This is a genomic window from Enterobacter genomosp. O (genome assembly GCF_001022965.1).
Taxonomy (GTDB): domain Bacteria; phylum Pseudomonadota; class Gammaproteobacteria; order Enterobacterales; family Enterobacteriaceae; genus Enterobacter; species Enterobacter cloacae_L.
The window spans coordinates 626,855-684,525 of sequence record NZ_LECZ01000026.1; the positions used below are offsets into that span (position 1 = coordinate 626,855).

The following is a 57,671-nucleotide window of genomic DNA, read 5'->3' on the forward strand; positions in this document are numbered from 1 at the left end:
TACGTTGACCATCCGAGCTTCGGGATGGCCATCTGTGGCCGTATGCTTGAAGCGCAGGGCTTCCGCGTGGGGATCATCTCCCAGCCTGACTGGAACAGCAAAGACGACTTTATGCGTCTGGGTAAACCGAACCTGTTCTTCGGTGTCACCGCAGGCAACATGGACTCGATGATCAACCGCTACACCGCCGACCGTAAGCTGCGCCATGACGATGCCTACACGCCGGATAACGTGGCGGGTAAACGCCCCGACCGCGCCACCCTGGTGTATACCCAGCGCTGTAAAGAAGCCTGGAAAGACGTGCCGGTGATCCTGGGCGGCATCGAGGCGAGCCTGCGCCGCACCGCGCACTACGACTACTGGTCAGATACCGTTCGCCGCTCGGTGCTGGTGGATTCCAAAGCCGACATGCTGATTTACGGTAACGGCGAGCGTCCGCTGGTGGAAGTGGCGCACCGTCTGTCTCAGGGTGAACCGGTGAGCAGCATCCGCGACGTGCGCAATACCGCCATCATGGTGAAAGAGGCGCTGCCGGGCTGGAGCGGGGTGGATTCCCGCATCATCGATATGCCGGGCAAAATCGACCCGATCCCGCACCCGTACGGCGAAGATCTGCCGTGTGCCGATAACAAGCCGGTTGAACCGAAAAAAGCGGAAGCGAAGGCTATCGTTGTGCAGCCGCCGCGCCCGAAGCCGTGGGAAAAGACCTACGTGCTGCTGCCGTCCTACGAGAAGGTGAAAGTCGACAAGGTGCTCTACGCGCATGCGTCCCGTATTCTGCACCATGAAACCAACCCGGGCTGTGCCCGCGCGTTGATGCAGAAGCACGGCGAGCGCTTTATCTGGATCAACCCGCCGGCGATCCCGCTTTCCACCGAAGAGATGGACAGCGTCTTTGCGCTGCCGTACAAGCGCGTGCCGCACCCGGCGTACGGTAACGCCCGTATCCCGGCGTATGAGATGATCCGCTTCTCGATCAACATCATGCGCGGCTGCTTCGGCGGGTGCTCTTTCTGCTCCATTACCGAGCACGAAGGACGCATTATCCAGAGCCGCTCTGAAGATTCGATCATCAACGAGATCGAAGCGATTCGCGACTCGGTGCCGGGCTTTACCGGCGTGATTTCCGACCTCGGCGGTCCAACCGCGAACATGTACATGCTGCGCTGTAAGTCGCCGCGCGCGGAGCAAACCTGCCGTCGCCTCTCCTGCGTCTATCCGAGCATTTGCGAGCATATGGACACAAACCACGAGCCGACGATCAACCTCTACCGCCGCGCGCGTGACCTGAAGGGCATCAAGAAGATCCTGATCGCCTCCGGGGTACGTTACGACATCGCCGTGGAAGATCCGCGCTATATCAAAGAGCTGGCGACGCACCACGTTGGCGGCTATCTGAAGATTGCGCCGGAGCACACCGAAGAAGGCCCGCTGTCGAAGATGATGAAGCCGGGCATGGGCAGCTATGACCGCTTTAAAGAGCTGTTCGATACCTACTCGAAGCAGGCGGGCAAAGAGCAGTATCTGATCCCGTACTTCATCTCCGCGCACCCGGGCACGCGCGACGAGGACATGGTGAACCTGGCGCTGTGGCTGAAGCAGCGTCGCTTCCGTCTGGATCAGGTACAGAACTTCTATCCGTCACCGCTCGCCAACTCGACGACCATGTATTACACCGGCAAGAACCCGCTGAGCAAGATTGGCTATAAGAGTGAAGAGGTGGTGGTACCGAAAGGGGATAAACAGCGCCGTCTGCACAAGGCGCTGCTGCGTTATCACGATCCGAAAAACTGGCCGCTGATCCGTCAGGCGCTGGAAGAGATGGGTAAAAAACACCTGATCGGCTCGCGCCGCGACTGCCTGGTTCCAGCCCCGACGCTGGATGAGATGCGCGAAGCGCGTCGCCAGAATCGCAATACGCGCCCGGCGCTGACCAAGCACACACCAATTGTGCATCAGCGTTCGAACGGTAATTCCAGTGTGAAGAAACCTGTGAAGCGCAAAGCGTAAAAGAAAACCCCGGCAAGCCGGGGTTTTTTGTAGGCCGGGTAAGGCGCAGCCGCCACCCGGCTTTTTATTACCCGCCAAACTGATCCGGATCCGGCCCTAAACGCTTGCTCTTATCCAGCTTCGCAATTTCACCCAGCTCATCTTTGTCCAGGCGGAAATCCCAGACGTCGAAGTTCTCGGCGATGCGCGACGGCGTGACCGATTTCGGGATCACCACCAGGCCGTTGTCCAGGTGCCAGCGAATGACAATTTGCGCTGGCGTCTTGCCGTATTTATCCGCCAGGTCGCGGATAATCTTCTGATCGAACACCCCTTCGCCGCCCTGGGCCAGCGGGCTCCAGGATTCGGTCTGGATCTTATGCGTGGCATTCCAGGCGTGGAGCTGGCGCTGCTGCATCAGCGGGTGCAGTTCAATCTGGTTAATCACAGGCGCGACGCCCGTCTCGTCAATCAGGCGCTGCAGGTGATGAACCTGGAAGTTGCAGACGCCGATACTTTTCACCAGGCCTTCTTTCTGCAGGTCAATCATCCCTTTCCAGGCATCAACGTAGTGGTCGATGGCGGGAACCGGCCAGTGCATCAGATACAGGTCAACGAAATCGAGCTGGAGTTTCTCCAGGCTTTCCTGCAGAGCTTCGCGGGGGCGTTTTTGATCGTCGTTCCAGAGCTTTGTGGTGATGAATAGCTCATCGCGGGAAACGCCGGCGCTGGCCAGGGCATTGCCTACGCCGTCCTCGTTTTTGTACGCGGCGGCGGTATCAATTGACCGATAGCCGACTTCCAGTGCTTTATGAATGGCGGAGACGACCTCGTCGTTACCGGCTTTCCATACACCTAGCCCCAGCTGGGGCATCACGTTGCCGTCCTGCAGCTTGATTACGGTTTGGTTTGCCATTTTTCCTCCTTCAGGTACGCATCGCCGGAGGGGGACTCCGGCGATGGGGTGTGCATTAAGTCTGGACGAAATGTCAAAAAACGAAAGTCGGAAGGACAAAAACGCTTAGCGCGCCGCTTCGTAGATGCGACGGCTCACGTCCAGCGTGATGTCCCCGTGCTCGCCCAGCTGGGTCATGCCGTGCTCTTCGAGTTTCGCCAGCAGGGCAGGGATGGAGCTGCCGTCCAGACCGTAGCCGGACAGACGCGTTGGCACGCCCAGGCCTTCAAAGAAGCTGCGGGTCGCTTCGATTGCCGCGTCAATACGCGCATCGTCAGAACCCTCGGTGATGTTCCACACGCGCTCGGCGTACTGCAGCAGTTTGGCACGTTTGGTATCGCGTTTTTCGTTCCACAGCGCAGGCAGAACAACGGCCAGCGTCTGCGCATGGTCCAGACCGTGCATTGCCGTCAGCTCGTGGCCCAGCATGTGGGTTGCCCAGTCCTGCGGCACGCCAGCCCCGATCAGGCCGTTCAGCGCCTGCGTTGCGGCCCACATCACGTTGGCGCGAACGTCATAGTTTTCCGGCTCTTTCAGCGCTTTCGGGCCGTCTTCGACCAGCGTCAGCAGAATGCCTTCCGCGAAACGGTCCTGAATTTTGGCATCAACCGGGTAGGTGACGTATTGCTCAACGGTATGCACAAAGGCATCGACCACGCCGTTCGCCACCTGACGCGCAGGCAGAGTGTAGGTGTAAACCGGGTCCAGGATGGCGAACACGGGCTGAACGTGTTCGTTCATAAAGGCCTGCTTATCACCGGTGGTTTTGCGGGAGATAACGGCACCTTTGTTGGATTCAGAACCGGTGGCCGGAAGGGTCAGCACGGAGCCCATCGGGATCGCGCTTTTAATCTCGCTGCCGCGGGTTTCCAGAATGTGCCATGGGTCAACGCCGTCAGCGTAGTGGGCTGCCGCGGCGATGAACTTGGTGCCGTCCAGCACGGAACCGCCGCCGACGGCGAGCAGGAAGGTGATCTTCTCTTCGCGGGCGATTTTCACCGCGTTCATCAGCGTTTCGTAAGACGGGTTTGGCTCGATGCCGCCGAACTCACGCACGTCCAGACCGTCCAGGGCGCTGTAAACCTGGTCCAGCACGCCGGTTTTTTTCACGCTGCCGCCGCCGTAGGTGATGAGAACACGGGCGTCAGCAGGGATCTGCGCGCGCAGGTCAGCGATAGCGTCTTTACCAAACAGAATGCGGGTTGGGGTGTGAAGGTTAAAGTTATTCATTGCTCGTTCCCTTTAGTGGGTGAAAAATCGTGGTGGCGCAGAGGGCAACCTGATGCTGCACATTGTGGCCGTCCGGGGATATCCTCTCAATGCACATTCCTGCCGATGTCTTGCCCATTTCTACAGAGCGCTGGAGAAAGCGCGGAAAACGACGCACACTGTCAGCGTCGGAAACCGTACCCGGAGTAACGTAAAATGAATCGTGACGCTATCTGCCAGCAGCTCACTGCGCAGATTAAAAGACTGATAGATAACGAAAAAGGTGTCAGCGAACTGCTGCCGGATATTCGCCTGCTGTACGGCACGCAGCCCGGGACGCGCACGCCGGTGATGTACCAGCCGGGCATCGTTTTTCTCTTTTCAGGCCATAAAATTGGCTATATCAACGAGCGCGTCTTCCGGTACGACACCAATGAATATCTGCTCCTGACAGTACCTTTACCCTTTGAATGTGAAACTTTCGCGACAGAGGCGGTTCCGCTGGCGGGGATCCGCGTCAATGTTGATATCCTTCAGCTGCAGGAGCTGCTGATGGAGATTGGCGAAGACGAGCTCTTCCAGCCGTCAATGGCGTCGAGCGGGATTAACTCCGCAACGTTATCGGAAGAGATCCTTTGCGCCATTGAGCGTCTGCTGGACGTTATGGAAAGGCCGCTGGATGCGCGTATTTTGGGCAAGCAGATTATCCGCGAAATCCTCTACCACGTGCTGCTGGGGCCCGGCGGTGGGGCGTTACTCGCCCTGGTGAGCCGACAGACCCACTTTAGCCTGATAAGCCGCGTGCTCAAGCGTATTGAAAGCCAGTACACGGAAAACCTCAGCGTCGACCAGCTGGCCGCGGAAGCGAACATGAGCGTCTCGGCGTTTCACCATAATTTTAAATCGGTGACCAGCACCTCGCCGCTGCAATACCTTAAAACCTACCGGCTGCATAAGGCGCGAATGCTGATGATCCACGATGGCATGAAGGCCAGCGCGGCGGCGATGCGGGTGGGTTATGAAAGTGCGTCGCAGTTTAGTCGGGAATTTAAGCGCTACTTCGGCGTCACGCCGGGGGAAGATGCGTCACGTATAAGAACCATGCAGGGAGCCTGACGGAGAACGTAGGCCGGGTAAGCGCAGCGCCACCCGGCAATGACCTCACGCGCTGCAATATTTCTTCTTAATCACCACCGCAATAGTCCCCACCAGTCCCGCGACCAGCAGGAACATCGGCAGCACCATCAGAAAGGTCATCACCTGATCTTCATGGTGTTTCACAAAGGGGATCATATTCAGCGCGTAGCCGAGCGTGGTGACCACGCCCACCCACAGCAGAGCGCTCAGCCAGTTGAAGAACTGGAAGCGACGGTTCGACAGGCCGGAAATGCCCGCCATGGTGGGCAGAAGGGTGCGAACAAACGCCAGGAAACGCCCCGCCAGCAGCGCCAGCAGGCCGTGGCGATCGAACATGCAGGTCGCACGCTGATGATATTTATGCGGTAACTGCGCAAGCCAGCTTTTTACCACGCGCGTATTCCCCAGCCAGCGGCCCTGGAGATAGCTCAGCCAGCAGCCCAGGCTGGCTGCGGAGGTGAGGATAATCATCGTTGAAGTGAAGTCCATGACGCCTTTGCCGATTAACGCACCGGCAAGTAAAAGCAGGCTGTCACCGGGTAAAAACGAGGCTGGCAGTAATCCGTTTTCCAGAAACAGGGTTGCGAACATCACGAAATAGACGATACCGACGACGTGAGGATCCGCCAGCGCGGCAAAGTCGTGTTGCCAGAGCGCCGCGATAATATCTTGAATTACAGCCATGGACTTTCCTGTGGAACAACAGATATAGAACTATTGTACTCCCTTATTCGCCCGTCGGGTTTGATCCCGGGCGCAACTCATGCAGACTTTTCTGCTTGCAGTGTCCACAAATGCGTCCAGGGAGTACATTTTCAGCCAGCACTCTACACGATACGCTCAAACCCTGCTGCTAAATCCGCAATTAAATCGTCCACATTTTCTAAACCAATATGCAGCCGGATCAGGGTGCCGCTGAAGTCCACTTCACCGCCGGGGCGCAGGGCCGCGACCTGTTCCGGCTGGTTAGGCAGGATCAGGGATTCAAAACCGCCCCAGGAGTAGGCCATGCTGAAGAGGGTAAAATTATCCAGATAGCTTGCCAGCTCGTCGTTATTCAGCCGTTTTTTCAGCACGAACGAGAACAGACCGCTGCTACCTGTAAAGTCACGCTGCCAGAATTCATGACCTTTACTGCCGGGCAGCGCGGGATGATTCACGCGCTCAACCAGCGGGTGCTGCGCAAGCCATTCGGCCACCTTCAGGCTGCTTTCATGGTGCTGACGCAGGCGAACCCCCAGCGTGCGGAGTCCGCGGCTGGTCATATACGCCGTGTCTGCATCCACCATCTGGCCCATCAGGTAGGCATTTTCACGCAGCTGGTCCCAGCAGCGCGCTTTGGAGACCGCGGTTCCAATCATGCCGTCAGAGTGGCCAATCAGGTATTTCGTCGCCGCCTGGATGGAGATATCGATGTCGAACTCCAGCGCTTTAAACAGCACGCCTGCCGCCCAGGTGTTGTCGATCATGACGATTGCCTCTGGCACTTTGCTGCGCACGGCTTTCACGATAGCCGGCACGTCGTGGACTTCCATGGTGAGCGATCCCGGAGATTCCAGGAACACAATGCGCGTGTTTGGCTGAATAAGTTCGGCAATGCCTTCGCCAATCAGCGGGTCGAACCAGCCGGTCGTGACGCCGAGCTTGCTGAGGATTTTAGTACAGAAGTCCTGGCTGGGTTCATAGGCGGTGTTGGTCATCAGGATATGGTCGCCCTGTTCCACGAACGCCAGAATGGTGTTGGCCACCGCAGCCGCCCCGCACGGGAACAGCGCGCAGCCTGCGCCGCCTTCCAGCTCGCACATCGCTTCCTGCAGGGAAAAATGGGTTAGCGTGCCGCGACGGCCATAAAACAGCCCGCCTTTAGCGCGATTGCGCGTGGCGTTTTTTTTCTCCTCAACGGTGTCAAACACCAGCGAGGAGGCGCGTTGAATCACGCTGTTGACCGATCCCTGAGTGTATTTTTTGCTGCGTCCAGCCTGTACCAGCGTGGTATCAAGATGCTTTTTTGTCATGTTCGCTAACCCTGTTTTTATACGTCTGGACGTCCAGACTACCACGATTAGAAAAAACTGCACCCGCAGGCTTATCGAATAAGCAGAAAATTTCAGCAAAAAAACGCATAAGAAATTTTTACTGCGTAAGCGCAAGGAAAGTGAACGAAAATTGCGGCACCATGTAAATACTAATGAGAACGACTATCAATTCGACGACGTTTTGATATTATTACGGTCAGATTTTGTGATTTGCGTCCTGGAGATACAGAGTGGGTAATAATTTGATGCAGACGGATCTCTCCGTTTGGGGCATGTATCAGCATGCTGACATCGTGGTTAAGATTGTGATGATCGGCCTGATTCTGGCGTCCGTTGTCACCTGGGCTATTTTCTTCAGCAAGAGCGCCGAGCTGCTTTCGCAGAAGCGTCGCCTCAAGCGGGAACAATTGCAGCTGGCTGAAGCCCGCTCTCTGGATCAGGCTTCGGACATGACCTCATCCTTCCACGCGAAAAGCCTGACCACCCTGTTAGTGAATGAAGCACAGAACGAGCTGGAACTCTCCGCAGGCAGTGAAGATAACGAAGGCATCAAAGAACGTACCGGTTTCCGCCTGGAGCGTCGCGTTGCGGCCGTTGGCCGACACATGGGGCGCGGCAATGGTTATCTGGCGACCATTGGTGCAATCTCACCGTTTATCGGTCTTTTCGGTACGGTCTGGGGCATCATGAACAGCTTTATCGGTATCGCGCAGACCCAAACCACCAACCTGGCGGTTGTGGCGCCGGGCATCGCAGAAGCGCTGCTGGCGACGGCAATCGGTCTGGTCGCCGCTATCCCGGCGGTGGTTATCTACAACATTTTCGCACGCATGATTGGCAGCTACAAAGCCACCCTCGGTGACGTTGCCGCACAGGTTCTGCTGCTGCAAAGCCGCGATCTGGACCTGAATGCCAGCTCGGTTAAGCCGGTGCATGCGGCGTCTAAACTGCGCGCAGGTTGATACGATGGCGATGCGTCTAAACGAAAATCTGGACGATAACGGCGAAATGCATGAAATCAACGTGACGCCGTTTATCGACGTCATGCTGGTTCTGCTGATTATCTTCATGGTGGCTGCGCCGCTGGCGACGGTCGACGTGAAGGTAAACCTGCCGGCCTCATCCAGCCAGCCACAGCCGCGCCCGGAGAAGCCTGTCTACCTGTCAGTGAAGGCGGACAAATCCATGTTCCTCGGGAACGACCCCGTGACGGCGGACTCGGTCATCCCGGCGCTGGAGCAGCTTACTGGCGGTAAGAAAGACACCACGGTCTTCTTCCGTGCGGATAAAACCGTTGATTACGAAACCATGATGAAAGTAATGGACACGCTGCATCAGGCGGGATACCTGAAGATTGGGCTGGTCGGCGAAGAGAAAGCGGCCGCGAAATGATATTGCTATCGTAGCGGAATGTAGACCGGGTAAGCGCAGCGCCACCCGGCAAAAAAGGCGGCTGGCGAAAGCCGCCTTTTTGTTTTCTTCTATCCGAAATTGTTATTATTTTCTGCTGTTTGTCCCCATTCTTCATATTTATTAATCAATAAAGCCATAGTTAATAATCTATTGATAGTTAAGTAAATATCAGTATTCGGCTGCGCTTTTAAAATATATCTTTTGCTGAAATGGCGTCGCGGAATATCCCCACTACGCTTAAAAAAGATAATAAAAACAGACCTTCTTCGAAGGATCTTTTCATCTGCACAGCAAGAGACTCCCTATGGCTACGATGACATGGCTGTATCCGCACGCGCCTCAAAACGACCAGTTCTCGCTTTCTGCAATTCGACGACGCGCCGACAGGCTAATACTGGGGCTTATCTGGTCGATGTGGGGCATCTCGCTGGGCGTAGGTTACATGAATGAGAATATGGTGCAGGGTGCGGTTGTCGGCACCTCGCTGGCCGGTTTATCGACGCTGTTAACGCTGTTGCTTTCCGGCACGCTGCTGCTCCGCCTGAGCTCTGCGTTTGTGCTAATGGCATTTTCCGCGTTGCTCATTCATCTGGGTGAAGGTGAAACCGAATACCATTTTTCTGTTTTCGTCCTGCTTTCCGCGCTGCTTGCCTGGCGAGACTGGCGGCCCCTGGTGATGGGGGCGGCGGTCATCGCGTTACATCATCTGGTATTTAACTATCTACAGCAAAACGACCTTTACGGTGTCGTGGTATTCATGCACACCGGCTTTCATATGGTGGTTTTTCATGGCCTTTTTGTGGTGGTCCAGACCGCGATCCTGGTCCTGCTGGCGATACGAATGGAGCAGGACGCCCGTTCAGCGAGCGAGGTGGCAAGGCTCGCGGGCGTGATCAACCGCGAGCCAGGGTACCTCACGCTTGCCGTCGATGCGGTGCCGGCAGAGTCTCCTTTTGCCCGCACCTTTAGCCTGACGCTTGGCACCATGCGTGCCACGCTTGAGCAGGTCAGCGTCAATATCGGACAACTGCTGGAGGCATCCCGCGCGTTAGGACAGCGCAACAGCGCGCTGTCGGAGCGAACCGATCACCAGGCAAGTTCGCTGGCGACGGCTGCCAGTGCGATGGAACAGTTAAGGGCAGTCGCAACCCTGACCAGTGAAAAAGCCAGCCAGGTCAGGGAGGTGGCGTTCAGCACCAGTAACGTGGCGGAACAGGGGGGCCATAACGTCCGGCAGGCGATTGCGGCGATGGAGCACATTCGCGAGGAGTCGCAGCGTATTTACGCCATTCTGGAGCTGATCGACGGGATTGCGTTTCAGACAAATATCCTGTCGCTCAACGCCTCGGTCGAGGCTGCAAGAGCGGGCGAACATGGCAAAGGCTTTGCGGTTGTTGCCTCGGAAGTGCGTGTATTGGCCCAGCGCAGCGAGGGGGCTGCAAAAGAGATCCGCCAGCTTCTGACCGCATCGCAGGCGACCACGCAGCAGGGCGTCGAGCAGGTTGAGCATGCCGGTATGACAATGAAGTCGATCATTGAGAGTATCGAAGGGCTTCGCTCTCTGCTTGAAGAGCTGTCTCAGATGAGCGAGCAGCAGCGGGCAAGCATTGCGCAGATGAACGACAGTATTGCCAGCATCGATGCCAGCGTGCAGGAGAATGTGCGACACGTTGCGCAAACATTGCAGGTAGCCGACGCGCAGCGGCAGCAGACGGGTCAGTTAAAAGAGGCGATTGCCGTCTTCAGATTTAACTAGCTTTGCTTTTCAGAAGGGGTGCTGGTGCCAGACGCCAGCGCGTCCTCATCAAGCGCAACGCAGGTGACGTTTGAGGTACGGTACTCACCGTCTGATAGTTTGCGCGTGAGGCGCAGGGTGGCGATTTCACGGGCAAGCAGATACTGGTAATTGGCCTCGAGGCGTCCCAGAAGTTTCTCTTTCAGATCGGGACGCTGTTCAATGATGGCGTTCATCACGGCACCGTAAATTTCTTCTTTTACCTGCAGAGGATAAATCTCGCGGCGATTCTGCCATTTCAGACGGACCAGCGTCGCCGGGATCGATACCAGGTCTTGTGTAATTCGCGTCATCTCGGCATTTTTTGTTTTTCGCAGCGCGTCGAGATTTTGCTTTAAGATAAATTCATCACTTTTTTTATCATCTAAAGTCAAATAAACGTCGTTGTTTTTAACTTCTGTCACGTTAATCTTCCCCCAGGCTATAAAAAATTGGGTTGTTTTTTTCACGCGTAATTAAATTAAGCCAAATTTCATTGCCCGCCTCATTAATTTCTTTGGTTTTCTCGGCCATTATTTGACTTAGTTTCTGGGCATCTATTTCACCTTCGGCCTGCAGGTCGTTCAGCAGGTGGACAAAGGCTTCAATTTTTATGGCGCGAAATAAGCGGTCTTTTATATGACGATCGTGCTCTTCCAGCAACATATTACGGGATTTGCCGGTGCGGGAAACACCAATTAATATATCAGGCTCGAAATCAGAGAGTTTTCTTTTCCCCTGAGTGAAACTGACCTCTTTTTCTGCTTCCGTCGGTTGCTGTTCCACAGGCGTAATATGGTACTTAGCCGGGACGAGATAGTCGGGCAGCATTTTTAATTTCCTTTAATTTCAACAGGGTGGGGTTGGTAAAGGCGTGAGATTCGTTGACAATATCATGAGGCAAATTTAAAATCAAAAAAAATGGAGCCTACCCATGAACAGCATCTTTTTTACGGTCATCACATTACTATTACTGACCGCTGGTGTTCTTTTATTGATGCAGGAGTTCAATAAAACGAAAGTGTCGAAAGACACCAGTGAACCCCCACAACCGGAGCTCATGACAAAAGAGGAAGGTGAAGACCATTTCTCTGTATTGATGAACTCCGTTACGCCTGTTTGGTACTGGCGGGTGAACCACGAATATATCGACTTTTTACATGCGACAATTAAACGTATGAAAATGTCGGAAATTAATGACACCCCTGGACTGTTTGAGGCGCAGCGTCGTTGTAGCGACCTGAATTCAGCCGTGTATAAATATTATGACAATATCAAAAAGCGCTGCCTTAACGGCGAGAAGGTATCTTATTCCGACCTGGACGTATTAAATTTGCGTCAGTGTTTTCGTGAGTTTAGCCTGGAAGCCTACCCGGAGCTGGTGGTATTGGTCTGGCCGGAGTATGCCCGTCCGGAGGTTAACCCAGACAACGTCTGAGTAACGTACTGGTTAGCTATTGCAAACAGTCAGCGCCGTTGAGATATACTGGGCGCTGGTTTCTTTTGCAAACAGGACTTTATGGAACGCTTTTTTGAAAATGCCATGTACGCCTCCCGCTGGATACTGGCCCCCGTCTATTTTGGCCTTTCGCTGGCACTTGTCGCGCTGACGATTAAGTTCTTTCAGGAAATCTGGCATGTTCTGCCGAACATTTTTTCCATTGCCGAAGCAGATTTAATTCTGGTTCTGCTATCGCTGGTGGATATGACCCTGGTGGGCGGACTGCTGGTGATGGTGATGTTCTCCGGCTACGAGAATTTTGTCTCCCAGCTGGATATCGACGAGCGTAAAGAGAAGCTCAGCTGGCTGGGCAAAATGGATGCCTCGTCGCTCAAGAATAAAGTGGCCGCGTCGATTGTGGCGATCTCCTCCATCCACCTGCTGCGCGTGTTCATGGACGCGAAGAACGTGCCGGATAACAAACTGATGTGGTACGTCATCATCCATCTGACGTTTGTGCTGTCGGCGTTTGTGATGGGGTATCTGGATAAGATCAGTAAGAAATAAAGTACACCTTACCCCTCACCCTAACCCTCTCCCCAAAGGGGAGAGGGGACCGCGTGGTGCGTCCTTTCTCCCTCTCCCTGTGGGAGAGGGCCGGGGTGAGGGCTATTTCTCCGACGACGCCTGCCACAGATTCAACTCCCCATCCGCAACATGCTGGTCAATCCGCTTGAGTTCATCCTCCGTAAAGCGCAGGTTTTCCAGCGCCTGAACATTCTCTTCCAGCTGTTCCGGACGGCTTGCGCCAATCAGTACCGACGTCACGCGTTCATCCTTGAGCAGCCAGCTTAGCGCCATCTGCGCCATCGTCTGACCGCGGGCGTGCGCCATCTCATTCAGCAAACGCAGGCTGTTCAGGTTGGCGTCGGTCAGCATTTTTTCCGTCAGGCCGCGTACCTTCTTACCTTCACGCTGCATGCGTGAACCTTCAGGAATACCGTTCAGGTATTTTCCGGTCAGCAGCCCCTGCGCCAGCGGCGTAAACGCGATGCAGCCCGTACCGTTTTTCTCAAGCGTATCCAGCAGGCCGGTGTGATCCACCCAGCGGTTGAGCAGGTTATAGGATGGCTGATGAATAAGCAGCGGGATTTTCCACTCGCGAAGCAGGTCGGCCATTTTCTGCGTGCGCTCCGTTGAATAGGACGAAATCCCGACGTACAGGGCTTTCCCGCTCTGCACGGCGTGGGCCAGCGCAGCGGCAGTCTCTTCCATCGGCGTGTTTTCATCCACGCGGTGGGAGTAAAAAATATCCACGTACTCGACGCCCATACGCTTCAGGCTCTGGTCGAGGCTGGCGAGCAGATACTTACGCGAACCGCCCGATCCGTACGGCCCCGGCCACATGTCGTAACCCGCCTTGGTGGAGATAATCAGCTCGTCGCGATACGCGGCAAAATCCTCGCGCAGCAGGCGGCCGAAATTCTCTTCCGCGCTGCCCGCCGGCGGGCCGTAGTTATTGGCGAGATCGAAATGGGTAATGCCGAGGTCGAAGGCTTTGCGCAGCAGCGCGCGCTGGGTATCAAGAGGCTGGACGTGGCCGAAGCTGTGCCACAGTCCCAGCGACAGCGCAGGAAGGCGCAGGCCGCTCTTTCCACAGTAGCGGTACTGCATATGTTCATAGCGGGTAGCGTCAGGGTACCAGGACATGATGTCTCCTTTTCTTATCGATAATTTTTTGAAACGTCGTTTTCATTCTGAACTTATCACATCACTAAGTGCGAAGATAATGGTTAACGGTGGCTGTGCGACCAGTGAAGCCACGCTAATTAAAAATGATCACAAAACGTTATAATTTCCCTGTTTCCTGCCGATAACGAGAGTAGTACTCGCCTCTGGGCGAATTCACCCTCACGGCAAGGAAGACTTATGAATATGCTCCGTAATTTCACGATCCGCTTCGTCATGCTGACGATTCTCGGGATCTTTTGTTTAATGTGGGCGGGCGTTGGCTTGTACAGCACCTGGTCCCTTTCTCGCGTTTCAGATGGCAATGAGGTGGACCGCCAGCTGGTTAAACAGATGACGGTGCTCAGCCAGGGCAACGATCAGTATTTCCGCTTTGTGACCCGTCTGAGCCGCGCAATGGAAGTCAAAGCCGCAGGCGGCACGCCGGATCTGGCCTCTGCCCAGCAGGCGCTGGATAACATGGGCAAGAAACTGGCCGAGATGAAAGCGATCTCTCCAGGCCCGATGGATGAGCAGATCTCTTCCCGGGTGATCGGCACCTGGCAGGCGCTGCTAGAACAGGGCGTCACGCCGCAAATGCAGCAGGCGAAGCAGGGGGCTCTGGAGGGTTACCGCCAGCAGGCCAACAACGTTACGCCACCGCTGAGCCGCGCGTTCGGTGCGGCTGCTGAGGCGTTCAACAATGCCGCCGCGAAGTCGCTCGACAGCACCCGCGTGGTGGTGGACGGCCTGACCAGCATGACCCGCACGGTGATTATCGTCGCCACGATTATCGGCCTGCTGATCCTGCTCTTCACCGACCGCTACCTGGTGGCGATGCTGGTCAAACCGCTGGACCGCATCCGTCAGCAGTTCCGCCAGATTGCCCAGGGCGATCTCAGCCAGCCCATTGAGCCGTTCGGCCGCAACTGCGTGGGACAGCTGGTGCCTCTGCTGAGCGCCATGCAGGACAGCCTGCGTGAAGCGGTCAGCACGATTCGCTCCGGCAGTGAGAATATCTGGCGCGGTGCGACGGAGATCTCCAGCGGTAACAACGATCTCTCTTCCCGTACCGAAGAGCAGGCGGCCGCGCTGGAAGAGACGGCGGCCAGCATGGAACAGCTGACCGCCACGGTGAAGCTGAACGCGGAAAGCGCGCGTCAGGCAAGCCAGCTGGCAGATGTGGCCTCAACCACCGCCAGCCGCGGCGGCTCGCTGGTAGAAGAGGTCGTGAGCACCATGAGCGGTATTTCTGAAAGCTCGAAGAAAATTGCTGAAATCACCAACGTCATCAACAGCATTGCCTTCCAGACCAATATTCTGGCGCTTAACGCGGCGGTTGAAGCGGCGCGCGCGGGCGAACAGGGTCGTGGTTTCGCGGTAGTGGCTGGTGAAGTTCGTAACCTGGCAAGCCGCAGCGCCAACGCGGCCAAAGAGATTGAGGGGCTGATTACCGACTCCGTTTCCCGCGTAGAGCAGGGGGCGAAGCTGGTGGGCGACACCGGCACCACCATGGATGCGATTTTGCGTGACGTGACGGAGGTGACGACCATCATGAAGCAAATCGCATCGGCTTCTGAGGAGCAAAGTAAGGGGATTTCTCAGGTCGGTATCGCTATTACCCAGATGGACGGCGTCACCCAACAAAATGCCTCGCTGGTGGAGGAAGTTTCCGCGGCGGCGGCGGCGCTGGAGCGGCAGACCGAAGATCTTCAGCGCTCGGTGCAAAAATTCCGCCTCACGGCATAACGCTATTTTGCAAGGCCGCCCTTTGCGGCCTTGCTTTATCAGCGCCTTTCACATTTAGGTCTCTCTAAACTGCTATTCTTTGGCTAACCCCACTGACGTTCTGGGCTCCTTCCACGAGGTGTTGCTATGAACAGATCGTTATCTGCCATCTCTGTCCTTTCGTTCATTTTCATGGTGCTGTTCCCGATTTCTGCCAGCGCGACCGAGCAGGCGCAGGAACGGCGCGTGGCGCGTGATGTCAGGCAGGAAACCCGCGACGCGTCACGCCAGGTGAAGCAGACCTGCGTGGCGAACAATAACCAGAGTAATCACGACTGCCGTCAGGACAAGCGGCAGATGAAGCAGGCTGGCAGACAGAAAGCGCGGGACATTAAGTATTAATGCTGTTGACGAGAACCGTACAGGAATAAAGCGCTCTTGATAAGCGGAAAGGATGGCTGGAGGTGTCATTCATGCCGGGCGGCGAACCGCCCGGCCAGTCGTCACGCCTGACGCTTATCTTCCGTATTTGTATCAAAGTCGCTCGCCGCGTGGCGCTCGTGGAGCTGCTCGTTCAGCTCGCCGCTGGTGCGGTTAACGATGCGTCCGCGCTTGACGGCATGGCGGTTCGCCACGTCTTTCGCCCAGCGCTGTACGTTCGTGTACTTCTCTGCGTCGAGGAACTCGGCGGCGTTATAGACGCTGCCCAGCGCCACGCAGCCGAACCATGGCCAGATGGCGATATCCGCGATGGTGTACTCCTCACCCGCGACGTAACGACCGCGCGCCAGCTGTTTATCCAGCACGTCGAACAGGCGTTTGGCTTCCATGGTGAAGCGGTCAATCGCGTACTCAATTTTCACCGGCGCGTAGTTGTAGAAGTGACCAAAGCCGCCGCCGAGGAACGGCGCCGCGCCCTGGAGCCAGAACAGCCAGTTCAGCGTCTCGGTGCGTCCCGCCGGATCTTTCGGCAGGAAGTGACCGAACTTCTCTGCCAGATAGAGCAGGATATTGCCGGATTCAAATACGCGCGTTGGCGGAGTCGTGGAGTAGTCGCGAAGCGCCGGTATTTTCGAGTTCGGGTTCACGTCAACAAAGCCGCTGGAGAACTGGTCGCCCTCGCCGATGCGGATCAACCACGCGTCGTACTCTGCGCCCGTCACGCCCAGCGCCAGCAGCTCTTCGAGCATAATCGTCACTTTCTGGCCGTTGGGTGTGCCCAGCGAGTAGAGCTGCAGCGGGTGAGAGCCGACAGGAAGATCTTTCTCATGCGTTGCGCCGGAAATCGGACGGTTGATGTTGGCGAACGCGCCGCCGCCGTTCTTATTCCATTCCCATACTTTTGGTGGCTGATACGTGTTGTCTGACATGTTGGCCTGCCTTTTTAGTGATGTGTTGAGGCAGTGTAGCAGGAGATTTGTGAACCGTTTAACGTTGTGAGCGCAAGCAATTAACCGCTATTCCTTCTGGCGCTTATATATATCAAATCCGGCATAAGCTTAATCGAAAATCGCATTTTCATAATTAATGCGTAAACCGATAAAGCTGCATATGATGCTTCAACATAAATAAAAAATGCAGTAATAAACACTTTATAAGGCAAGGAGTTAGTGAGATGCGCAAGCTTCTGTTATCGGCAGTGGTGGTTTCGCTCGCGTTAGGCCTGGCGGGCTGTGATGATGCAAAAAATAAAGAGACAAATATGCCCCCGGCGGCAAAAAGCGACGCGCCGAAAGAGGGTGGGTCACTGATTATCGGGATTACCTCCGGCGACCCGTTAGCCGTTAATCCGCTCTACGCCAGCGACCGCACAACGTTAACCATCATGCAGGCGCTCTATGCCCCGCTGTACAGCTTTAATAATGGCAACATTGAGTGGGGCCTGGCGGAAAGCCTGACGCCGTCTGCCGACAACCTGAGCTACACCCTGACGTTAAAACCCAACCTGAAATGGCAGGACGGACAGCCGCTGACGGCGGACGACGTGGTCTTTACGTTCAACAAGCTGCTGGATGCCAAACAGCACAGCTTCTTCCGCAGCATGTTCACCTACGGCGATAAGCCGGTACAGGTGAGCAAGGTCGACGACCGCACGGTTAAATTCACCTTACCGCAGGTTAGCGCCGCCTTTACCGGCACTCTGGTACAGATCTACCCGATCCCGCAGCACGTGTTCGCCGGTGAAGGTGACCTGGAAAAGAGCACCAAAAACGATGCGCCGGTAGGCTCCGGGCCGTTCAAATTTAAAGAGTACCGTGCCGGGCAGTATTACGCCTTGACCCGTTTTGACGATTACTGGAACGGCAAAGCGAAGCTTGATTCAGTGACCTATCGTTTCGCCAAAGACAGTAACGCCGCCAACCTGGCGCTGCAAAACGGTGAAATCAACCTCAAGATGGTTGACCCGCAGGATGTGAACCGCCTGAAAAATACCGGTAAGTTCGACTTCGTGGTCTATCCGGAAGGTCGTCTGGCCTATATGACGTTCAACCAGAACGTGCCGGTGATGAAGAGTAAAGAACTGCGTCAGGCCATTGCTTACGCCATCAACAAGGACGAGCTGACCCAGACCGCGTTTACCTCGCTCGACTACGCCAAACCGGCAACCTCGTTCCTGACGCCAGATACGCTTTACAAGACGGATGACGTCGAGCAGTACAAATTTGACCTGCAAAAGGCCAAAGATCTGCTTAAAGCGTCCGGCGCGCCGGAAAATCTCAAGCTGCGCCTGGCGTATGTGAACACCAACAAAACCCAGGAGAGCATGGCGCTCTATATTCAGCAGGCGTTGAAGGGCATTGGGGTGAACGTGGAGCTGATGCCGCTGGACTCCAACGCGATGTCTCAGCGCAGCCTCGACATGAATAACACCGCGTGGGAGCTGAACCTGGGCGGCTACATCATGGGCTCAGAGCCGGACGGCTATAAATCGCTGTTCATGAGCAACGAGGCCTATAACTACGCGCACTACAAAAATCCGCAGTTCGATGCCCTGTGGGATAAAGGCGCCGTGGAAACCGACGCCGCGAAACGTGCCGATATCTATAAGCAAATTCAGCAGACCGTGGCAAACGACATGACGTACTACCCGATCGCCTATACCAATGCGACCGTCGCGGTGGACAAGCGTTTCGGCGGTACCCAGGAAGCAGAGCCGAAACCGGTTTACCTGTTCCAGGATCTGTCAAAAATCTATCAGAAATAAGCGATTGCCCCGGCCGTCAGGTCGGGGCTTTGGTAAGGGCTCGTCGTGAACACACTCCTCACGCGTCGGCTGCTGCAATTGCTGCCGATGCTTTTCTTCATTTCGCTGGTGGCGTTTTTGCTGGTCAAGCTTGCGCCCGGCGATCCGGTGGCCGCGTACATCACGCCGCGTATGGCCCCGGAAGATATCGAACGTATTCGCCAGAGCCTGGGGCTGGATAAGCCGCTGGTCACGCAGTACGTCCTGTGGCTGAAAAACGTCCTGCAGGGCGATCTCGGCTATTCGCTGATTTACCACCGCCCGGTGCTGGAGATGATCGGCGAACGCATTCCGGCCACGCTGGGGCTGATGGGCGCGTCGCTGCTGATGGCGATCGTGCTGGCTATTCCGCTGGGCCTGCTGGCGGGGGCATTTAAGCACCGCTGGCTGGATCACCTCCTGAACCTGTTCGCCTATATCGGCATCTCGGTGCCGATTTTCTGGTTCGGTATTTTGCTCATCACCGTCTTTGCCGTGCAGCTTAACTGGTTCCCCAGCATGGGGATGCGCACCATCGGCGTGGAGGATAACGGGCTGGACGTGCTGCGCCACGGCGTGCTGCCGTGCATAGCGCTCACGTTCTACAACCTCTCCAGCTACGTGCGCTACATCCGCTCCAACACCATTTCGCAGCTCTCCGCCGACTACGTGCAGACCCAGCTTGCCTACGGCGCAACGCGTTCCAGTATTCTGTTCCGCCATGTGCTGAAAAACGTCTTGCTGCCGGTGATTACCCTGTTCGGCCTGTCGTTCGGCGAGCTGATTGTGGGGGCCTATGTAACCGAGAGCGTCTTCTCCTGGCCGGGGATGGGGCTGCTCGGGATCCAGTCGATCGCCTCATTGGACTACCCGCTGATCATGGCGATCATCATGCTTTCGTCGATGATGCTGATCGTCGGTAACCTGATCGCCGACGTGCTTTATCGCTTCGCCGATCCACGCATTCGTACGCTGAGGTAACCCGGATGAGCAGACGCTGGCAGCAGGTTCGTCACCAGCTGCGCCGCAACCGTCCGGCGCAGTTCTCTCTGTTTGTACTTTTTATTTTCGTTGTCGCCGCGCTCTGTGCGGGCTTGAGTCCGTACGATCCGGATCGGATGGCGCTCGGCGCGCGCACGCTACCGCCGGATGCCGCGCACTGGTTCGGCACCGATGAATACGGGCGCGACTACTTCACCCGCGCGCTGTATGGCGGCCAGATCTCCCTGATGGTCGGTTTTCTCGCCATGCTCTTTTCCACGCTTATCGGCACGGTGGTGGGAACGGTGAGCGGCTATTTTGGCGGCTGGCTGGATAACCTGATGATGCGCGCCGTGGATATCCTGATGGCCATTCCGGCCTTCTTCCTGCTGCTGGTGGTGAATGCTTACCTCAAGCCGGGCGTGGATAACATCATCCTGATTATCAGCCTGCTGACGTGGATGAACATGTCGCGGCTGGTGCGTGCCGAAACGCTGTCGGTGAAAGAGCGCGAGTATGTGCTTTATGCCCGCGCGTCGGGAGAGCATCCGCTGCGTATTATCGTGCGCCACATCATTCCCGGCGTGCTGCCGACCATTATCGTGGCGGCCACGCTTAATATCGCCTCGGCCATTTTGATGGAATCAACGCTCAGCTTCTTAGGGCTGGGCGTGCAGGCGCCCGCGGCGTCGTGGGGCAGTATGCTTAACAACGCCCAGTCTTATATTGGCGAAGCGTCGTGGCTGGCGATGTTCCCCGGCATTCTGATCCTGCTGACGGTGTTCAGCTTTAACGTGCTGGGCGATGTGTTCCGTACCGCCTTTGAGCCAGGAGCGAATCGCGATGAGTAACTTATTAGCGCTTGAGAACCTGCAAACCACGTTCCGCACCCGCGAGGGCGAGGTTCACGCGGTGCGCGGCGTGAGCTTTCAGGTTCAGCCGGGCGAACTCGTCGGTATCGTCGGCGAGTCGGGCTGCGGGAAAAGCGTCACCTGCAAGTCGATCATTCAGCTTCTGGGGAACAACGGACGCATCGCCGGGGGCAGCATCCGCTTCCAGAACGAGGACCTGGCGCAGAAAACTCCCGCGCAGATGCGCGCCATTCGCGGCAACGAGATCGCGATGATTTTCCAGGATCCGATGACCGCCCTGAACCCGGTGCTGACCATCGGTAAACAGATGGCTGAGATCCTGATGCGCAACAAAGGGCTCAGCAAAAAAGAGGCCAGGGCGGCGGCGATCGCCATGCTGGAACAGGTGGGCATTGCCGAAGCGGAACGCCGGTACGACCAGTATCCGCACGAGTTCAGCGGCGGCATGCGCCAGCGGGTGATGATCGCCATTGCGCTCTCCTGCAATCCGAAGCTTCTTATTGCCGATGAACCGACCACCGCGCTGGACGTGACCATTCAGGCGCAGATCCTGCGCCTGCTGAAAAGTCTGCAACAGCAGACCCGGACCGCGATTTTACTGATCACCCACGATCTCGGCGTCGTGGCGCAGGTCTGCAGCCGCGTGGTGGTGATGTACGGCGGGCTGGTGATGGAGGAGGGGAGCGTGGAGGACATTTTTTATCGCCCCGCGCATCCCTACACCCAGGGGCTTTTGGCCTCGCTGCCGCGCCCGGATGAGGTGAATCAACGTCTATCGCCGATTGAAGGTTCACCGCCTGGCCTGCTTAACCCGCCGCCGGGCTGTCCGTTCGCGGAACGCTGTCCGAAGCGCATGCCGCAGTGCGAGCGGCAGCCCGCGTTTTATCCCGCCGGCGAGGGCCATCGCGCCGCCTGCTGGCTCTGGGCCGATAAGGAGATTCAGGCATGAGTGAACAACAGGCGCCTTTAGTGAGCGTACGGGACCTGCGCAAACACTATCAGCTTAACGGCGGTTTGCTGCGTAAGGGCGTGGCCGTGAAAGCGGTTGATGGCGTGAGCTTTGATATTCAGCCGGGCGAGACGTTTGGCCTGGTGGGAGAGTCCGGCTGCGGGAAATCCACCCTCGGGCGCGCCATCCTGCGCCTTTTCGATATCACCTCGGGCGAGATCCACTTCGCCGGGCAGGCGATCGCCCACGCCCGTGAAAAAGAGCTCAAGCCGCTGCGCAAGCGGATGCAGGCGATTTTTCAGGATCCTTATTCCTCGCTTAACCCCGGAATGACCGTGCGGCAGCTGGTGGCCGAGCCGATGCAGATCCACGGCTACAGCCGGGAAGCGCAGCAGGAGCGTACGGAAACGCTGCTCTATAAAGTTGGGCTGAAGCAGGAACACCTTGAACGGTTCCCGCACGAGTTCAGCGGCGGGCAGCGCCAGCGCATCAGTATTGCCCGCGCGTTGTCCGTGAATCCTGAATTTGTGCTGTGCGATGAACCGCTCTCGGCGCTGGACGTCTCGGTGCAGGCGCAGGTGGTGAATATTCTGCAGGACCTGCAGCAGGAGCTGGGGCTGACCTATCTGTTTATCGCCCACGATCTCTCCATGGTGCGCCATATCTCCAGCCGCATTGGGGTGATGTACCTCGGCAAACTGGTGGAGGTGGCTCCGGCGAATGAGCTGTATCAGAGTCCAGCGCACCCTTACACCCGCGCGCTGCTGGCGGCGGTTCCCCGTCCCGACCCGCGCATTCGTCACCTCGACGACGCCACCCTGCGCGGCGATATTCCAGGCCCCACGTCCGCGCTGCCGGGCTGTAAGTTCTGCAGCCGCTGCCCGCATGCCGTGCCGGTTTGCCGGACGCAGGAACCCGCGATGCAGGAGATTGCGCCAGGGCATTTTGCGGCATGCTGGTTGTTTAAGATTTGAGCCTTAAACGTGTCGGGTGGCGCTTCGCTTACCCGACCTACAGGGTTTTGTGTTTCGTAGGCCGGGTAAGGCGAATTATTTGCCACGCAGGTGTATGATAAATATCCCTCTGTCAGGTTAATTACAACGTGCAGACGACGACAACCCCTAAAAAATTGCCGCCTGCCTGTTTTAGGTTGGATACATGCGTAAAGGAAAGTTAAGCAGTGATGCGCCATTCGGGACATTGTTAGGCTATGCGCCCGGCGGCGTGGCGATTTACTCTTCAAATTACGGCAGTCTGGACCCGCGCAACTACCCGGAAGACGCAGATTTTCGCAGCTATATCGGCAACGAATACATGGGCCACAAGTGGCAGTGCGTTGAGTTTGCCCGCCGTTTCCTGTTCCTCAACTATGGCGTCGTGTTTACCGACGTCGGCATGGCATGGGAGATCTTCTCCCTGCGCTTTTTGCGCCAGGTGGTGAACGATAACATTCTGCCCCTTCAGGCCTTTGCCAACGGCTCGAAGCGCGCGCCGCGCGCCGGAGCGCTGCTGATCTGGCAAAAGGGCGGCGAGTTTCACGAAACCGGCCACGTGGCGGTGATCACCCAGCTTCTGGACGATAAGGTGCGTATCGCCGAGCAGAACGTCATTCACGCTCCGCTGCCGCTTGGGCAGCAGTGGACGCGCGAGCTGCGTCTGAGCGTTGAGAACGGCTGTTACACCCTTCATGACACGTTCAGCGACACTGAAATTCTCGGCTGGATGATCCAGACCGACGACACGGAGTACAGCATTCCGCAGCCGGAAATCGACGGCGAGCTGCTGAAAATCCGCGGCGCGCGGCTGAAAAACAAACGCCAGTTCGATGGCAAATGGCTCAACGAAAATGACGAACTCCAGCAGGCGTATATCCGCGCGAACGGTCACTTTATCAACAAAGATCCCTGCCAGTACTTCACCATCACCGAAAGCGCCGAGCAGGAGCTGATCAAAGCCACCAACGAGCTGCACCTGATGTACCTGCACGCCACGGATAAGGTGCTGAAAGACGACAATCTGCTGGCGCTTTTCGACATCCCGAAAATCCTCTGGCCGCGTCTGCGCCTCTCCTGGCAGTGGCGTCGTCATCATATGATTACCGGTCGTATGGATTTCTGCATGGATGAGCGCGGGATTAAGGTTTACGAATACAACGCCGACTCCGCGTCCTGTCACACGGAAGGCGGGCTGATCCTCGAAGAGTGGGTCAAAAACGGCTATCGCGGCAACGGGCATAACCCGGCGGAAGGCCTTCTGGAAGAGCTGACCGGGGCGTGGAAACACAGCCACGCGCGCCCGTTCGTGCACATCATGCAGGACAACGATGTCGAAGAGGACTATCACGCGCTCTTTATCCAGCGTTCTCTGCTGCAGGCCGGGTTTGAAACCAAAATTCTGCACGGGCTTGGCGCTCTGAGCTGGGATGCCGCCGGGCAGCTGATTGACGACGAAGGTCGCCACGTCAACTGCGTGTGGAAAACCTGGGCGTGGGAGACGGCGATTGAGCAGATCCGCGAGGTCAGCGAAACCGAATACGCCGCGGTGCCGATCCGCACCGGGCACCCCGAGGGTGAGGTACGCCTGATTGACGTTCTGCTGCGCCCGGAAGTGCTGGTGTTTGAACCGCTGTGGACGGTGATCCCGGGCAACAAGGCGATCCTCCCGGTGCTGTGGCAGCTCTTCCCGAACCACCGTTACCTGCTCGATACCGATTTTGAGGTGAACGAGTTACTGAAACAGACCGGCTATGCCGTTAAGCCCATCGCCGGGCGCTGCGGCAGCAACATCGATCTGATTAGCGCCGAGGACGAGCTGCTGGATAAATCCAGCGGCAAGTTTGTTGACCGCAAAAACATCTACCAGCAGCTGTGGTGCCTGCCAAAGGTCGACGGCAAGCATATTCAGGTTTGCACCTTTACCGTGGGCGGGAACTACGGCGGAACCTGTCTGCGCGGAGATGACTCGCTGGTGGTGAAAAAAGAGAGCGATATTGAACCGCTGATCGTAGTGAAGGATAAGTAACGCACACACGCTATAGCAAAGCCCCGCAGCACATCCTGCGGGGGCTTTTTATTACGGTTCTTCCTCTTCCAGCTGCTCGCTAATCTTCAGATCGATGATGCGGCCAATCTGGTCGTGGTACACGGTCAGCAGGTTGTACTGGCTCATCTCGGAGATGATCTGCGGTGAAACGTTAAAACTGCGGGCCAGCTCCTCCTGGTGAAAATAGCCCGGCTGGCGTCGTCTCACGTGGGCGCGGCGGCGGTTGTACTGGTACCACAAAATCAGCAGCCAGCCGTTGAGCGCGGCGAACAGCAAGTAGATCAACACCGTATTAAAGGACGCGATAATCACGCCCCAGCGGTAGTCGCTCTCCTCGGTTAGCTGCATCCAGAGCCTGGCATAAAGGAAAAACAGAAAACCTCCCCATGCCACCAGCGTCAACGCGGCATCGAAAAGACGCGGCATGAGCCGATGCTCGGTCAAAATTAAGGTATTTTCATTCATTGCAGGCTTCCTTTTCCCCGGTCCGGACTGATCCAGCGCGCGCGGGCACGCTGGCGTTTAAGCATGACTTTTGGAAATGCGACGAGGGTCGTGAACAGGCCAATCATCCAGTACACCATCGGGAACCAGATTACCCAGAAAAGCGAGCTGGCCACGTTCCGCTCATAGCGCCGCTCGATGTACAGGCTGGCCAGGAACTGCAGCAGGCACATCACGCCCAGCAGCAGCCCGGTAAATGCCGGGGGAAAGAGGCTCTCAACGATCAGGTTCGCGGGAAGGGGCGCGACATGGCTGATGATGAACAGCAGCACCGTCATCGCGTAGGCGAAGGCCCACAGCGTTGACAGCGCGTACTCCAGAAACAGCGGCCACATGCGGTGATGCTCCCAGCGCACAATCTTGCGCAGGTTGACCAGAAACACCTCTGCGCCCCCCTGGGCCCAGCGCAGGCGCTGCTTCCACAGGCCCTTGAGCGTCTCCGGCATTAAAATCCAGCACAGCGCCCGCGGCTCGAAAAAGATATCCCAGTGGCGCAGCTGGAGCTTCCAGCTGATGTCGATGTCCTCGGTGATCATGTCCGGGCTCCAGTAGCCGACGTCCGCCAGCGCCTGTCGGCGAAAGGCGGCGATGACGCCGGAGACGGTAAAGACCCGGCCATAGATCCGCTGCGTCCGCTTGATGAGCCCGATGATTGAAGAGAACTCGCCCACCTGAATGCGGCCAAGCAGTGTGGACCGCGTGCGAATGCGCGGATTGCCGGTCACCGCCCCGACGTGGGGATACTGAATTAGCGGAGCCACCAGATAAGCGGCGGTATCGCGATCGAGCAGCGCGTCGCCGTCAATGCAGACCAGCAGATCGCCCCGGGCCGCCGCCGCCCCGGCTTTCAGCGCCAGCGCTTTCCCCTGGTTCTCCGCGAGGTTAATCACCCGCAGGCGCGGCTGTTCCTGCGCCAGCGCCTGCAGCACCTGCGCGGTGTTGTCAGAAGAGCCGTCGTTGATGGCGATTACCTCTATATTTTCATACCGCTGATCCAGCGCGGCGCTGATGGTCTCTCTGGCGTTCCTTTCCTCATTAAAGCAGGGAATAAGGATGGAAATGAGCGGCTCACCGGCGAGCGTCGGGGCGGGCGTGTCGTTATCCCACGACCAGTGCCGTTCAAGCTGAAACCAGAAGTAGAGCCCGCCGGTTATCCAGAGCACTGACATGAACAGCGGCCAGAAGAACACAAAATCCAGAATCAGCTCACCGGTAAAGAGGGCGGCCACGCCTAACGGCAACCCGAATACCAGACATAAAATAGAGAATGCAATAATGCGATCAGTCATTGTCAGGGTACCAGTACGAAGAAAATTCAGGCCTGATACGTGAAATATCAGGTTGGTTGTTGAGGAAGTCGTCGGGGTAGTAACCGTAATTTTTGACGCCGTTCAGCTGGAGCACGCGCATCCACTCTGCAAGCTGGCTATCGGAAACGGCGCGCTGCGGTTTCTGGTCCCAGTCCCTGGCCTGCAGCTCGAAAATGGTTTTATCGAGCGCGCCGGGATGTGCGGCGACGGCGTTAACCAGGCGCGTCAGCCAGGCATTGCTCTCGTCGACCGGGACGGACTCCATCAGCGGCATGGCCATCGGCACCGTCCAGTCATACTCCGCCAGAAAATCATCAAGATTCTGCGCAAACCACGCCTCGCTTTCGGGCTGCAGAATGGGTAAGGCGAACATATTGCGCGCGGTTTTTATCTGCGGGCCGCGGATGTGCTTCACCGCCAGGCTCAGGGCGTGGGTAAACCCGATAAGCAGCTGGCTTTTCTGCCGCGTGGTGTTCTGAGATACATCGTCCACGTCCGTCAGCACCGCGTCGTCATGGAACAGGATCCCGTTGAAGCTGGCATAGCGGGCCAGATCTTCATAGATTTCCGTCACCTGCTGGCGCACCTGTGGGCTCCACGGGGAGAGCCGGATATAGGGCTCGGTGGCGTCGCTCAACCGACCGGTCTGACGATCCCGGCGCTGCACGCGCGGCAGGGAAGGATCGAGATCGAACGAGAGCACCGGCATCCACGCGAAGACTTTTACCCCCGCGCGGGTTTGCAGCTGCCAGGAGACAAAATTAAAGAGATCGGCCCGGACCGGAAGCCGGCGGTTGGGGAAATAGAGCGCTTTGATCCTGCCGTCGCCCTGCGGATCGGCAAACGCCTGCAGGAAGACGTGGCTGATTTTCATGTCGTAGACCCGCTGGATCAGCCTGTTGATGTTTTTGGTCTGCTGGGCCGGATCGGGATCGTAAACGTAGTCGAGATCGACGTGCATCACGCGCACCGGCTCTGACTCCTGAACCTGGCTGACCGTGCTGGCAAAGGTTTTGAGCGAGGGATTTCCGGCGATCAGCAGACGGGGAATGCTGCCGAGATTGCGCACGTCACCCAGTCCGTCCTCAAGGGTAAACGCCAGCTGATAGCCCTGCTTTTTGGCAATCGCAAGCGACGTGCCGTTGGCGGCGCCATACGGCCAGACCCAGGCGCGCGGCGCCTTGCCGGTCACCTGGGTGATTTTTTCAGTCACTTTGCGAACGTCATCACCAATCCGCTGGCTGAACTGCGGGTCCGTTTCATAGCGGCCCGTTGCTTTGTCATAAGCGCGATTGGCGATCGCCGGTTCGCGGCTGCCCTGCGGGTTGGCCTGAATGCCGTAATGCGAGGCCCAGGTATGCGAGCCGATCTCAATCAGCGGGGAGCGGCTGAGCTCGCGCACCATGTCCCACGTCGCGAAGCGATCGCGGGGCGTCATCAAGCCGCCGAAGTTAACCTTTTGGTTTGCCGGCGTATCCACCCAGCTGCCCACCGGCGCCCACAGCGCAGGCACGTTCCATGCCTGAAGCAGCGGCCAGACACGGGTGTAAAAGCTGCTGTAGCCGTCGTCAAAGCTGAGCAAAACGGCCTTTGGCGGCAGCGTTTTTTTCCCGTCATGCGCATCGAGAATGTCCTGCACGCTGATGGCGTGATAGCCGTTGTGCACAAGCCAGCTAATCTGCTCGTTTAACGCGCTGGTGCGAACGGAGAGGTAGCGCTGGTCGGCGGCATCATCTTCTACGTCGTGGTAGGCCAGGACCAGAAACTGGTTCGTCGGCCAGGGTTTGGTCGCCTCCAGCTGCGGTCGCGCTTTGGGCGCAATGAACGAGATCGCCTGCGCGCAGACGCTCGCGCTAAGGCAGAGCCAGCCGAGGAGTATCAGGCTCACGGAAAAACGTGTGTTCAGCATATTCATCCTTAAAAGCGTAAAGTCGCGTCAAACGTGACGGAGAGGTTGCTCTCGCGTTTGCCGTCGTAAGGGCGCTTATCCCAGTTCAGCATCACGCCGGTATCAATGACGTTGTTCCACTGAACGCGTTGCCCGTAACCCAGCAGTGCGATGGCGCCAGCGGACTGATTTTTCTGCCAGTAGCTGCCGCCTCCCGCCACGAACTGCTGGCTCCAGAGGGTGTCGTAATGGCGATACATCTCATGGTCAACGGCCAGGGCAGCCGTCACGGACAGGTCCCGCGCCGGGTTGTAGTAGAGCGTGTCCCGCAGGCTGTTTTTACTGGCGGCGATCCCCGGTTCGAGATCCAGCGTCAGGGACGGGGCCTGCCAGAGGCGCTCCTTACCCGTGAGGGTGTATTCCTGCCGGCGGTTATGGTCCGAGAAGCGGCTGACGGCGGCGTTGAACTGGTACTCGCGGCGCTCGTTTTGGTACCAGCGCACGCCGCCTTCACCCCGGTTTGCGCTAATTCCGTTGCGTAAGGCCCGCAGAGGCGTGGTGCGGGACAGGCGTTCGAGGCTGCCGCTGACCTGCCAGTTATCCGTGAGGCTGTACGTGGTTGAGAGGCGAGCCCCCGGCTTGTTTTCCCCGTGATAGCGGTTGCTGGAGAGCTCGGCTTCGAGCTGAAGGTCACGAGGCCGCCATTCAACGCCGCCCAGGAGGTGGCGGCTGGAACCTTTGCCTTCATCAAAGTTACCCTGCCCATAGCGGGTGCCTGCAAACAGCCGCCAGCTATCCGCGATGGGCGGACCATAAAGCGTGGCGTCCCAGGTCAGGTCGTGTGTACCGCTGACGGGGTTATCGGAGTGCAGCCCTTTTCCCGCGTTGAGGCGCAGCTCGGACATATGGTGGACTGTTCTGAGCCTGTCCAGACGTCGGGCGCTGCGATCGACGGGGGCGCGAGCAAGCACGTCGTCGGCCAGTAAATCCATCTGCCGCCACTCCTGCAGATCCATAGCGACGTAGGCCTGCTGCTGCTCGAGTTCCAGATTCGATGGCTCCAGCGCCTCTGCCATTTTCAGCTTTTGCTCGGCCGCGCGCGGCAGGCCCCGGGCCTGAAGCAGGGTGGCATAGTCAATCTGCAATCCCTGGTTGCCCGGCGCCGTTGTGGCCAGATGGTGCGCCAGCGTTTCGGCTTCCGGCAGGGCGCGGGTTGCCAGCAAATAGTTAAAGCGAAGCGACTGTCCGATAAGCCACCGATCGTTCGGCTGAGGTGTAGGGGAACCGAAGTCGTAACGGGTCCAGGGGACGCTGCGGGTCTGGCGCTCAACGTACTGGCGGGCGGCCGGGTACTGGCCGGTATCCAGCCAGGCGTAGAAAAGCGCGTGCTCCTCGTCCTGCGGGTTTGAAGCGTATTGCGGATAGCGCTGCACAAGCGAGAAGGCGGCAGCGCTATTTTTCTCCTGCAGATACGCGGAGATAACCCAGCCTATTGCCCAGCCCGGCACCGGATGCTGCGCTGCCGTTAGCGCCTGATACTCGCGGATGACCTGCGGGTAATCGCCATGCGCATACAGCGTGCCAAGCCTGTCGATGCGTGCAAGGATGATGTCTTCCGCCGCCTGCGGATCGTTTTGCCAGCGAGAAAGCAGGGCGTCGTAACGATTCAGTGCGCTTTGCGCAAGCTGCAGGCGCTCTTTTTCCGTCCTGGCAGGCACATCCGCAAGGCGAACCCTTTCGGCAGCGGCGTTAAGCTCAAGACGGCGACGCTGTGCGGGTGAGAGCGTCACCCTTTGTGAAAGCTGCAGCGCGGGGGTATTCACCCGGTTATCCGTCAGCGCCTCGATCTGCTCGCTGAGCAGCGCGTTATTCTCTGGCGCGATGCCTAGCGCGCGCGTGTCCGCTAAAAGCCGATCCCAGCTTTTTCCCTGGCGCAGCCAGACGTAAGAGAGCGTCTGTAGATGGGCCTGAGAGGGGTTTTCCGCGACCAGCCGCTGGGCTTCCTGCAGCGCGAGGGCATCCATGCGCGCATCGGCCAGGGTTTTGATATAGCCGATACGATAATCGTCATTATGCGGCGCAAGGCTACGCGCCTCTTTCCAGAGCGATAGGGCCGGCTGCCACGCTTTTTGATTTCGCCTGGACTGCGCGACGGCGGCAACGCCGCGGGCGGGCAGCGGCATATAAATACCGTAACGCTGCCAGACCTGAATCACCTCGTCATCGCGACCTGCCCACGCTGCCACCTGTAGCCAGTCCGCAACTTGCTCAGGCGTCAGGGCATGCTGTTGCTGATAACGCTGAAGATAATCAAGAAACGACGTGTAATTACCGTTACGCGCCTGTTGAATCTGCTGTTCGTAAACGGATTCCGAAGCCTGAACCAGAACAGGAAAGAGTAATAACAGGAACAATAATGTTGGGGCGCGATAAAAGAATAACGTATTGAAGCGAAGTGAGCTTTCCATATCTATTTGCCATTTGTTTATCATGAATCCATTGCATAACACGGCCGCCTTTAAGCTCAGCGTTAAAGGCCATAAAGGAGAACATTAAATCTGAATGCAGTGACGTTATGGGGTACTTACTTAAAGGTAATTATGGATCCTTATCTCAGTGGACTGGGTGAAAGGTAATGTACACCCGATATCTTGCCGGATAAATATGTTGAAAAGCGGCTGGGTTGTTTTGAGATAATTCTGGATTGAGCGGTCTGTGATGATTATTTTGAATTGATGGTTTATTTATAACTTATTGAAAATAATCTATTTTATTTTTATTGTGACAGTTTTGTATATATTTTAAATGACGATTATCTGCGCCAATTAAAGTACTTTCTGGTGCATGTTTGGGAAGTTTCATGACAAAAATTCTTAATGTTTAGAGAAGTGACTTTTCTGCGATTGTTTTTTATTTATAATTAATGGCAGCCATTGAATGATAGTCTACAGGAAGTCTTACCCATCAATGTCTGTATTGAGGGATGTCCAAAGCCGGAAACATTAATCGTTAATATAACAGCGCTATAAAACGAAGGCGGCCTTCTTTGCGAAGGATCGTTCTTGCTTTAATCTAAAAGGGATGGTTAGTGGCAACTTCAATAGTGTTAGTGACTCAGGATCGCTATCTTGTGAGGGGGATGAGGATATTCTTTCCGGATATTATCCTGCTCGACTCGATTGACCGAAACATATTTGATAACGGTGCAGATGAATATTCTGTATTGATTGATAGTCGTTCTCCGCTCCGTTTATATGATTACCTGATACGCCATCCGGCCAGAACGAAAAAAACGATCTGCTGCGTTATGCTTGATATGCGCCATCGCGAGGAGAATCTGCTCAGTATGAAGCTGTTTATGAACGCGTCGCTCACCGCGCCGGATATGGCGTCGCTGTTTAATCTGGTTCTGAATATGAAGGGCAGGCGCCTGACCACGAAGTGGCTGCTTAATTTACGGCTTAGCACGCACGAAGCGATCATGTTGCGGTTGCTGAGGGCAGGCATGTCGATGGAGGAGGTGGCAGGCGAGCTCAATACGTCGGTTAAGAGCCTCTACCGAAAACGCACGGCTCTCTCGGAACGGCTGGGGGCCGAAAACTTCAACGAGGCGTGTTTGTTTATCTTTAAAAACAAACTGCTGGACGCAGGTGGGAACGATCCCTAGGGTGGGGAGAAACCAAAAGCATAGAACTGACTTGCGGGCGGTATTCTGAGTTTTAAGAAAACTGGACGGTGACGACATCCTTGTTTTAGCTATGGATTTACTCTGGCTCAAAACGAGAGAAAGGACGTTGTAATGGACACGGTTGAAGAGACTGGTTGGAAATTTTTCTGATGCTACATGATGAGCAAGAATTGTTTGATTACCTCACTGAGAATTACAGTGACCATAAATCTCCGGCAAACAAAGAATGGACCTTCCAGGAGCATATCAATCTTATACCTGAAGATCTTGAGGACATGCTGCTTGACCTTTTCACCCGGTACGGAATTGAGTACAGCAACTTTGTGATGGACCATTATTTTGAACCGGAGCTGTTTTGGTTTCAGTTTCGGCTCAGAAAAAAATTCCGCGATCGGCAGTATAAACCGCTAACCCTCTCTGCGGATAAGGGGGGGTAGATAGCCCTGCCGCCAGTTCCGGGCAGTGGGTGACCAGACGGCCTTCTTTGCGCCAGTGTTGCAGCAGATCTGAGGAACAGGATTTATCGGTACCGTTGTAGCGGACAAGGTGCCCTGACAGGCAGGCGCTAAGCAGGATTATTTCTTTGACGGGCATGGGAGATACCTTTGATAAGGTGCGTGGTAACGCGCTTATCTCGATACCGGCGGATATAAGGTGGCAGAAAATGAGCGGGTGGCGGTTGGATTTTGGGGGAGAGGAAACGCGTATTATAATGAAAAACGAATAGTATCTTCTGCTCTTTAACCCCGTTTATGAACTGCCAGAGGCTAAGCCATGTATTTTATCCTGAGCGGGTGATACCAGAAGGAGACTCCTGGAAGTGATTGAAAAATTTAAAAGGACGTTAGAAATGAATAAATATCTGTCTGGTCTGTGTGTTGTTCCTTTTTTTTATTTTTCTTCAATAGGTTACGCGCACTCTGCGGGTCTAAATAAAGTTCAGGTTAGTATCAAACCCAGCAGCGCTAATAGAGGATATATCCCGGTAATTTCTGATGCAGATGAAATCGAGCCTTCTGATTTCAGGGAGACGGATCTACAGGAGATGCAGGATAGCCTGAGGAAGATGAAGTCCGACAACCGCAAAGTCGATGAGCTAACTCAGAAGGTTTTACAGCTTGAGAGAAAGAATTCTGAGCAGGAGAGTAAGATCGAGCGATTGCAAAGAAGCCTTGATGACATGAAGCGGAGCAACGACAACCTTTCAAATCAGGTCAGCAATTTATCCGGCAAAATTAAGTGATAAAAAAGAGCCACCGCCTGTATTAACTTACCGAGCTAGTAGCGTAAGCGTGCCTGCATTAAAGCCACGCTTATCAGCGCCCAGAAATCGGCCGTAGCCATATAGCAAAAACCCAGCCATAGGCTGGGTTTTCTAAATAGTGGTGCCCGGACTCGGAATCGAACCAAGGACACGGGGATTTTCAATCCCTTCAAAAAAGACCAAATGCTCTATCAGCACTAACAGTTTTTTACTGGTTTGCCTTGAGAAAAATGTTTAAGTTTGCTGCAATATGATGTAAGCAATGCTTAAATACGGTGTTTCGAAACTACCATAATCCTACCATCAAATTGCCTTGGTTTAAGATGGCCCATCTTCGTTTCCCAGTTCTCAACTATATTGCATTAGGTGAGAGAACTTCATAATGAGCAAGCTAAAGCAATTAGCTCTTCAGAGATATCTGGGCTGATTCTGGTTGTTATGAGCTGCAAGAGCTGACGTCCTCAGGTTAAGGATTACTAAGATAAGTTTGTTTTCTTCGAAAGCTCTTGATATTTCATGACATGGGCTAGATCGTGAACATATTGAAAGTTCGAGATAGTCAAGGTAAACCTCACTTAAAGCAATTACAGTAACTAAGGTTACTACTACGTGGAGCAATTTTGATATAGTTGGAGAGAATAAAGAAGAGTTCTGTTGTTCCAGACTCTTGGTCTCGTTGAAGCACAAAAGGATAGGGTGTGAACAAAATAAAAGCTGACTCAGATTTTCTTGTTAGTCATAAAATTAAAACATTGATTGGTATGACTTTGTTCGTACTTAAGGCAAGCCCTAATGTTCCGTTTACTGCCAGGCAGTTGGCAATCAAAGTTTGCGAAAGCTTTCCTGAATACGCAGAAAAGAAACTTGCTTCATCAGAACATCTTTCGAGTGTTGAAGACCTAATCTCCCAGGTAGCGGCAGAGATAGGCGCCCAAAGACCTTCGCTGGTCAAGAGAAATGCTCATATTAATGTGACGGCAGGAAAACCTAGAAAGTATCTTTGGTCAGATGATGAGGCAAAGGGCATACAATTAAATAAAGATATCTTTGTCACGGATGATGCTGACGTTTCTGATCCCCATGGCGAATTTTATTCTGAGCATGAATTATATCCTCTTCTAAGCGAGTATACTTCGAGTTCATTAAACGTGCTTGTTCGTCGTGTAGATGAAAAGAAATCCAAAAAGGGAGCCTTCAAGAGTAATAAGTGGGTACATCCAGATGTTATAGGGGTCCAGGATATTGGTCATAATTGGTCGTCCTTGACTAAGGATGCGGTTTCAATTCTTGGTGGTAAACGTGCTTTTCTTTGGTCTTTTGAAGTAAAAAAATCTTTAGTTATTTCGAACGTTAGAGAGGCATACTTTCAGACCGTTTCTAACTCATCATGGTCTCACTATGGTTATCTTGTAGCTGCAAGCATTGAGAATAACTGTATTGATGAGTTAACTGTTCTGAATGCGGCACATGGTATTGGCGTTATCCTCCTCGATGTACATAATCCGTCTGAAAGTCAGATTCTTCTTCAAGCAAAAGAAAAAATAAGTTTAGATTGGCAAACTATTAATCGCCTTATTGAATTGAATTCAGACTTTAAAGAATATATTGATTTGATAAACCAATTCTCGTTAAATAAAAAACTTAAAATAAACGAATGGGGTATTGAATATGAATAGATTTTTTCTCTTAATCAATTGTAAACGTTAACTAATAAAGGTCTTAGGAGATAGTTATGGCTTATGATTTGACTAATACTCTGGTCATTGGTATTAGCTCAACAGCACTTTTCAATATGCAGGAATCAGATAATCTTTTTAAGGGATTCTGTTCCAGCAATCCAGAAAAAGCAATTGAGCAATACAGAGACTACATGCTTTTGCATGAGAATGATGAGTTGCTTCCTGGAACTGGATTTCCCTTGGTAGAGGCTTTGTTGGGACTAAATAAGTATAAAAAAGAAGCTGATAAATCTCCTCTTGTTGAAGTAGTGGTTATGTCAAGAAATAGTCCTGATACAGGACTTATGATACTGAACAATATAAGAAAAAAAGGAGTAGATATAACAAGGTCAGTATTCACAGGTGGTGAAACGGTGGTTGACTATCTCGAGGCTTTCAATGTGGATCTCTTTCTTACAACCAGTATTGATGATGCACAGCGCGTTATCGACTCTAACGCCTGTGCAGTTGCTATTTTAAAGGAACCGCCAAAAGAATCTATAAAATATCCGCAAGATCAGGTAAGAATTGCCTTTGATGGTGATGCTGTCTTATTCGATGAGTCGAGTGAGATTGTCTATAAAACGAAAGGAATTAACAGTTTCCATGCACAAGAAAATGCCAAGCAAAATGAACCTTTGGCGGAAGGTCCTTATGCAATGCTGCTAAAAAAAATAGCGAGATTACAAGACCGATTACCTGCAAGAGTTGATTACTCACCGATAAGAATTGCTCTTGTTACAGCAAGAAATAGCCCATCCGAGCTACGAGTTATAAAAACATTAAGAGCTTGGGGGATAAATGTTGATGAGGCATTCTTTCTAGGTGGGGTCGAGAAAACAAAAATTCTCAAAGCTTTTAATCCTCATATATTTTTTGATGATCAAGATGTCCATCTTGAGCCAGCATCAGTATATGTCCCTTCAGGCCGAGTACCTTATGCTTCTCGCTCACCATTATATCAGCAAATATTGTCAATCAAGCCAGCTTAATTTATGTCAATGTCATTGCCCCGATGAGTCGGGGCGGAACTATCATCATGGTCAGGAATTTTTCTCAGATGGCAGTTATCTGCCGAAGATAGTCTTGCAATAAAATCTATCGTTTAAATAAACTATGGGCTTCGGTATTTTTTGATGTAAAAATAAAAAGACAATATCATAAATGTTAAACCTCAAAATAGCCGAGCAGCAAACGCCAAAACAACAATACTGACATTACCATTAACTGTCGCGATGGTTCTGAGTCGGTCGTCTTTAAGCGTTTTACCATCAAATGTTGCGATGGTGCGGAGTCGATCGTCTTTCAAGGTCTTCCCATCAAATGTTGCGATGGTGCGGAGTCGGTCGTCTTTCAGGGTTTTTCCGTCAAAGGTAGCGATGGTGCGGAGTCGGTCGTCTTTCAGGGCTTTACCATCAAACGTCGCGATGGTCCTCAGTCGATCATCTTTCAAGGTCTTGCCATCAAAGGTCGCGATAGTCCTGAGTCGATCGTCTTTTATAGTTACGCTCATAAGTATTCTCCTGTGATACATCCATTCAGTACTTTACCATCCAAAATCAAGCACTGGTTTCTTTAAGTTCTGGACGCTAATCCTTTGAATGTGCGTTAAAAATTCATCCAGTTAGCATTAACATTAACCAGCGCTTCATCGATCATAACAGGTCTGACGCAGTTTAAAGGATACAATCTTACCTATAAATTGCGGTGGCGCATTGTTCTTTTATCTGGCAACTAGAGGTGTCCTCCAACCCCTTTAAATTTTTCGATAAACGCCCCAATTTTCTGGAATACAGTCTGCTTTTTCGTTTTGTACTGAGGATTCAGCGGACTGAGCTTTGGTAGCGTCTCGTTTAATTCCGTCCCATTTTCGGTAGCATACTCTCGTTTTAGTGATGTGCGGATATAGCGCCTTGCAGCCTCTTCATTGAGGTTTTCTTCCTTAATCAACGCCTCTGCTTCCCGTTGCTGTTCACGCTGAGCATAGGTAAAGAATGCATCAATGATACTGGCCTTGTCCGGCATGTCATCAAGGTTAGTTTGCTGAATAAAGTCAACAATCAGACCTTCTTTGGCACGGTTGCCCAGACTTGAGCGGATTAAGCGTCTGACCTCTTCAGTCAGGGCTTCTTTATCTTTTTTCTGACGATTGTGGTCGAAAATCAGACCAAGGATGTAGTCCAGGTTAATCTCCTGCGACTTCAGCAGGTCAATTTCAAACACCACGTCATCCCAGTCTGTGGTTGATTTATCTCTGTCGTTTGCTGCTTTTTCGCGTCGCTGCCAGTCCCGGATATCATTGTAAGCTGAGCGATAGTCCTGAACTTTACGTTCGGCAGGGAGGCGAATGGTTTGTAATTCAGCAAATTTTTCATCATCCAAATAGTGCTCTGCTTTAAAGGTTTCTACCGCTTCCGGGTCACTAATATCAACCTTCTGCAGGGCTTTCAGCGTGGCAAATTCATCGTAGTTTTGCAGAATGTTTTCTGCCCGCAGATATTCACCAAACAGTTTGACGAAGGCTTTTTTCTCTTTTTCACTGTCGATACTGGCCGGGTCAGGGAAGCGCTGCTCCAGCTCAGAGACAACAGCCATAAAACCTCGTTTAGCTTCGCCGGTTGCCGCATCGGTAAAGCCCTGCATGTACTCTTCGTAGCTTTTTTCCAGCACCACATTCTTGGTGTTTTTGTCGCCAAATAGTGTGATGGCATCAATGGTCGGACGCTCCAGGTCCCTGAAGGTCACGATATTGCCGAAGGTTTTGGTTGCATCATAGATACGGTTGGTGCGTGAGAATGCCTGCATCAGACCGTGATAACGCAGGTTTTTGTCAACGAACAGAGTATTGAGCGTCGGAGCATCAAAGCCGGTTAAGAACATTCCCACCACGATGAGAAGGTCAATATCCTGATTTTTCACTCGTTGAGCTAAATCGCGGTAGTAGTTCTGGAAACCGTTACTGTCGGTGCTGAAATTGGTTTTAAAGTGGTTGTTATAGTCATCAATGGCTGAATCCAGGAATTCCTTCGCGCTGCTGTTCATCGCGCTGGTATCAAAGCTTTCGTCAGTAATATCACCAATAGCGCTTTGCTCTTCGTTAGCGGCAAAGGAGAAGATGGTTGCCACCCGAAGACGTTTATAGCTGCCTGATTTTTTCGCGGCCTCTTCCTGTAGCACTTTAAACGTCGTGTAATAAGCTTTTGCCGCGTCAACGCTGCTCACTGCTAACATGGCATTGAAGCCTTTTGCTCCCGGGTAAGTACGGTGCGTTTTCTGACGGAAGTTATTCAGGATGTACTGTGTTATTTCCAGAATACGCATTGGATGCAGAAAGGCCTGCTGGTTTTCAGCCGCGCTGAGTTTTTTATCGTCTGTTTCCGTTTCAAGAGACTTAAATTGTGGGCGGACATCGTTATAGTCCACCTTAAACTTCAGCACTTTTTCATCACGAATCGCATCAGTAATTACGTAAGAATGTAATTCACGCCCGAACACGCTGGTTGTGGTTTCTGCTCCCAGTGCGTTTTCCGGGAAAATAGGCGTACCGGTAAAACCAAACTGATAAAAGCGTCTGAATTTCTTTTTGAGGTTTTTCTGGGCCTCACCAAACTGGCTGCGGTGACACTCATCAAAGATAAACACCACCTGCTGCTGATAGACGGGCAGGTCAGCTTCGGCTTTCATCAGGTTATTGAGTTTCTGAATGGTTGTGACGATAATTTTGTTATCGTCCTTATCCAAGTTTCTTCTGAGGCCTGCTGTATTATCCGAACCATTGACACTGTCCGGAGAGAAGCGCTGGTACTCCTTCATGGTCTGGTAATCGAGGTCTTTCCTGTCGACCACGAAGAAGACTTTATCAATAAAGTCCAGTTCCGTAGCCAGACGTGCGGCCTTAAAGCTGGTCAGGGTTTTTCCTGACCCTGTGGTATGCCAGATAAACCCGCCGCTTTCGGGTTTTGACCAGTTCTTCGCTTTAAATGAGCTGTTAATTTTCCAGAGTATTCGCTCAGTGGCGGCAATCTGATAGGGGCGCATGACGAGCAGAGTCTGGCTGCTGTCAAACACGCTGTAATTAAACAGAACATTCAGCAGGGTATGCTTCTGGAAGAAAGTGGCGGTAAAGTCCTTCAGGTCCTTAATCAAAGTGTTATCCGATTTCGCCCAGTTCATGGTGAAATCAAAGCTATTTTTATCCCGTTTAGTGGTACTGGCAAAGTACCGGGTATCAGTCCCGTTGGAAATCACGAAGAGTTGCAGGTATTTAAACAGGGAGTTATCGCTGTTAAAGCTTTCCTTGCTGTAACGGTGTATCTGGTTAAAGGCTTCACGAATCGCCACGCCACGCTTTTTGAGTTCGATTTGCACCAGCGGCAGGCCGTTAACCAGAATGGTGACGTCATAACGGTTAGCGTGTGAGCCGGTCTGTTCAAACTGCTGAATGACCTGCACCTTATTGCGCAGCAGGTTCTTTTTATCTATCAAATAGATGTTTTCCAGACGACCATCATCAAACGTAAAATCACAGATATAGTCGATATGGATTTTACGGGTTTTGTCCAGGCTGCTGTCACTGGGGCTGTCCAGATATTGCTCTGCGAAGCGCCGCCATTCACTTTCGTTAAACACCGCACCATTAAGACGCTGAAGCTGGTCCCGCACATTCGCCAGCATCGCTGTCGGTGACTTAACGGAGATAAACTCATAACCCTGATTAAGAAGATCCTGAATCAGCGCCCGCTCAAGGTCCGATTCGCTCTGGTAGCTGTCACCGGTCTCCAGAACTTTGGTGAATTTATCAAGAACGATAAAGTTATTGGATTCAGCAATGGTGTGTGTCTGTTGTGTCATGGTGCATCCTGTGCGTCATCTGGTAAAGCCCGGAAGGGTATCAGAAGCATCTTCCGGTATTCCTAAAGCCTGATACCGGGTGGGTGAAAACATACCCTACTGGTATCAATGGCCTGTCAGTTGCTGGCGGCTTCTGGTTTCGGGAAGCTGAACAGCAAGTCACGATAGTACTCGTACTGCTTTTGACGTAGCTCGATTTCACGAGGTAAGCATTCCCTGATGGAGTTTGTTAATGTATCAAACTTGTCCAGAATGGTAACTATGCGGGTTTGTTCCTCGAATGACGGAATGGGTAATCGATATTTCATTATTGCATCTTTATTTCCACGGGGCATTTTTGCACCTTTGGCGTGCTGCATGTTGTACTCAAAAAAATTGTCATCAGCCAAAATTTGATATAGGTATCTTGGCAAAATCGATTTATGGCAACTGCGAATAACCAATACATCACCATTTGTTCCACCTGTCGAATCAGCTTGCCAAATTTTTTTCAAATATGGTCGGATGTTACCAATCAATATGTCACCGTCACGAAACTCAGTAAGATTTCCTGAAGTTGGAACGTAATTTGATTGCATCTTTCCCGCACGGTTTTGTAGAAGGTTATCAACGCCTACATAACTATTTTTATCCAGTTTATCAAAGCTAATACGTGATTTAGAATACGCTGCAATCTCCCCCAACGCTTTCCACTCAACCTCACCCTTTTCAAAACTTAGCAACTGGTCACGATAGTAGTTGTACTGCTTTTTACGCATGGTAAGTTCAGCGGTAAGTTCAGCGGTAAGTTCAGCGATAAGTGCAGAAAAATTATCCAGAATCCGGACGATTTCAGACTGGATGGCAAGGGACTTTTCCTGATTGTTTGAACAGGGGATTGGGATTTTGATTTTAGCTAAATTTCCACTGGAAACCCGTCGAACTTTAGCCCCGGTAATATATTTCATTTTTTGTGTTTGAAATATTTCGGACTGGAAAAAGTGGGCGAGATATTTAACATTTTGCTCGTGGCGAAATAACATCATATCTCCGGAAATAGCAACGTTATCTCCAAGCCAGGCTAAAGGTTTTACTACATCCTCATCGTTTTCTGATGTTGTTGCTAGCAATAAGTCATTTTTTTGAGCCTTTCTCAGCTTGTTGGCTAGTTCTGGAAGCACGTAAGTAAATGTTTTATCAGCTGATAACCCATACCTTGTATAAATCTGACCGTAATGTATTGCTGGAAAACCACTTTCGACGAAATCTTTTTTCTGTAATCCATTGCCACGTATGAAATCGCCAAGCTCTCCCAGTGACAACCATTCAACATCAACCCCATCCAGCAATTTTTTCAGAAAGTTCAACCCACTCATGATTGCGTCTCGCTTCCTTCAATCTCTTCCACAATTGCATCAATATCTTTACGCAACTGGTCAATTATACTGACTGTGATTTTCAGTTCGGCATTCAGTTCCTCAATATCAACAATTTCTCGGTTGTCTTTGGCTTCCACGTAGGTGCTGGCTGACAGGTTATAGTCATTGGCGGCAACTGTTTCATGAGGGACAGTTTTCGCCAGATGGTCAATGTCTGCTTTGCTGGCAAACACTTGCATAATCTGTTCGATATGGCCATCAGTCAGGATATTGTTATTGGTTTCTTTCTTAAACAACCCGCTGGCGTCAATAAACTGAACGCGGGTATCTGTTTTGTGCTTGGACAGCACCAGAATGTTAACGGCAATGGTTGTGCCGAAGAACAGGTTTGGCGCGAGTGAAATCACCGTTTCAACATAGTTATTATCGACCAGGTACTGGCGGATTTTCTGCTCTGCACCGCCACGGTAGAAAATACCGGGGAAGCAAACTATTGCTGCGCGCCCTTTAGCAGACAGGTAGTTCAGCGCATGTAGCACAAACGCAAAGTCAGCTTTTGATTTCGGGGCCAGTACGCCAGCAGGAGCAAAACGCTCATCGTTAATCAGGGTCGGGTCATCGCTGCCAATCCACTTAACCGAGTACGGTGGGTTAGAGACGATCGCGTCAAACGGTTTTTCATCGCCAAAGTGAGGCTCAGTCAGGGTATTCCCCAGTCTGATATCAAATTTGTCGTAGTTGATGTTGTGCAGGAACATGTTCATACGCGCCAGGTTAAAGGTTGTATGATTTATCTCCTGACCATAAAAACCTTCTTCAATTATATGGTTATCAAAGTGTTTCTTCGCCTGAAGCAGTAGTGAGCCAGAACCTACGGCAGGGTCATAGATTTTGTTGACGTGAGTCTGACCGTGCATCGCAAGCTGAGCAATCAGCTTAGAGACGTGCTGAGGAGTGAAGAACTCCCCGCCAGACTTACCGGCATTTGCCGCATAGTTAGAAATCAGGAACTCATAGGCATCACCAAACAGATCAATCTGGTGCTCGTTAAAATTTCCTAGCTTCAGCCCTTCAACGCCTTTCAAAACGGCAGCAAGACGGCTGTTTTTGTCTTTGACGGTGTTCCCCAGTCGATTGCTGGTTGTATCGAAATCGGCAAAGAGGCCTTTGATGTCGGCCTCGGATGGATAACCGTAGGCAGAGCTTTCAATAGCGACGAAGATACTGTTTAAATCAGCATTCAGCCTGTCGTTGGTGTTAGCTTTAGCGGCAACGTTGCAGAACAGCTGGCTCGGGTAGATGAAATAGCCTTTAGTCCTGATGGCATCGTCTTTGATGTCATCGGTAATGATGCTGTCATCAAGTGCTGCATAATGTATGCTCTCATCACCTGCTTCCATGTAGCTGGAAAAATTCTCACTGATGAAGCGGTAGAAAAGTGCACCGAGTACATACTGTTTAAAATCCCATCCATCTACGGAGCCTCTGACATCATTGGCAATGGCCCAGATTTGACGGTGTAGCTCTGCACGCTGCTGAAGGCTTGTCATTTTGTATCCTGTTGTATGATTCTTAAGTACTGCTATTGGCCCGATTTTATCGCAATTTCATATTGATGACAGGCTTTGTATGACATGCGTTGCACTGAGTGTTCGTTTGCCCGGTTATGTAACCAACGCTCTTTTAGACAGGCCAGTAGAAATGTTGCGCTGGCGATAAATACTGAAGCCCCAATACTATCGGGGCTGAACGTTCAGTCGGTGAGAATTTCTTCATCCGTATCCATTGTGGATGGTGATGAATCTATTTTTGTTGTAAGAAACACCCGATTCAGTAGTCTTTGCTTCAGGGCGCGTCTTCGCTCATTGTAGAAATCCGGGAAGCGACTGAACTCAATATTTTCATCCGAAACTAACAGCATTGATGGCGAGTAGTTGTTTGATGACTGAGATAACCATTGTTTCAGGGAAGTATCCTGTTTACTTATATTCTGAGAGTGATTCAGTAAATGAAGATTCGGTATGGTGTCCCAGTGTTCCGGATTTTCATAAAAGCTGAGGTTCTCCGGTGAATTCGCAACATAATCTAATTTTTCAAGATATTTCTTTGAAAAATGATTTTTTGGGTGAAGGTGATCAATATGAAATACCTCGGTCGGATTCATTTCAGGGAACAGAAGATGCAATAGTGCACGGCAACGACCTTCGCCATATCTGATATTGAGAAGGCTTTCGATGTATTCGTCGTCAAATCTGAGGTCCTTATTCGAGCCTTTATATCTGTCAATAATCTTCTCAAGAGGAAAATGAATATCTGAAAGACTATTTTTCATTACATCTCTGATGCTCGTGAGTAGCGCATCGGCCTGGCTTCCAAAGATCCCTTTCAGGAGTACCATGTAAAACCACTGGCTAATTACTGAACGTTCATTGTGGTTTTTATTCAGGAGATTAATCGTTGTATATAATGGGTGTCCACTGGTTTGCTTTTTGTAAAGCCAGTAGACCACAGGAATGACTGCGTTTTTAGATATCAAAGACTGCGGGTTGATGCCGAATCGTCTGATGAGAATAAAAGTCTCCTTGATACAGGATTTTATTTCAGACCATTGCTGTTGTATCTTACCGACCTCCTCTGAAGTGAAGTTTTTTACTTTGAACCGAACGTCAGAGTCAATAAGCATCAGGCTGGTTTTTAAGAACCAGTCTCTTTCAATATAAAACCCCATTTCATTATTCTGATAAATATTTTTTGTCAGTTCATCCAGTTCTCTTCTGAAATCGCCCTGCCAGTGTGCTACCGCTATTGACATCAGTAAGTCGGAGAACTCAAGTTTTGTCCCCCCGCTGTTCGTGCGGATGAAAACATCCAGCACATGATCAATGTCCTGACTGCTCTCATTGAAGTAGTGGATAAGATTCTCAGTTCTTATCTTGGTATAAAGTTTAAGCAGGGTTTTTCTGGAAAATTCACTGGAAATGAGTCCTCTTTTTTCGAGTTCTGGTACGACAACGTTAAATAAAATATCATCCGGAGAATTATGTTGCTCGTATTTGAATATTTCGTGCAGGCAGAACCAGTGATGTTTGTTATCGGTAAGTGAATCTGTGTATTGCTTGTCGGTGAGGAACCTGAAGTTATACTTCATCATGAGTTCGTCGTCTGACTTAAGTGGCGCTGTTAAATCGACGTAAAGCTTTCTGGGCGGCAGGATGCGATCATCCTGTGCCGAAGGCCACCACACCCGCGGTTGTTTATACGCATACGTTCCACACAATCCAATATATAATGATGTGAGACGCTGCTGACCATCAATCACCGCCTTGAAATCATGAAATCCAGCATTTGTTGCTACGCAGGGGTTTTCTTCATTAAATCGCTGACAGTATTCTTTCAGGAATTCATAAAATTTGTAATCGTTTTTAATACTGGCACTACGGATATCCCACATCATGAAAGAGTTTATCGGGTAGTCTCGCATGATGGAATCAAACAGCAAACATATTTGACTGCTGCTCCAGACGAACTTCCTCTGAATTGCAGGCAGAAGATAGTGGCGTAAATTAATTGAATCTATCGCTTGTTTTATCGTTATTGCTTTTTCATACTGGCCAGCCATCATAAACCTCATATGTTATATTAGCTGGCCTATTTTAATTTAAAGCATGTCGGTAGTACAGTCTTTGCACAAACTAATTTATGCAGTGGAAAAGCTGACGGCTCGGTTTGTGTTTTTCATTCGGGTAGACTCGCATTGCCGAAGCACAAAGTGATGAAACCTGTCTTGCTATATTTTTACCGAAGTTAACAAGAAGGCCGTGCTTTATTTTTTCACCGTCTGCCCTGATGCTGATGATAAAACTGGACTGGTATACCGTTATGTCTGTCAGGTCATTGCCAAATGTCACGTTGGCGGCTCTGTTTATTTCACTTTCATAATCTCTCAGGTCAGTGTTAAGTCTTGCAGCCGCATCTACAAGTGCATATTCTTTTTCAATAATCATAATTTTCTCACTTTTCATATTAACGTGATTTAATCATCACTAATAATATGTTGTAATTTTAATTACGATTATTCGTTTGTTTGCTCCCGTAATGCATTATCTGATGAATAATGTTCATGTGGGGTAACGCTTCCATAAAGTCAGACTGCTCAATCAGTGAAATGAGCGCGGTATCGATTTCAAACGTTACATCCGGTATTACCTCAACCAGCCTGATTCGGGACAGGGATATAACGAACACGCCCGATAAAGCACATCCGGCAAGATACCACTCCGCATGGCTGCAAAGCAGGCGATAGGGATGAACGGTATGGCTGACGTTTTCGTCAGTTCTGATACGCACCTGCGTCTGGTTAATTATGGCGAGCGTCAGTCTGCTGAAATCACCGAACAGTGTGGGTTTCTGACGCGGCTCCGGGAGCATAATCCTGTAGGGGGAAGGGTGCTCCCCGTCAAGCAGAAGGCTCAGCAGTTTGGCATCCATCGCGGGTAGCAGACGGTCAAGATGCAGCAGTCTCGCCAGTATCTTCATATCCCGTTCCGTGCGGCGACGAAAGTAATGCGAGGCAAGCTGATACACGCCGTTGTTCTGTTCAATATCAAGATACGTGAGGCGGACGTTAAAATCCCGTCGCAGCGTGCGCGTCGTTACCCCAAATTCCTCAGCCAGCGTCCCGATATGCAGCTTTTCACCCTGAAACAGACGGCTCAGGATGATGGAGAGGCGGGTTGCCAGTCTGTCATGTTCATTCTCTTTTGTTATCAGCGTCATACATCGTTCCCGAATTTTGCCGGGGAATGATGCCAGCAGTAGCGGACAGGATTTGTCCGCCCTCTGAACTTTTTTAAAGCCTGATAACCTTAAATATAAGCGTTAAGCGTCTGTACTCTCGGGTGAATACAGATGCTTCTGGCGCATGTAGGCAATAAAGATGCAGGATGGGATCGTGACCCGGTATGCGGGACCGGCTAAATCTATCAGCAGCCAGAGAGAACTGAGCACCCAGCCCACGGGACCGGCAAATGCGCCCATGGTCCGCGTCAGCATGGCATTTCCTGCGAACGTCAGCCCTCTGCCTAGCAGGGCTTTCGCCACGCCATTTGTGACCACAAGCGCCATCTGATAGGCCGCAAACCCGGATGTTTTTATTCCCGCCTGGATTGCCATGGTCAGCAGCTCCGGCGTGGGATTGCTGTAGCCCGTCTGCAACTCTTCCGCCACGGTCTTTAACTGGTCAGGCGTCATCTTCTCAAGACTTTTCTCCAGGATCTTCATCAGCAGGTTCATTTCAATCGTCTCGACGCTGGACTTGCTGTTGTAGTTCACCTTCATTTTATCACAGGCATCGGTGAGTATTTCCCGGTACAGCACCCCTTTACCCCAGCGGAGCAGCGTGGCGAAGCTGTTCGCCCCAAATGTCTGAACCTCGGCGGCAATGGCATCCCAGTAGCGCGGATGGTTGGGCTTGTGTTTTTTATACTGAGGATCGTAAGTCAGCGTTTCCGTGATGCGTGCCAGCCCGTCTTTTGGATCGCAAATCAGCACAGAAACCAGTAAATCCAGATCGTCACGATGGCAGTGGCGCAGAAACTCAAGGTCAGGGTCGTGTCGGTAGGTAGCCATATTTTACCTCATAGCGGATATTGGACCTGACAGTTTAAGGATGTCCCCGGACAGGGCGTGTCCGGCTGAAAAAGAAAAAGTAAAAAAAAAAACCTGCCCGAAAGCAGGTTTCTGTTCACCGGATATCGCGTACCGGTTACTTTTTACGCCATTCCTTTTCCACTTTATCCGCAAAGGCATCGCACTGTCGGGCATATTCCGGGTTATAGAGCAGCTCCGACTGCGAAAGCTGCATGGCGGTCATGCTGCCATTACGGGCATTAGATTCGAGCCAGGTTCTGCCATAGGTTTTGTTCATCACCTGGAGCACCCGGTTGAATACCGGTCCGTTGAAGCGGGCATTGAGATTGACGCCTTTTATCTGAAGGCCGCTGTCACTGGTCTGGGTCAGGCGGGTGGAGTACATCGCGCAGAAGGTCGAGTTGGTAATCATCTGAGCGTCGGCCTGCTCGTCGGCAAGCGCACTGTGGCTGAAGGCGGAAAGCAGAAGGGTGGCAGTTAACAGTTTAAAAATTTTCATCATGTTCCCTTATGGATTGAAAAGCGGAGACAGCCTGCCACACGGGGTGGTCAGGAGATGTCCGGCAGAGGAAAAAGTCAGGGTTTCAGCGAGGGAGCCAGTCGCCAGCGGTGAGGGCCAGCGGATTCGAGCACAAAGGCCAGATGGGTGAGGTCCCGTCTTGCCGTACGGGGAGAGACGTCAAATCGTCGGGTGATATAGCGAACAGATATTGTCTGACCGTAAAACAGCACCATGGTCAGCCGGATAAGCCGTTCTCCCTGTCCGGTAGCGTGTTGCCTGCGACGATTAACGTTCATCGTTGCCATACGCGCCATCGGTCCCCTTTCTGAAATCTATCGAGGTGCCTGGCAAGCCATATATCAGGGCATGAGTTGCCTGTAACGCAGCTTGCAGTAAACCGGTGGCAGTTAAAGTCGAGCAGGCTGTAGGGATAGCGCTGACCCACTGCCGCCTGTGCCCGTTCAGCGGCTTGCGTACAACCCTGTGGGATCAAGTCCATACAGTCGGTATACACCGAGATAGCGGAGTTCCAGCCATCGAGCCGGTCAAGAAACTCACGGGCCTGACTTCGGATAACGATGCCGTCACCGTCAAGATGAACAATGTCGCCGTTACCCACATAGATACCGCTGTGTGCGGCAAGGCCAAAAAGCAGTTCGCACTGCACGATACCGCCGTAAGCCGGTTCATCGACGCAGGACAGAATGCAGTTATCGATAAATGAATCCACGAAGTTAAGCAGCAGAAGCCGGTACATAACATTCAGTTCCTTACTACGGGGGAGAGGGGGGATGCGTGGGAAACCGGGTGAATACTCAGCTTTCCCACAACGTACGGACCGTGAAAACCCCCATATCGTGGTAAGCCATAAAGTTATGCTCCCACAGCGACCAGAACTCACGGGCGTCGACATGAGAGATATCGCCACAGCGGGAAAGCCACGTGTACTGATGCGTCCAGCTCACATCGACATCTTTTTCAAGTTCAGGCCACGGATGTCCTGCATAGTGAAAATCGGTGACGTAATCGAGCTGCCAGCCTTCTCCGGCAGGGATGAGGCGTATTTCGACCGGATGCCAGCCACCCGTTTCCGGTGAGTATTCAGGGTCACGAAAGTTAATGGTTAATCCGGTGATGGGGTGACGATGAGGCGGTTTTTGCGCGACGATATCCAGAAGCAGTCGGGTGAACGACCGGGAGAGCGGCAGCACATAGCCGCCCTGCAATATAGCGGGTGATGACATAGTGAATTTCCTGATTTTGGGTTAACGGAACACAGAAAAAGCGGGGTTAGTCCTGACTGAGCGCGGTAAGCTGCGTCATACGATGCTGCCAGTCGGCATAACAACGGTGCATAAAGAGTCTGCTGCTGTCCGCTTCGATAAGGCAGATATCCGGACTTCTGAGCACAGCGGCAAGAAACCCGGCGTTGTTGGTGCTGCCCTGACCAAACAGCGGGCGGAACACACGCGACGGGAAACTGTCCTGCTGCTGTTCAAGAATGGCGTGAATAGCATCAAGCGTTATCCATTCACGGGAGAACAGGCCTCCTTCGCCATTGGCGGTTAAGCGCAGGGCAAGGCTTCCGGTTTCATCCTCCTGGCCCAGCTCATACGTCAGCAGGCCCTTACTGTGGGGGCTGATTTTCTCGGCCTCACCACTGTAGAACACGGTATAGCTTTCGGTAACAGTGGCTTCGGTAGCGATTTTTTTCTTACTCATGGTTCAGCGCCTCAATCAGATTCTGTAGCTCAGTGATAATGGTCGTTTCCGGGAATACCAGATAGATACCCTGTCCGTTATCACAGACGATACCGAGAAGCAGATACCAGCCATCATCAAGTGCGGTGACGTATTCCGGGTTAGTCAGTGCGACTGCCAGCAGCGGGTCTTCGGGGAGCGTGTCATCGTGGTTGAGATGCCAGAGCAGGGTTCCCGTTTCGTTCCAGAAAGCGGTAAAGAGGTCGATATCATCGACGGGGCCGAAGATTTCATTGCTGAGGGACGCCAGTGTGGAGGCGGGCAGGTTGAGAAGGGGAAGACTGGTGGGGGTCGTGAGTTTAAACATGATTATCTCCATAATGACTTGATTTACATGGAAATAATATGTGCATAAAAAGAGATTTTTTACGGTCATAGTCGTTGGTGTGGGTGAGCTTTGTGAATGTACAAAATCAAAGCACCCGCAGATGTGAAATGTGACGAGTGTCACAATAATAAAAAATGAATAGAGTGTGGTTTGATTATGGAAAGGTTGATTCACCCTTAAGTTGGGCTGCATATTGTCAAAACCATTACTTTAATCTATTGATTTAAAAAGTATTAATTTTAAATACCTTATGAGGTCGTTTTTCAGGCGATAATCGGTGAGGTGTATCACCATTTTCTTATTTCAGAGCCTCAAAAGTTGACTTACTTTGGGCGACGCATCCGGAACACAATTTTTTTATATGGTTTAACGCTATTTTCCCTTTTCCCTGAGCAGGAGTACTCCTGATGAATCATCATGGTCTTTCTGACTTGAGTATTAAATGTCAATGGGCATGTAAGAGCTGATTTTTCATGAGCTTGAAAGTGATGTTACGAATAAATAAGCTTATCCCATTGTTGGCCGACATATTAACTTACTCATTACCATCTGAATTTTCAGAGGACCATGTACATATTATGAATATTAATTACCCTTTAAATAAAATAACGCAAGCGTTGGATGAAAAGAGCATCGCTGCTGCTCATAAAAATTCCTTCGATGTAGATGTGGAGGTTCATGAATATTCCGACCATGGAGTATCTAATGCTATAGAATATTCAGAGGTTGCACCTAAAAATACTGGAGGTGTTTTTACTAAAGCCTTTCTTGATGAATATAAAATCCGTGCAGTACAAACAGGCCGGACTATCGAAGCCAGCGATACAAAATGTACCGGGTTTAAGGCTATATTCCACTCATCCGGACGCATTAAGTTTATTGTCCGCAAAAGTATTCGCGGAAAGAATGTTTACGTTTCCGTAGGAAGTTACCCTGAATTTTCCATTAATAACGCAAGGGAGCATGCCTTTAAAATAATTCAGGAGCTTAAGGCTTCCGTTGAGACTTATGGTGAGCGTTTTCTTACTCACAGTAAAATGACGTTTAATGAGCTTGTGGATGAGTATGAGAAAAGCGTACTCAGCACGGGCGTTAAGCGTTCAGCTAACACCGATCTTTCTAAGATCCGTAAATACCTGCGCCCTCTTCTCGGTGACAAAAAGCTGGCAGGTATGACGGAGGCAGATATTCTGAGCTATCTGCATAATCTCGATCTCAAGCCTGCCACCCGCAACCGCCATCTGGCGCTCATTAAAGCGGTGTTTACCTGGGCTATACGCATGGGATACACCAGCCGCTCTCCGGCGCTTTATATCAAAGCGCTGCCTGAAGTGACGTCAGATCGCCGCGCCATGGATGACTCCCAGCTTCAGCGCTGGATGGAAGTCTGTGAGCGCTGGCGTAATGGTAAACCCGATCATGAAGCCCTTGCTCTGCTCATGTTCCTTGCCCTGACGGGACTGCGTCTGGGGGAAACCCGTCACCTCCGTCTTGAAGATGTGGACTGGAGCCGGAAGGTTATCACCCTGCGCCATACCAAAAACGGCAAACTCCGCCGTGTACCGGTATGTGATAAGGCTTTCGTTCTTCTGACAGAACAGCGTCAGCATCTGGGTGATGAAGGCTGGGTATTTCCGGGCAAGGGGACCGATAATCCGGTTTCTGAGCCGCGTCGCCTGCAAAAACGGCTTTGTGAGGCTGCGGGTATTCCTCCGTTCACCATCCATGAGATGCGTCACACCTTTGCGACAAAGCTCATTGAGAGCGGGGCCGACATTCACACCGTCAAAGACTTACTGGGTCACAGCACTATCAAAGTAACGGAACTTTACCTGCACGCTTCCCCTGCGCGTTACCACGAAGTCGTTAACCGGGCGATGGGGTAACAACCTTCACTCAACGATATGGTTTTTAACTATGGTTCTGATGCCACCCGTTTTCTGACGGTGGCGTAATTTGATGGTAATACACATGAATAAAAAAGTGACAACTAATGTTCCTAAGGTTTCCGGGATTAAGCGTATTCGCCTTTTTGCTGACCGCGATAAAAATTTCACCAAAATGTCGGAGGCAATTATCAGGCGTGCTGAAAACACTGAAGTCGGTGAAGATGATATCGCTTCACTCGGTACTGGTGATGGGCTGCCACGGCATTATGTGAATACAGCTGATGGCCTTTTCTACATCGGTGGACAGAAACCAGTGCTGGTTTGCGGTACGCCAGTTGTGCCTGTCGCCCTGTTTTGTGGGAAAGATAAGGAGTCCAGTCTTGGGATCAGCCTGATGACCGGTAACGGGCTGGGTAAGTATGTTAAGGCCCAGGTGAGCTTTGAGGATATTGTTCAGAGTGGTGCTCAGGTTATGGGCAGACTGGCAGGTCGTGGATTTTGTGTTGGCCCCTCTCCACAGCAGCTTGCTCTTTTTGACCGTTTTATTCAGTGCTGCCGGAGTTTACCGCTGCCTGTCTATCTGATGGCAGATGCAATGGGATTCGTTTCGGAGGATATGGCCTTTTTACATGGTCATGAGCCTGTTGTGACCTCTCTGACCGGGTTTGATTATCTGCTGCCGGGATTCCGCGTGCGTCCCGGACTGCACAAAGGTGGGGCTCTGGAGGAGTGGATTAACCTCATTCGGGAAAATGTCCATGGCTGGGCGCAGAACTTTGCGCTGAGTGCGTCCTTTGCTTCGATGCTTCTGGTTCCTGCCGGTATGGATGTGGGCATGTTTCATTTTCACGGCGTATCCACGACGGGTAAAACGCTTCTTCTGATGCTGGGCGCATCGGTCCATGGTGATGGCAGCGAGCCTGGCAGTGGGGGACATGTGAATATTATTCGCTGGAATACCACACCGAACGCGATGGAGCGCCTTCTCGCTGACTATTCCGGTCTGGTCGCCTGCGTCGATGAACTGGGCGCGAGTAATCATAAGCAACTTTCCTCACTGCTTTACAACATTACGTCAGGTACGGCAAAAGAGCGCCTGACCCGTGGCCTGACAGCAGATGAGCCATTTAAATGGCGCATGTTTATTCTCTCCACCGGGGAGATGTCAATCTCCGAAAAGCTGGCTGAACAGAAAGCCGTGCTACAGGGAGGGCAGGAGCACAGGGCCATCAGTATGGAACTGCTGCCTGAGGATGCTCAAAAACCGGATGAACCGGTATCAGAAACACGTGCCCGTGCAGATGCACTGAAGACGGGGCTGGCAGAGGCTTATGGTCATGCCGGGCCTGCATTTATCGGCAAACTGTTATCCGAAAAAAATGCGGCTGGCGGTCTTCGCACTTACGCAGAGTTTTCATCCTGGCTCCAGGAACAGACAGATGCGTGCTGTAACGCACTGGAAGAGGCCCTGAGGGATGAAGGGCGTGATATTACCCGCGTTCAGCGACGTGGACTGAAAAGGTTTGCGCTGGTATGGCTGGCAGGAGAGAAGGCGCTGAAATACGGCCTTTTACCTTTCGAAAGCGATGCGGTGGCTGAATCCGTTATGTTCGCTGCACGACGCTGGCTGGATGATAACCAGAATCAGTATAACCCGGTGCGTAACATGCTGGAGGAGCTTCAGCTGACGCTGGTGACAAAAAGCAGCAGGCACTTTATCACCCTTCGTGAGGACCATGCCCGATGCCCGGGGGATATGTGGGGATTCGTTCACCATAAAACCGGCGACTTCCTGATTTATGAATCGGTGTTTGAAAAGCTCTGCTCTGAAAAGGGGCTTAAGACCGTTGATGTGGCCAGACCGTTAGAGCGTAACGGTTATCTGCTTGGCGAAAGTGCTGGACACTATAAAAAAAGAGCGCTGAAGACGATGGCGCAGTCTTACTACCAGGTCAAAAAAGCGTTTCTGAAATGCAATGTGATGACCGAATTTTAACCCTGAATATAACCATTTTGACTGAACCACAACGAATAAAAGGTGATGTATGATTCCTGAATCAGACGAGTACTATGAGGGCTTTCCTCACGCTATCAGCAGCGAAAATGAAGAAAAAACCTCATTCAATGATTACGCTCTGATTAACACACTGGCGGAGTGCCTGTATCACCGCATCTCTCGTGAAATCTTCGATGGCAGTGAGCCGGCGCTCCGGGCCGTCATTGCCAACGGTAAGATTAAATTCTTGGCTCGTTATACGCTTCAAGGGGCCTGCTATTATGAACCCCTCGGCACATTTCCACGTATGCCCGTTAACGTCGCGCGTGAACGAGCACGTGAACTCTATAACAGATTTGATGATCACCGGGGGCCGGATGAAGATTATGAGAATATCCCGTTCTGACTGATAGCTTAACAGTAAAAAAAAGCAGGGGCATTTGCCTCTGCTTTTTTTGTTATCGCAAGGAAGGTAACTGAGCGGTGATTCGCTCCGCCAGAAGCTGACTGGTATTTTGTAAGCGCTGAGGGTGAAGATGCGCATAACGTTGTGAAGACTGACTGCTGCGGTGCCCCAGTTGAGCCTGAACGTCATACAGCGTACCGCCGTAGGACACGATGAGGGCGGCAACCGAATGGCGGCAGGTATGGATACACACTTCCTGGTCGAAAATACCCGCCCGACGAACGATACGCTGAAAGGCTTTAACGGGGTTATTCAGCGGCATTCCTTGTTTTTTACCGATAAACAACCACGGATTTCCACGCTGTGTTGGCAGCGTTCTGATTACGTCCATCGCCAGTGAGTTAAGATGAACAATCCGCCCATAGCCATTCTTGGTTTCCGGGAGCCACAGAGTGTGTTTAACCGGGTCAACATGCTCCCACTTTGCCAGACGCAGCTCATCGCGGCGAAGGCCGGTCAATAACAGCAGTTTGACATAGCGGGCCGCGACGGGGCTGGTATCATCATCGGCGGAGAGAAAAATACGACGAATTTCGTCCTCGGTGAAATAGCGTTGTCGGGCGTTGTTTTCCCTGAGAAGCTGTACCACCCTGGCAGGATGAACAGCGGTCATACTTTGCCTTCCAGCCCATGTAAACACCGCTTTAATCAGTACGATGACACGATTACAGGTAGCCGCTGACAGAGAAGTACTTAACGTCTGCTGGAGGCGGAGAATGCTGGCTGGGGTGATATCGCTCAGCAGCCTCTGACCAATGGCGGGACGGATATGATCCCGGTAGCGCTGAACGTCCTTCCCCCAGCTGCGTTTAGCGGATTTTGCCCATGGCAGATAATGCTGATTAAAGAGTTCATCGAACGTCAGCTCCTTTCTCTTATTTTCACGCTCCTGCTTAGGGTCTGTGCCGGTAGCAAGGGCACGTTTATGCTCTATGGCAATCTGACGAGCAAGATTGACATCCACTTCAGGCCAGTGACCAATGGCGATGGCGCGTTTTCGTCCATGATAGAGGTAGCGGAGCAAAAACTTTTTACGGCCTTCTCTTCTGCTGACCAGACACTTCAGGCCGGAAATCTCGGTATCGCTGTATTCGGCATCGGTGCTGCGTGCATCTGATGTGTTAGGGGGCAGGGATTTAATGAGCTGATTAGTAAAACGGAAGCGTTTGGGAGTGGACATATTACCTCCTGTGACTGGTGTAAAGAACGTCAGGGTTGACCCATCCCCGGCACGGCGTTGTTAATCGCTGAGATGACTTTCTGGCGTGGCGAAAGGAATGCTGTTGCCACATGAGATGAATGAAGACGAGAAATGCAGTAAGAATAAGCTCTACGGTCCAGTTCTGGTCTGAAGGGGAAGATACAATCTGGGATGGAGTTCACAGAAATAATATGTGTTTCAGTCTGGGACAATTACATGCCATAAGGGCCAAGATCATTGCGCGTATATGTTGGGTCTCACAGTCGACCATGTGCAAGAAACGGACTTTGCAATCTTCCTATGATCTAGCCCTCTAGTCTTAACAGATAACTCTGGTAGGGTTTAGGTCAACCATAGGATGAGAATTACCTTTTTGGTCATTGCAACTAATGCCAATATGTTATTGAATATACGGGTAAATTGAAGCGATTTTGTCAAAATTTTCTGGCAAAATAGTAAGGTTTTTTGAGGTGACTTAGCTTAAATTACTCTGAATATATAGAGGCGAGCTTTTATCAACCATGAGTGAGTGGGGTGAAGATGAGATTCAAGGTGCTGCCTGCGGGAAATAAGCCCTCTATTGAACAACCTAACTGTGCCTATTTAATCATTGATAATTGGGATGACTGGTTTGAATTTTCAACAATGTATACATTGATTTATATAGACAAAAATAAAGAGAAAATTACTATTGGTTCTACTAAAATCGGCCAGATTAATATGGCCAAAGGTCAAAGCAGACCAAGTATTCCCGAAACTTTCGAAAAACTAGATGGTGATTTTTTCTCTGTTGGCCAGGATGACAGTTTTTACGAGGTGTTAAACGAACTCGGAGAAAATATCCGAAATGAAATATTATCCTCCCTTAATGACATTGCTTTAAGTGAGGATATCTATAATAAAGCAATAAATGAGCGAGTCACTAGTATATCTCTTCTGCGATCCGTTAGTCACACATCTATTAAGGGACAGTTCCGCAGACTTGCGAACGGAGGTGCTCGACTTTCAAAATATACATTTGCTTATAAGTCACCGATAATGAAAGGCTCTAACTCTGACCGCATTCATTTAAGTTTCGACGTAATACCAGAGAGTAATCCTCCAACAAATATTCATGTACTAATCGGTCGGAATGGTGTTGGGAAAACGCACTTAATAAATAATATGATTAGTTCATTGATTGATGAAAAAACAAGCCCAGCAAAAGTTGGGGAGTTTTCATCTAAAGATCAGTTAGCTGGTGAGCTTTTCTCTAATGTAGTATCAGTTACATTTAGTGCTTTTGATGAAACAGAACCTTTATCTGAAAAGAAAGACAAATCTACAGGCATTCAGTTTTCATACGTAGGACTTAAAAGAGTAAAAAAAGGTGATGAGAAAAACCTTCCTCCCAAAAGTCCTGTGATATTAAAAAATGAATTTGTGAAAAGTATGCTTTCTTGTAGAGCTGGAGGGAAAATTGAACGCTGGAAAAGGGCTGTGGATAAACTGGAGTCAGACCCAGTATTTGCTGATATTAATATAGCATCAATATTAAATAAGCAGGATGAAAATGAGTTCAAAGATATAGCTGGGAGAGTATTTAAAAATTTGAGTTCCGGACATAAGATTGTATTGCTAACTATCACTAGGCTTGTCGAGTCAATGGAAGAAAGAAGCTTGGTTTTTCTAGATGAACCAGAAGCTCATCTCCATCCACCATTATTATCAGCTTTCATAAGGTCTCTCTCTGATTTGTTAATTAACAGGAATGCAGTATCTATAATAGCTACCCATTCTCCAGTAGTTCTCCAGGAAGTTCCCCGAAGCTGCACTTGGAAGTTATGGCGTAGTGGATATTTGTCTAAAGTAGAAAGATTAGAAACTGAATCATTTGGTGAAAATGTGGGAATACTTACTAGGGAAGTATTTGGACTGGAAAATACCGACTCAGGATTCCATAATCTTCTTAATGATGCTGTAAATAAATTCGATAGTTATGATTTGGCTGTACAACATTTTGATGGACAGCTAGGAATTGAAGCTAGAGGTATTTTGCGGGCTTTATTTTCAATTAAGAGAAACCGATTATGAAGAAACTTTTAAAGCCGAATGATAGTGCGTTAGATGTATTTCAAGTATGCATTGATCGAGTTCGTGATGAAGATTTAAAAAGAAGACTTATTGCCTGCTCTCAGGAAATACAAGATTCCTCTATAGAGTTTGATGCAAAAGCTTCAAATGCACAATTACATACGATTTTGCCAAAAGATAATATTGCCACCGTTGTTACAGCTAACGAAATGAAGGCTGTGTACACAAATAGGATGGCTAAAAAATTAGCCCCAGGGCGTATCTTTTATGATAAGTTAATGTCACTTCCAGACCATGGAAGATGCCCCCTCTGTTCTCAAAGAGTGGTCTCAACATTAGATCATCACTTGCCTAAAGCACATTTTCCATCGTTGGCTGTTTCACCTTTTAATCTTATACCAGCATGTCAAGACTGTAATAAAACAAAGAGCGAAGATATCCCAAGTTGCTCGGAAGAAGAAACTTTGCATCCATACTACGATGATGTAGAAGCATTTGTTTGGGTTAAGGCAAGAATACGGGAATCTATTCCTGTAGTGATTGATTTTTATGTTGATCCACCTGAAGAGTGCCCTCCAATTTTAGCCGAAAGAATGAAGTATCACTTTAAAGCGTTTAGGTTGGCTACTCTTTATGCATCACACGCAGCTGAAGAGCTGGCAAGCATTGAGTATATTGCAAAAAAGGTTCATGATGAAAGTGGTAGTGTAGAGTTAAAAAAATATCTGGCAGAAACTGCAGCAGGAAA

The 57,671-nt window shown here is 51.6% G+C and carries 52 protein-coding genes and 1 pseudogene (2 of these 53 running past the window's edge); 25 read left to right on the top strand and 28 right to left on the bottom strand.

Annotation, left to right across the window (positions count from 1 at the left end):
- On the top strand, positions 1–2,010 hold the 3' portion of the coding sequence (locus ABR39_RS16790; RefSeq protein WP_047347841.1) for a YgiQ family radical SAM protein. Its footprint begins 162 nt before the window's first position; the window shows 2,010 of its 2,172 coding nt (coding positions 163–2,172); the start codon falls outside the window, past its left edge; its stop codon occupies positions 2,008–2,010.
- Between the two features lie 67 nt (positions 2,011–2,077).
- Here the strand turns inward: ABR39_RS16790 and dkgA are convergent, their stop codons facing one another.
- Both dkgA and yqhD read right to left on the bottom strand, forming a co-directional pair.
- On the bottom strand, positions 2,078–2,905 hold the full coding sequence (dkgA, locus tag ABR39_RS16795; protein ID WP_047347842.1) for a 2,5-didehydrogluconate reductase DkgA: 828 nt from the start codon (positions 2,903–2,905) through the stop codon (positions 2,078–2,080).
- A gap of 105 nt (positions 2,906–3,010) precedes the next feature.
- Positions 3,011–4,174 (bottom strand): alcohol dehydrogenase, encoded by a 1,164-nt coding sequence (gene yqhD / locus ABR39_RS16800; RefSeq protein WP_047347843.1) that lies wholly within the window; start codon positions 4,172–4,174, stop codon positions 3,011–3,013.
- A gap of 195 nt (positions 4,175–4,369) precedes the next feature.
- Between yqhD and ABR39_RS16805 the strand changes: the two genes are divergently transcribed.
- Entirely contained in the window at positions 4,370–5,269 is a 900-nt protein-coding gene (locus ABR39_RS16805) for an AraC family transcriptional regulator (RefSeq protein WP_047347844.1), read from the top strand.
- 45 nt (positions 5,270–5,314) lie between these two features.
- On the opposite strand, the gene yghB is transcribed toward ABR39_RS16805, so the two are convergent.
- Positions 5,315–5,974, bottom strand: coding sequence for a DedA family general envelope maintenance protein YghB (yghB, locus tag ABR39_RS16810; RefSeq protein WP_047347845.1), 660 nt, complete (start codon positions 5,972–5,974; stop codon positions 5,315–5,317).
- Between the two features lie 143 nt (positions 5,975–6,117).
- The gene (metC, locus tag ABR39_RS16815; protein ID WP_047347846.1) at positions 6,118–7,305 is read right to left on the bottom strand and encodes a cystathionine beta-lyase; all 1,188 of its coding nucleotides are present in this window, start codon (positions 7,303–7,305) and stop codon (positions 6,118–6,120) included.
- A gap of 251 nt (positions 7,306–7,556) precedes the next feature.
- Here metC and exbB point away from each other — a divergent pair, with 251 nt between their 5' ends.
- The 3 genes from exbB (at position 7,557) to ABR39_RS16830 (ending at position 10,495) form a co-directional block, all read left to right on the top strand.
- Positions 7,557–8,288 (top strand): tol-pal system-associated acyl-CoA thioesterase, encoded by a 732-nt coding sequence (gene exbB, locus ABR39_RS16820; protein ID WP_047347847.1) that lies wholly within the window; start codon positions 7,557–7,559, stop codon positions 8,286–8,288.
- Between the two features lie 4 nt (positions 8,289–8,292).
- Entirely contained in the window at positions 8,293–8,718 is a 426-nt protein-coding gene (gene exbD / locus ABR39_RS16825; RefSeq protein ID WP_047347848.1) for a TonB system transport protein ExbD, read from the top strand.
- 325 nt (positions 8,719–9,043) lie between these two features.
- Complete coding sequence (locus ABR39_RS16830) at positions 9,044–10,495, top strand: methyl-accepting chemotaxis protein (protein ID WP_047347849.1); 1,452 nt, start codon at positions 9,044–9,046, stop codon at positions 10,493–10,495.
- Here the strand turns inward: ABR39_RS16830 and ABR39_RS16835 are convergent.
- Both ABR39_RS16835 and ABR39_RS16840 read right to left on the bottom strand, forming a co-directional pair.
- Entirely contained in the window at positions 10,492–10,938 is a 447-nt protein-coding gene (locus ABR39_RS16835; RefSeq protein WP_047347850.1) for a hypothetical protein, read from the bottom strand. The two genes, ABR39_RS16830 and ABR39_RS16835, sit on opposite strands and share 4 nt — an antisense overlap.
- 1 nt (position 10,939) lies before the next feature.
- A complete protein-coding gene (locus ABR39_RS16840) occupies positions 10,940–11,344 on the bottom strand; it encodes a hypothetical protein (protein WP_047347851.1) in 405 nt (134 codons plus the stop codon).
- 103 nt (positions 11,345–11,447) lie between these two features.
- Here ABR39_RS16840 and ABR39_RS16845 point away from each other — a divergent pair, with 103 nt between their 5' ends.
- Both ABR39_RS16845 and ABR39_RS16850 read left to right on the top strand, forming a co-directional pair.
- Positions 11,448–11,951: an ESA_00282 family adhesion-associated protein gene (locus ABR39_RS16845; protein ID WP_008499806.1), complete on the top strand. Its 504-nt coding sequence runs from the start codon at positions 11,448–11,450 to the stop codon at positions 11,949–11,951.
- An 81-nt stretch (positions 11,952–12,032) separates the two neighbouring features.
- On the top strand, positions 12,033–12,521 hold the full coding sequence (locus ABR39_RS16850; RefSeq protein WP_047347852.1) for a TIGR00645 family protein: 489 nt from the start codon (positions 12,033–12,035) through the stop codon (positions 12,519–12,521).
- 102 nt (positions 12,522–12,623) lie between these two features.
- Here the strand turns inward: ABR39_RS16850 and ABR39_RS16855 are convergent, their stop codons facing one another.
- Positions 12,624–13,664: an aldo/keto reductase gene (locus ABR39_RS16855; RefSeq protein WP_047347853.1), complete on the bottom strand. Its 1,041-nt coding sequence runs from the start codon at positions 13,662–13,664 to the stop codon at positions 12,624–12,626.
- Between the two features lie 219 nt (positions 13,665–13,883).
- Between ABR39_RS16855 and ABR39_RS16860 the strand changes: the two genes are divergently transcribed.
- The gene (locus ABR39_RS16860; RefSeq protein ID WP_047347854.1) at positions 13,884–15,431 is read left to right on the top strand and encodes a methyl-accepting chemotaxis protein; all 1,548 of its coding nucleotides are present in this window, start codon (positions 13,884–13,886) and stop codon (positions 15,429–15,431) included.
- Positions 15,432–15,557: 126 nt separating this feature from the next.
- Positions 15,558–15,812, top strand: coding sequence for a hypothetical protein (locus ABR39_RS16865; RefSeq protein WP_047347855.1), 255 nt, complete (start codon positions 15,558–15,560; stop codon positions 15,810–15,812).
- Between the two features lie 101 nt (positions 15,813–15,913).
- Here the strand turns inward: ABR39_RS16865 and yghU are convergent, their stop codons facing one another.
- Positions 15,914–16,780 (bottom strand): glutathione-dependent disulfide-bond oxidoreductase, encoded by an 867-nt coding sequence (gene yghU, locus ABR39_RS16870; RefSeq protein ID WP_047347856.1) that lies wholly within the window; start codon positions 16,778–16,780, stop codon positions 15,914–15,916.
- Positions 16,781–17,025: 245 nt separating this feature from the next.
- On the opposite strand from yghU, the gene ABR39_RS16875 reads away from it, so the two are divergent.
- The 6 genes from ABR39_RS16875 (at position 17,026) to gss (ending at position 24,456) form a co-directional block, all read left to right on the top strand.
- Complete coding sequence (locus tag ABR39_RS16875; protein WP_047347857.1) at positions 17,026–18,615, top strand: ABC transporter substrate-binding protein; 1,590 nt, start codon at positions 17,026–17,028, stop codon at positions 18,613–18,615.
- A gap of 45 nt (positions 18,616–18,660) precedes the next feature.
- On the top strand, positions 18,661–19,614 hold the full coding sequence (locus tag ABR39_RS16880) for an ABC transporter permease (RefSeq protein WP_080471866.1): 954 nt from the start codon (positions 18,661–18,663) through the stop codon (positions 19,612–19,614).
- 5 nt (positions 19,615–19,619) lie between these two features.
- Positions 19,620–20,465, top strand: coding sequence for an ABC transporter permease (locus tag ABR39_RS16885; RefSeq protein WP_023294546.1), 846 nt, complete (start codon positions 19,620–19,622; stop codon positions 20,463–20,465).
- Positions 20,458–21,435 (top strand): ABC transporter ATP-binding protein, encoded by a 978-nt coding sequence (locus ABR39_RS16890; protein ID WP_047347858.1) that lies wholly within the window; start codon positions 20,458–20,460, stop codon positions 21,433–21,435. The genes ABR39_RS16885 and ABR39_RS16890 overlap by 8 nt, the downstream gene beginning before the upstream one ends.
- Positions 21,432–22,409: an ABC transporter ATP-binding protein gene (locus ABR39_RS16895; protein ID WP_047347859.1), complete on the top strand. Its 978-nt coding sequence runs from the start codon at positions 21,432–21,434 to the stop codon at positions 22,407–22,409. The genes ABR39_RS16890 and ABR39_RS16895 overlap by 4 nt, the downstream gene beginning before the upstream one ends.
- A 184-nt stretch (positions 22,410–22,593) precedes the next feature.
- Positions 22,594–24,456 (top strand): bifunctional glutathionylspermidine amidase/synthase, encoded by a 1,863-nt coding sequence (gene gss / locus ABR39_RS16900; RefSeq protein WP_047347860.1) that lies wholly within the window; start codon positions 22,594–22,596, stop codon positions 24,454–24,456.
- 51 nt (positions 24,457–24,507) lie between these two features.
- Here gss and pgaD read toward each other — a convergent pair whose 3' ends face one another.
- Genes pgaD through pgaA form a run of 4 tightly spaced genes read right to left on the bottom strand, consistent with a single transcriptional unit; the run spans position 24,508 to position 30,647 of the window.
- Complete coding sequence (pgaD, locus tag ABR39_RS16905; protein ID WP_047347861.1) at positions 24,508–24,942, bottom strand: poly-beta-1,6-N-acetyl-D-glucosamine biosynthesis protein PgaD; 435 nt, start codon at positions 24,940–24,942, stop codon at positions 24,508–24,510.
- Positions 24,939–26,270 carry a poly-beta-1,6-N-acetyl-D-glucosamine synthase gene (gene pgaC / locus ABR39_RS16910; protein WP_047347862.1) on the bottom strand — a complete coding sequence of 444 codons (1,332 nt, stop codon included), beginning with the start codon at positions 26,268–26,270 and terminating at the stop codon, positions 24,939–24,941. Before pgaC ends, pgaD begins: the two co-directional genes overlap by 4 nt.
- A complete protein-coding gene (gene pgaB / locus ABR39_RS16915; RefSeq protein ID WP_047347863.1) occupies positions 26,263–28,200 on the bottom strand; it encodes a poly-beta-1,6-N-acetyl-D-glucosamine N-deacetylase PgaB in 1,938 nt (645 codons plus the stop codon). The genes pgaC and pgaB overlap by 8 nt, the downstream gene beginning before the upstream one ends.
- Positions 28,201–28,208: 8 nt before the next feature.
- Positions 28,209–30,647 (bottom strand): poly-beta-1,6 N-acetyl-D-glucosamine export porin PgaA, encoded by a 2,439-nt coding sequence (pgaA, locus tag ABR39_RS16920; RefSeq protein ID WP_047347864.1) that lies wholly within the window; start codon positions 30,645–30,647, stop codon positions 28,209–28,211.
- A 671-nt stretch (positions 30,648–31,318) separates the two neighbouring features.
- Here pgaA and ABR39_RS16925 point away from each other — a divergent pair.
- A complete protein-coding gene (locus ABR39_RS16925; RefSeq protein WP_047347865.1) occupies positions 31,319–31,846 on the top strand; it encodes a LuxR C-terminal-related transcriptional regulator in 528 nt (175 codons plus the stop codon).
- Between the two features lie 170 nt (positions 31,847–32,016).
- Positions 32,017–32,304, top strand: coding sequence for a DUF1493 family protein (locus ABR39_RS16930; protein ID WP_047347866.1), 288 nt, complete (start codon positions 32,017–32,019; stop codon positions 32,302–32,304).
- Here the strand turns inward: ABR39_RS16930 and ABR39_RS25015 are convergent.
- Positions 32,288–32,461, bottom strand: a pseudogene (locus tag ABR39_RS25015) (2-thiouracil desulfurase family protein); the annotation flags it as partial. The gene ABR39_RS16930 and the pseudogene ABR39_RS25015 sit on opposite strands and share 17 nt — an antisense overlap.
- Positions 32,462–32,687: 226 nt before the next feature.
- Between ABR39_RS25015 and ABR39_RS16935 the strand changes: the two are divergent.
- The 3 genes from ABR39_RS16935 (at position 32,688) to ABR39_RS16950 (ending at position 35,841) form a co-directional block, all read left to right on the top strand.
- The gene (locus tag ABR39_RS16935) at positions 32,688–33,110 is read left to right on the top strand and encodes a hypothetical protein (protein ID WP_240477079.1); all 423 of its coding nucleotides are present in this window, start codon (positions 32,688–32,690) and stop codon (positions 33,108–33,110) included.
- 719 nt (positions 33,111–33,829) lie between these two features.
- On the top strand, positions 33,830–34,807 hold the full coding sequence (locus ABR39_RS16945) for a hypothetical protein (RefSeq protein ID WP_052952201.1): 978 nt from the start codon (positions 33,830–33,832) through the stop codon (positions 34,805–34,807).
- A 56-nt stretch (positions 34,808–34,863) separates the two neighbouring features.
- Positions 34,864–35,841, top strand: coding sequence for a 5'-nucleotidase (locus ABR39_RS16950; protein WP_047347867.1), 978 nt, complete (start codon positions 34,864–34,866; stop codon positions 35,839–35,841).
- 182 nt (positions 35,842–36,023) lie between these two features.
- Here the strand turns inward: ABR39_RS16950 and ABR39_RS16955 are convergent, their stop codons facing one another.
- The 14 genes from ABR39_RS16955 to ABR39_RS17015 form a co-directional block, all read right to left on the bottom strand.
- Positions 36,024–36,362: a 5-fold beta-flower protein gene (locus ABR39_RS16955; protein WP_000117288.1), complete on the bottom strand. Its 339-nt coding sequence runs from the start codon at positions 36,360–36,362 to the stop codon at positions 36,024–36,026.
- 221 nt (positions 36,363–36,583) lie between these two features.
- The gene (locus ABR39_RS16960; RefSeq protein ID WP_047347868.1) at positions 36,584–39,700 is read right to left on the bottom strand and encodes an HsdR family type I site-specific deoxyribonuclease; all 3,117 of its coding nucleotides are present in this window, start codon (positions 39,698–39,700) and stop codon (positions 36,584–36,586) included.
- Between the two features lie 116 nt (positions 39,701–39,816).
- Positions 39,817–41,055 (bottom strand): restriction endonuclease subunit S, encoded by a 1,239-nt coding sequence (locus ABR39_RS16965; RefSeq protein ID WP_047347869.1) that lies wholly within the window; start codon positions 41,053–41,055, stop codon positions 39,817–39,819.
- On the bottom strand, positions 41,052–42,608 hold the full coding sequence (locus ABR39_RS16970) for a type I restriction-modification system subunit M (protein ID WP_047347870.1): 1,557 nt from the start codon (positions 42,606–42,608) through the stop codon (positions 41,052–41,054). The genes ABR39_RS16965 and ABR39_RS16970 overlap by 4 nt, the downstream gene beginning before the upstream one ends.
- 203 nt (positions 42,609–42,811) lie before the next feature.
- Positions 42,812–44,680: a DUF262 domain-containing protein gene (locus ABR39_RS16975; protein ID WP_240477080.1), complete on the bottom strand. Its 1,869-nt coding sequence runs from the start codon at positions 44,678–44,680 to the stop codon at positions 42,812–42,814.
- Between the two features lie 70 nt (positions 44,681–44,750).
- Positions 44,751–45,062, bottom strand: coding sequence for a hypothetical protein (locus ABR39_RS16980; RefSeq protein WP_082132659.1), 312 nt, complete (start codon positions 45,060–45,062; stop codon positions 44,751–44,753).
- Positions 45,063–45,120: 58 nt separating this feature from the next.
- Positions 45,121–45,834: a helix-turn-helix transcriptional regulator gene (locus ABR39_RS16985; RefSeq protein WP_047347872.1), complete on the bottom strand. Its 714-nt coding sequence runs from the start codon at positions 45,832–45,834 to the stop codon at positions 45,121–45,123.
- A 102-nt stretch (positions 45,835–45,936) separates the two neighbouring features.
- Positions 45,937–46,686 carry a DUF3944 domain-containing protein gene (locus tag ABR39_RS16990; protein ID WP_047347873.1) on the bottom strand — a complete coding sequence of 250 codons (750 nt, stop codon included), beginning with the start codon at positions 46,684–46,686 and terminating at the stop codon, positions 45,937–45,939.
- A 136-nt stretch (positions 46,687–46,822) separates the two neighbouring features.
- The gene (locus ABR39_RS16995; protein ID WP_240477081.1) at positions 46,823–47,209 is read right to left on the bottom strand and encodes a hypothetical protein; all 387 of its coding nucleotides are present in this window, start codon (positions 47,207–47,209) and stop codon (positions 46,823–46,825) included.
- Positions 47,210–47,283: 74 nt separating this feature from the next.
- Positions 47,284–47,523, bottom strand: a complete 240-nt coding sequence (locus tag ABR39_RS25020; RefSeq protein ID WP_072059255.1) for a DeoR family transcriptional regulator — start codon at positions 47,521–47,523, stop codon at positions 47,284–47,286.
- A complete protein-coding gene (locus ABR39_RS17000) occupies positions 47,502–47,966 on the bottom strand; it encodes a lecithin retinol acyltransferase family protein (RefSeq protein WP_047347875.1) in 465 nt (154 codons plus the stop codon). The genes ABR39_RS25020 and ABR39_RS17000 overlap by 22 nt, the downstream gene beginning before the upstream one ends.
- Before the next feature lie 58 nt (positions 47,967–48,024).
- The gene (locus ABR39_RS17005; protein ID WP_047347876.1) at positions 48,025–48,453 is read right to left on the bottom strand and encodes a DUF2787 family protein; all 429 of its coding nucleotides are present in this window, start codon (positions 48,451–48,453) and stop codon (positions 48,025–48,027) included.
- Positions 48,454–48,499: 46 nt separating this feature from the next.
- Positions 48,500–48,931, bottom strand: a complete 432-nt coding sequence (locus ABR39_RS17010) for a hypothetical protein (RefSeq protein WP_052952202.1) — start codon at positions 48,929–48,931, stop codon at positions 48,500–48,502.
- Positions 48,924–49,277 (bottom strand): hypothetical protein, encoded by a 354-nt coding sequence (locus ABR39_RS17015; protein ID WP_052952203.1) that lies wholly within the window; start codon positions 49,275–49,277, stop codon positions 48,924–48,926. Before ABR39_RS17015 ends, ABR39_RS17010 begins: the two co-directional genes overlap by 8 nt.
- Before the next feature lie 599 nt (positions 49,278–49,876).
- Here ABR39_RS17015 and ABR39_RS17020 point away from each other — a divergent pair.
- From ABR39_RS17020 to ABR39_RS17030, 3 genes are all read left to right on the top strand, one after another.
- Positions 49,877–51,184 (top strand): tyrosine-type recombinase/integrase, encoded by a 1,308-nt coding sequence (locus ABR39_RS17020; RefSeq protein ID WP_047347877.1) that lies wholly within the window; start codon positions 49,877–49,879, stop codon positions 51,182–51,184.
- A gap of 85 nt (positions 51,185–51,269) precedes the next feature.
- Positions 51,270–53,183 (top strand): DUF927 domain-containing protein, encoded by a 1,914-nt coding sequence (locus tag ABR39_RS17025; protein WP_047347878.1) that lies wholly within the window; start codon positions 51,270–51,272, stop codon positions 53,181–53,183.
- 49 nt (positions 53,184–53,232) lie between these two features.
- Positions 53,233–53,589, top strand: coding sequence for an Arm DNA-binding domain-containing protein (locus ABR39_RS17030; protein ID WP_047347879.1), 357 nt, complete (start codon positions 53,233–53,235; stop codon positions 53,587–53,589).
- Between the two features lie 52 nt (positions 53,590–53,641).
- Here ABR39_RS17030 and ABR39_RS17035 read toward each other — a convergent pair whose 3' ends face one another.
- Complete coding sequence (locus ABR39_RS17035) at positions 53,642–54,829, bottom strand: tyrosine-type recombinase/integrase (RefSeq protein ID WP_047347880.1); 1,188 nt, start codon at positions 54,827–54,829, stop codon at positions 53,642–53,644.
- Between the two features lie 561 nt (positions 54,830–55,390).
- Here ABR39_RS17035 and ABR39_RS17040 point away from each other — a divergent pair.
- Positions 55,391–56,923 (top strand): AAA family ATPase, encoded by a 1,533-nt coding sequence (locus ABR39_RS17040; RefSeq protein WP_046091464.1) that lies wholly within the window; start codon positions 55,391–55,393, stop codon positions 56,921–56,923.
- Positions 56,920–57,671, top strand: partial view of an HNH endonuclease gene (locus ABR39_RS25025; RefSeq protein ID WP_072052121.1) — the 5' portion only. 91 nt of this gene lie beyond the right edge of the window; the window shows 752 of its 843 coding nt (coding positions 1–752); it begins with the start codon at positions 56,920–56,922; the stop codon falls past the right edge of the window. Before ABR39_RS17040 ends, ABR39_RS25025 begins: the two co-directional genes overlap by 4 nt.

Excerpts from the sequence above, each read along its gene's own strand:
- ABR39_RS17025 (WP_047347878.1), top strand. The coding sequence starts at position 51,270 with ATGAATAAAAAAGTGACAACTAATGTTCCTAAGGTTTCCGGGATTAAG.
- ABR39_RS16885 (WP_023294546.1), top strand. The coding sequence starts at position 19,620 with ATGAGCAGACGCTGGCAGCAGGTTCGTCACCAGCTGCGCCGCAACCGT.
- ABR39_RS16865 (WP_047347855.1), top strand. The coding sequence starts at position 15,558 with ATGAACAGATCGTTATCTGCCATCTCTGTCCTTTCGTTCATTTTCATG.
- yghU (WP_047347856.1), bottom strand. The coding sequence starts at position 16,780 with ATGTCAGACAACACGTATCAGCCACCAAAAGTATGGGAATGGAATAAG.
- ABR39_RS17035 (WP_047347880.1), bottom strand. The coding sequence starts at position 54,829 with ATGTCCACTCCCAAACGCTTCCGTTTTACTAATCAGCTCATTAAATCC.
- ABR39_RS16890 (WP_047347858.1), top strand. The coding sequence starts at position 20,458 with ATGAGTAACTTATTAGCGCTTGAGAACCTGCAAACCACGTTCCGCACC.
- ABR39_RS16965 (WP_047347869.1), bottom strand. The coding sequence starts at position 41,055 with ATGAGTGGGTTGAACTTTCTGAAAAAATTGCTGGATGGGGTTGATGTT.
- ABR39_RS16895 (WP_047347859.1), top strand. The coding sequence starts at position 21,432 with ATGAGTGAACAACAGGCGCCTTTAGTGAGCGTACGGGACCTGCGCAAA.
- ABR39_RS16990 (WP_047347873.1), bottom strand. The coding sequence starts at position 46,686 with ATGGCTACCTACCGACACGACCCTGACCTTGAGTTTCTGCGCCACTGC.
- pgaA (WP_047347864.1), bottom strand. The coding sequence starts at position 30,647 with ATGGAAAGCTCACTTCGCTTCAATACGTTATTCTTTTATCGCGCCCCA.
- pgaD (WP_047347861.1), bottom strand. The coding sequence starts at position 24,942 with ATGAATGAAAATACCTTAATTTTGACCGAGCATCGGCTCATGCCGCGT.
- yghB (WP_047347845.1), bottom strand. The coding sequence starts at position 5,974 with ATGGCTGTAATTCAAGATATTATCGCGGCGCTCTGGCAACACGACTTT.
- ABR39_RS17000 (WP_047347875.1), bottom strand. The coding sequence starts at position 47,966 with ATGTACCGGCTTCTGCTGCTTAACTTCGTGGATTCATTTATCGATAAC.
- ABR39_RS16830 (WP_047347849.1), top strand. The coding sequence starts at position 9,044 with ATGGCTACGATGACATGGCTGTATCCGCACGCGCCTCAAAACGACCAG.
- ABR39_RS16980 (WP_082132659.1), bottom strand. The coding sequence starts at position 45,062 with ATGATTATTGAAAAAGAATATGCACTTGTAGATGCGGCTGCAAGACTT.
- ABR39_RS17010 (WP_052952202.1), bottom strand. The coding sequence starts at position 48,931 with ATGAGTAAGAAAAAAATCGCTACCGAAGCCACTGTTACCGAAAGCTAT.
- ABR39_RS17005 (WP_047347876.1), bottom strand. The coding sequence starts at position 48,453 with ATGTCATCACCCGCTATATTGCAGGGCGGCTATGTGCTGCCGCTCTCC.
- ABR39_RS16845 (WP_008499806.1), top strand. The coding sequence starts at position 11,448 with ATGAACAGCATCTTTTTTACGGTCATCACATTACTATTACTGACCGCT.
- ABR39_RS16930 (WP_047347866.1), top strand. The coding sequence starts at position 32,017 with ATGCTACATGATGAGCAAGAATTGTTTGATTACCTCACTGAGAATTAC.
- ABR39_RS16805 (WP_047347844.1), top strand. The coding sequence starts at position 4,370 with ATGAATCGTGACGCTATCTGCCAGCAGCTCACTGCGCAGATTAAAAGA.
- ABR39_RS16955 (WP_000117288.1), bottom strand. The coding sequence starts at position 36,362 with ATGAGCGTAACTATAAAAGACGATCGACTCAGGACTATCGCGACCTTT.
- ABR39_RS17020 (WP_047347877.1), top strand. The coding sequence starts at position 49,877 with ATGAATATTAATTACCCTTTAAATAAAATAACGCAAGCGTTGGATGAA.
- ABR39_RS16970 (WP_047347870.1), bottom strand. The coding sequence starts at position 42,608 with ATGACAAGCCTTCAGCAGCGTGCAGAGCTACACCGTCAAATCTGGGCC.
- metC (WP_047347846.1), bottom strand. The coding sequence starts at position 7,305 with ATGACAAAAAAGCATCTTGATACCACGCTGGTACAGGCTGGACGCAGC.
- yqhD (WP_047347843.1), bottom strand. The coding sequence starts at position 4,174 with ATGAATAACTTTAACCTTCACACCCCAACCCGCATTCTGTTTGGTAAA.
- dkgA (WP_047347842.1), bottom strand. The coding sequence starts at position 2,905 with ATGGCAAACCAAACCGTAATCAAGCTGCAGGACGGCAACGTGATGCCC.
- ABR39_RS16950 (WP_047347867.1), top strand. The coding sequence starts at position 34,864 with ATGGCTTATGATTTGACTAATACTCTGGTCATTGGTATTAGCTCAACA.
- ABR39_RS16850 (WP_047347852.1), top strand. The coding sequence starts at position 12,033 with ATGGAACGCTTTTTTGAAAATGCCATGTACGCCTCCCGCTGGATACTG.
- ABR39_RS16985 (WP_047347872.1), bottom strand. The coding sequence starts at position 45,834 with ATGACGCTGATAACAAAAGAGAATGAACATGACAGACTGGCAACCCGC.
- ABR39_RS16855 (WP_047347853.1), bottom strand. The coding sequence starts at position 13,664 with ATGTCCTGGTACCCTGACGCTACCCGCTATGAACATATGCAGTACCGC.
- exbD (WP_047347848.1), top strand. The coding sequence starts at position 8,293 with ATGGCGATGCGTCTAAACGAAAATCTGGACGATAACGGCGAAATGCAT.
- ABR39_RS17015 (WP_052952203.1), bottom strand. The coding sequence starts at position 49,277 with ATGTTTAAACTCACGACCCCCACCAGTCTTCCCCTTCTCAACCTGCCC.
- ABR39_RS16840 (WP_047347851.1), bottom strand. The coding sequence starts at position 11,344 with ATGCTGCCCGACTATCTCGTCCCGGCTAAGTACCATATTACGCCTGTG.
- ABR39_RS17030 (WP_047347879.1), top strand. The coding sequence starts at position 53,233 with ATGATTCCTGAATCAGACGAGTACTATGAGGGCTTTCCTCACGCTATC.
- ABR39_RS17040 (WP_046091464.1), top strand. The coding sequence starts at position 55,391 with ATGAGATTCAAGGTGCTGCCTGCGGGAAATAAGCCCTCTATTGAACAA.
- pgaB (WP_047347863.1), bottom strand. The coding sequence starts at position 28,200 with ATGCTGAACACACGTTTTTCCGTGAGCCTGATACTCCTCGGCTGGCTC.
- ABR39_RS25020 (WP_072059255.1), bottom strand. The coding sequence starts at position 47,523 with ATGGCGCGTATGGCAACGATGAACGTTAATCGTCGCAGGCAACACGCT.
- ABR39_RS16975 (WP_240477080.1), bottom strand. The coding sequence starts at position 44,680 with ATGATGGCTGGCCAGTATGAAAAAGCAATAACGATAAAACAAGCGATA.
- ABR39_RS16995 (WP_240477081.1), bottom strand. The coding sequence starts at position 47,209 with ATGATGAAAATTTTTAAACTGTTAACTGCCACCCTTCTGCTTTCCGCC.
- ABR39_RS16960 (WP_047347868.1), bottom strand. The coding sequence starts at position 39,700 with ATGACACAACAGACACACACCATTGCTGAATCCAATAACTTTATCGTT.
- pgaC (WP_047347862.1), bottom strand. The coding sequence starts at position 26,270 with ATGACTGATCGCATTATTGCATTCTCTATTTTATGTCTGGTATTCGGG.
- ABR39_RS16925 (WP_047347865.1), top strand. The coding sequence starts at position 31,319 with ATGAGGATATTCTTTCCGGATATTATCCTGCTCGACTCGATTGACCGA.
- ABR39_RS16860 (WP_047347854.1), top strand. The coding sequence starts at position 13,884 with ATGAATATGCTCCGTAATTTCACGATCCGCTTCGTCATGCTGACGATT.
- ABR39_RS16875 (WP_047347857.1), top strand. The coding sequence starts at position 17,026 with ATGCGCAAGCTTCTGTTATCGGCAGTGGTGGTTTCGCTCGCGTTAGGC.
- gss (WP_047347860.1), top strand. The coding sequence starts at position 22,594 with ATGCGTAAAGGAAAGTTAAGCAGTGATGCGCCATTCGGGACATTGTTA.